Below are 57,671 nucleotides of genomic sequence, written 5' to 3'. Positions count from 1 at the left end.
GAGTTTCAATTGCGAGATCAATTTGGAGATGCCTTTACACATATCGTAATGTCGTCTCGTAATAACGGACGCTTTCTTTCGGTAGATAATGAAGTGATTTCTAGTAGAGGTCGCTTTATGCAAGCAGATGCTCCAGATCTTTTAAGTCTAGAAATGATAGAAGGAACCCGTAATGGATTAAAAAAAACAAACTCCATTTTACTTTCTGAGTCTACAGCAAAAACAATGTTTGGTGATCAAAGTCCCATAGGTAAATCGGTGGTGTCAAATAATGAACACACCATGGAAGTAACAGGAGTTTACAAAGATATCCCTAGCAATAATAGTTTTTCAAACCTACAATTCATAATGCCATTCAAACACTGGATGAACACGAGATGGGGCTGGTTAGAAAATCAAGATACAAACTGGGATTATAATTCTTTTGACCTCTTTGTAGCGTTATCAGAAAACGTCGATCTCGCAACTGTAAATGCTCGTATTGAAAATGTAAAAAAAGATAATGATCCACGAGGTGATAAGTTTGACCCACGATTGTTTGTATTTCCAATGACAGATTGGTACTTATATTCTCAATTTGAAAATGGGGTGCAAACTGGAGGTCGTATTGATAACGTTTGGTTGTTTGGCCTTATTGGTCTTTTTGTACTCATCCTTGCAAGCATAAATTTTATGAATTTGAGTACTGCCCGATCTGAAAAACGAGCACTCGAAGTAGGCATAAGAAAATCTATAGGTTCAACACGCGGACAACTCATTCATCAGTTTTTAAGTGAGTCATTTCTGGTTGTCCTACTAGCATATGTGATTTCTATTGGGCTGGTTTTACTTTCCATTAACTCTTTTAATACATTAGCAGGAAAAGAAGTTGTTTTTCCTTGGATTAGCCCAGTATTCTGGGGAATTTCAATAGTCTTTATTATACTCACAGCATTAGTCTCTGGAAGTTATCCAGCCTTGTTTTTATCATCGTTCAAACCTATTAAAGTACTCAAGGGAACTTTTAAGATGGGGAAAAATGCTTCGCTTCCGCGAAAAGTGTTAGTCGTGACTCAATTTACAGTATCTATTGCATTGATCATCGGAACACTCATTGTAAAAAATCAAATAGATTACAGTAAGAATAGACCAGTAGGTTTTGATAGTACACAACTTGTTCAAATACCAACATCCAGCCATGAATTTCAAAATAAATATGAAGTAATGCGCAATCAGTTTATAAACTCAGGTGCTGTTACTGAAATGGCTTGGGGAAGCAGTCCTTCTACACGTATATGGAATTATTCATCAGGGTTTGAATGGGACGGAAAACCTCTAGGTTTTAACGAGAGCCTTGCACAAATGGGGGTTTCTTATGATTATATTGATGCCCTAGATATGAAAATTATTGAGGGGCGTTCTTTTTCTAGAGAGTTTACGACAGATTCTACTGCTGTTATTCTCAACAAAACTGCGGTAGCCTATATGGGAATTCAAAATCCCGTTGGGAAATATATTCGAGATGCAGAGCCTGGACCTAACAGTGTGCCTATGCAAATTGTAGGGGTCGTAGAAGACGTGATTAATGAATCGGCTTACGAGCCAGTATCTCCTCAAATGTATATGTTCGGTAGCGGCTATGGCGGGTTCTATTATTTAAGACTCGACCCAGATAAAGCAACTAGTGAAAGTCTTGCCACTATCGAAAACATATATAAAGCTAATTTCCCTAACCTTCCATTCAACTACGACTTTGTAGATGAGGAATATGCTCAAAACTATATTGCCGAAGAACGTATTGCAAGTCTTTCTAGTATATTTACATTACTCGCTATTCTCATAAGCTGTTTAGGGTTATTTGGACTCACATCTTTTGTTGCAGAACAGCGCACTAAAGAAATAGGAGTGCGTAAAGTATTAGGGGCAACAGTTACCAACCTCTGGATGCTGCTTTCAAAAGATTTTATCATTCTTGTCACCATCGCGTTACTGCTAGCAGCACCACTCGCCTACTATTTTATGAGTGACTGGATTGAGAAGTTCTCTTATCGCACAGACATTTCGATACGAGTATTCTTGATTGCTGGATTCGGCGCCATTATAATTACAATGATAACCGTAAGTTTTCAAGCTATTAAAGCAGCCATAGCAAATCCTATTAATTCACTACGGTCAGAATAAAATGAATCAGTAACACTTCAAATAATGAATAATACGCTTTCGCGAAAGCGTATACATAAAACTAAGAAACATGATTAAAAACTATTTCAAAATAGCGTTTAGAAACTTTTGGAGAAATAAGCTTACTAGTTTTATCAATTTGGTGGGACTTTCCTTAGGTTTAGCCGCCTGTATTTTGATTACTATGTATGTTTTTCATGAGAAAACCTATGATCAATTTCATACAGATGCAGACCGTATTTTCAAAGTAACAGCAAAATTTAAAATAGGTAATGATAACATTGGTATGTCTAGACTTAGTGCTGTTGTTGGACCTCAATTAAGAGAAAAAGCACCAAATATTGATGATTCCTTTCGTTATTATACAAGTAGTGACCCTATAACAATTAGAACAAGTAAAACTAGCAGTGAAATCTTTTATGAAAAGAATTTTCTTGCAGCAGATGCCAACCTATTTTCTTTTTTCTCTTTCGACTTAGTAAAGGGAAATCCATCTGATGTTTTAAAAGCTCCTTTCTCTGTTGTACTGACTAGTGAAACTGCCAAAAAATACTTTGGAAATGTAGATCCTATCGGAAAACAAATCATCATAAAACAAGATAGCACCTATCAATTTACGGTGACGGGAATAATGAAAGATTTTCCTACCAATTCCTCTATTGATACCGATTTAGTCCTGTCTATGTCAAGCCTCTCTTCTATGAATAAAACCAAAGATCTTATAGAGGAAACTCTATTTCAAGGAGGAAGTTTTGTCACATTTTTAAAATTAAACACACTCGCTCAGAAAAAAGATATCGAAGCTACTGCGCTACAATTAGACAGGTCTAGTTTTGAAGAATCTACAAATACATACTTTCTAGAACCTTTTACAGAATCTTATGCTATAAATGCAAATACGGGACGATTTGATTACTTACAAGTTTTTCCTATAGTAGCTTTATTAATTCTATTTTTAGCTCTTACAAATTATATAAGTTTAACAACTGCAAAAGCAAGTACACGTTCTAAAGAAGTAGGGGTGCGTAAAATAAGCGGTGCCAATCGGAAAAGCCTCGCTATGCAATTTTATATCGAATCTGCCATTTTTGTAACCATATCATTTCTAATAGGATTTAGTATTAGTTTTTTAATCAAACCCTATTTTCTACAACTGTTAGAAATAGAGATTGATAATGCATTTTTCTTAAATCTTAAGTTTATCATAGCAGTCACTATATTGTTTGTATTTGCAGTATTGGTGTCGGGTATTTATCCTGCAATGGTATTATCTTCATTTAATCCTATCGAGAATTTTAGAAACACGCTCATAAAAAATTCTGGAAGCGGGTCCATACGAAAAGTGTTTACTACACTTCAATTTTCTATTGCAGTATTACTAATTATTTGTGGGGTTGTCATGAGTACTCAATTGGACTTTATGAAGAGTAAAGACACAGGCTTGGATAGATCTAATCTTATCATTATTCCTATTGAAAAAACCATACAAACCAATACCACCGCATTACGAAATAATATGGAGAATATTGCAGGTGTACAAGGGACATCATTAACTCAATATGCCATTTATGATCCCTATACTATCTTTTTTGTCAATGCTCCTGATGTAGACAAATCTTTTCAATTGATCACATTTAATGTAGATGATAATTTCATTAACACATTAGGGGTGTCCTGGTACCTAGAACCTAAAGAACGTAAACCACTCGTCAATAATGGAAAGGTCATTATCAATGAAAAAACCATTTCAGAAATGGGATTACGTCCAGATCCAAGGGGGCAAAAATTGGGTGTTGGAAATCAATTATTAGAAATTGCAGGCGTTGTAAAAGATTTCAATTATACATCTCTAGAAAGCCCTATTCAACCTCTTGCGTTTTTTGTAAATGACAAAGCCACTTCTAATTTGTATCCAGAAACCTTAGGAAGTGCTAAAATCTATGTAAAATATAAAGAAGGTACTTCCGTCCCAAATCTTATTAATCAACTGGAAACTACCTACAAAACATTTGATACCACAACTCCTTTTTCTTATGAGTTTATGGATGATACGTTTGATGCACTTTATAAGTCAGAAGAGCAACTATCATTGATCATTTATGTCTTTATTGTATTAGCATTAATTATTGCCGGTTTGGGTCTATTTGGGTTGGTCACTTTTGCATCAGAACAACGTATAAAGGAGATAGGTATTCGAAAAGTACTAGGAGCCTCTATTTCTGAAATCGTACTCTTACTGTCTAGAGATTTTATGAAACTCGTGGTGTTAGCTATCATTATAGCAATTCCAATAGCTTGGTATTTTGCAGATAGTTGGCTTAATTATTTTACCTATAGAACCAATATGCCTTGGCTTTCTTTTGCCATTTCAGGGTTTGTAGTTGTACTTATTGCCTTAACTACCGTAAGTTTTCAAGCGATTAAAGCGGCTATTGCAAACCCTATTAATTCGTTGCGATCAGAATAAATTTATTTTTTACAAAGAGAACCTTTTTTAAGTGTTCGATTTTGAACAAGAAGTGTATCAAAATCGAACACTTTTATAGTTAAGGATATTTTTAAACAATTAAATTACAGATGATTACATGTTTGGCACAATCTTCACTTTATAGTTGTCAAGTTCATCAATCAAAAAACGAGTAGCCAAAATAACACCTCATGTTTAAAAATTATTTCAAAATAGCTATCAGATCCTTATTAAAACATAAGGGGTATAGTTTTCTAAATATCTTTGGTCTGGCCGTAGGTATTACTTGCGCAAGTTTAATCTTTCTTTGGGTAGAAGATGAGCTTAGTTTTAATACAAACTTTGATAAGCAAGACCAAGTATTTTACGTACCAACTAACCAGCAGTATGAAGGAGAATGGAGAACATTCTATTCTACGCCAGGTCCTCTGGCGCAGGACATGAAAAATGAAATTCCAGGAATTATAAGAGCCACACGCTCTAGCCTACAAGAATCTTTGTTTACAGTTGGAGATAACGCTATTATAAGACGAGGACGCTATGTAGATCCAGATTTCCTTGAAATATTCAGTCTAAATTTTATTGAAGGTGATAGATCCAATGCATTCAATAATCCTGAGGCTATTGTTTTAACTCAGGAAGTTGCAGAACAACTTTTTGGCAAAGAAGAAAAGGCACTTGGTAAGATTGTTAGAATAAATGATAAGGATAATTACTCAGTCACTGGAGTTATTGAAAATTTACCAAAAAATATCACCTTTACGTTTGATTGGGTAGCTCCTTTTGAGCGCTATCAAGAAGGAGAAGATTGGATGTCATATTATGGAAATAATTTCTCAGATACGTTTGTTGAATTGTCACCTGAAGTAGACTTTGCTACTGTAGATGCAAAAGTGCGTCAATTAGTACAACAAAAAGACGAAAACAGCAATACCTATGCTTTTTTACATTCTATAAAAGATTGGCATTTACGATCCAAATTTGAAGGAGGAAAAATCATTGGTGGTCGTATCTCTTATATCCGATTATTTATCATTATTGCTTTTGTGATTTTATTGATTGCCTGTATCAACTTTATGAATTTATCTACCGCTAGGAGTGAGCGACGTGCCAATGAAGTGGGTGTGCGTAAAGCGATGGGTTCTAGTAGAGGAAAACTGATTGCACAATTTATTTCTGAAGCTGTTATTTTATCTTTTATTGCCACCTTAGTGAGTCTCATATTATTGGCTATTTTATTACCACAGTTCAATCAAATTATCGATAAAAACTTAACCCTTGGATTATCGCAACCGTTTCATATTATATCATTAATAGGCGTAGCAATTACCTGTGGATTATTGGCAGGCTTATATCCTGCGTTTTATTTATCCTCTTTTAAACCAGTTGAAGTATTGAAAGGCCTAAAAATTACAGAAAATTCTGCTGTTTTTATACGAAAGGGATTGGTTGTAGGTCAATTTACAATATCTATTGTTTTTATTATTACAACCATTTTAGTGTATCAACAAATACAGCATGCCAAAAGCAGAGAACTCGGTCTAGATAAAGACCAATTATTATCTATGCCTATAGACTACGATTTTATTCCGAATTTTGATTTAGTGCAACAAGAATTGATTCGAACAGGCTCTGTTGAAAACGCTACTCTATGTAATTCTCAACTCCTATCTGGAGGGAATAATGGTTCTGGTTATCGTTGGAAAGGAGGTACAGATACAGAAGATGTTTTAATATCTTCTAGAAATGTAACGGAGAGTTTCTTTGATACAACAGGCATGGAAATTATAGAAGGAAGAGGGTTTAGTACGAATGTTAAGGCTGATAGTTCTAATGTTATGATTTCTGAATCTCTAGCAAAAATGATGGGAGATACAGATCCGATAGGAAATATTATTACCCGAGGAGAAAATGAAATGACAGTGATTGGTGTCGTTAAAGATTATGTATATGGAAATATGTATGAAGCCAGCGATCCTGTATTATTCATGCATTTCCCAAGCTACGCACGTCATATGTTTATTAAAACAAAAGAAGGTGTTCCTTTGGATAAAGCCATTTCTGATATTGAGACTATCATGAAGAAACATAACCCAGCTTATCCATTTGAATATACCTTTATAGATGAAGCTTTTGATGCTAAATTTAAAAATGAACAATTAATAGGAGAACTATCTCAGATTTTTGCCATTCTTGCGATATTCATTTCCTGTTTAGGTCTATTTGGTTTGGCTACTTATACAGCAGAGAAGCGTCGAAAAGAAATTGGGGTACGTAAAGTATTAGGTGCTAGCATTACAGCTATTGTAAAATTATTATCTAAAGACTTTTTGAAGTTGGTTTTAATCTCTATTGTAATTGCCATACCAATAGCCTGGTATTATATACAAGATTGGCTTCAAGATTATTCTTACCGAATAGATATCAACTGGTGGGTATTTATTATAGCTGGGCTATTAGCCATTATGATTGCCATGTTTACAGTGAGTTTTCAGGCAATTAGAGCAGCTATTGCAAATCCAGCAAAAAGTTTAAAAACAGAATAAATCAATCAATCAAAATAACATCATATGAAACCTATAAAAAGTATCGTAATTGTACTCTTGATTTGTATAAGTCAAGGCCTAAGTGCACAAATAAAAAAAGATGTCACCTCTTTTAACAAAGTTATTATTAGTCCTCATATAGAAACTACATTTGTACAAGGAAACGAAGAGTCTGTAACGATTCTAGAAAATACCTTATCAGATGATATTGTAAATATTGAAGTAAATGGAGGAACCCTTAGAGTCTATTTAGATAATGCAAAAACAACGACCAAACATAACAAAATAGTTGAAAATGGTATGAAGAAAAGCATCCCTATATACAAAGGAAAAGTCTTAACCATCAAGGTAACCTATAAGGATATTGATAACTTATCCTTGCGTGGAGAACAACAGATTATTTGTGAAAGTCTGATTGATGTTGAAACTTTTAAGCTCAAAATTTATGGAGAGTCTGAAGTATTTTTTAATGAAATTAATTGTAATGATTTTGATGTTGACATCTATGGTGACAGTCAATTAACTATTCAAAAAGGGACTACTGAAAATCAAAATATAACAGCATATGGTGAAGGGGAAATAAACCTTATTGCTGTAGATAATACCATGTCAAAACTTAAAGCATACGGCGAAGCTCAATTTAGAGTACAAGCATCAAAACGTATAAAATTTTCGGCCTTTGGCGAAGCAGCATTGTATTATAAAGGAACTGCAAAAGTGAGTAAAGGAGTAAGCTTCGGAGACTCAAAAATCAATCGCATAGATTAAATAAAATAAAGAAAATGAAAACAAAACTTTTAAGTGTAAACCTAGCATCACGCACTGTAAATTCAGGTAGTAATAAAGTTACTTTGTTAGATAAGATTGATTTACAAGTCAATGAAGGAGAATTTATCTCTTTAATGGGTCCCTCTGGTTCTGGGAAATCTACCCTACTCAATTGTATAGGAATGTTAGATAATTTTACAGGTGGAGGATATACCTTTCTGGGAGAACCCGTTCACAGTATGAAAGAAAAAAACAGAACTAAACTCTATAAAGAATATATTGGTTTTGTATTTCAAGCGTATCACCTTATTGATGAACTCACGGTTTTAGAAAATATTGAAACCCCTTTATTATATAAAAATGTAAAGTCATCAGAGCGTAAAGCTTTGGTTGCAGATATGCTTGATCGGTTTAATATCGTCGGTAAAAAAGACTTGTTCCCTTCACAATTAAGTGGTGGTCAACAGCAACTCGTAGGTATTGCAAGAGCACTGATCTCAAAACCAAAACTTCTGCTAGCTGACGAACCAACTGGAAATTTAAATTCAAAACAAGGAGAAGAAATTATGGAATTATTTTCAGAATTGAACAAGGAAGGTGTCACCATTATCCAAGCGACACATTCTGAAAGTAATGCCGCTTATGGATCGCGAATTATTCATTTACTAGACGGTAAAATAACTTCCGAATAACTAAGAAATTATGATACGTACATACCTACTATATGCCATCATTAGTTTGATGGGTTGGACTACTTTTGCTCAAAATCAAGTCGAAAAGACCTATTCTTTAGCTGAGTGTATTACCATAGCACTTGAAAATAATCTTGATATAAAATCAGCAGCTATACAAGCAAATTCAGCAAAGGTAAATCACCAACAATCAAAAGCAGAATTATTACCTAGCATCAACGGAAATTTTAATCTAGGGGTTAATACAGGAAGGAGTATCGACCCATTTACCAATGATTTTATTAATCAAGAACTCACCTTTTCAAATGCAGGACTCAGTATCAATGCTACTGTTTTTAATGGCTTTAGACTTATTAACACCACCAAACAAAACCGTTTAAACAGAAAAGCTTCCGAAATGGAGCTGGAAGCAACCAAACAAGACATTACCTTACGAGTCACACTTGGCTACTTGCAAGTACTCAATAGCAAAGCCATTCTAGAATTAGCAGAAGCACGATTAAAAGTCACCCAACAACAACTCAAAATCCAAGAAGACTTTTACAAAAACGAATCCGGAAACCCAGCAGATTATACCGATATCTTAGGACAAGTTGCAAGTGATGAAACCAATATTGTTATTGCCAGAAATAGTTGGAATAGTGCTCGATTAAATTTAATGCAATTATTGAATGTGAAAGATATGATCGCTCTTGACACCAAAGACTTTATGTTAGCCATTAAAGCCTACGATCTATCTGCCGATACTGTATATCAAGATGCTGTACAAAACTGGATCACATTTAAAGCAGGTGAATTACGTGTTGAAGCTGCAAAAAAAGGCGTAAGCATAGCAAAAGCACAATTTACACCAACCGTATCTGTTTTTGGAGGCGTTAATACCAATTATTCAAGTGCCGCACAAACTTTTACAGCTGTTGGCTCTAGCATTGTAGAAACAGGTGATTTCATTACGTTAGATGGCCAAAACCTATCTGTTTTAAGTGAAGAAACAAACTTTGATGCTCAGCGTATTGGCTTTAGAGATCAACTAGACAATAACCTAAACACTGTTATAGGGCTTTCAGTACAAGTTCCTTTTTTTAATGGTTTAAGAGCAAAAAACAATGTACGACTTGAAAAAAATAGAGTTGATGAATCTATAGTTGCCCTAGAGCGGACTCATGTAGATATTAAAAATACGATTACACAAGTTCATTTTGATATGACAACCGCCTATTTACGGTATAAAAGTTTTCAAAAACAAGTAGAAGCCTTTCAAGAATCTTTTAGAGTCAATGAAATCAGATTCAACAACGGGATCTCAAATTTTTTAAATTATATCACAAGTAAAAATAATCTAGAAAATGCCAAAGCAAACCTCATCAATGCGCAATATGAGTATCTATTACGCGTAAAGATTTTAGAATATTACAGAGGTAATTTTGGTTAAGCTATTAGTAAGAAATAGAATATATACTATTAAATTAAGGGATGATGTATACGCTTTCGCGAAAGCGGACTAATGAGACTTCCCTGCCAGCAAGCAAGTTCACAACTATAGAGAGAACCAAGCGATAAAACGTATACAGAAAAAAGGCTATCTTCCCCAGATAGCCCTTTCGATCAATATAATCTCACATATGTAACAAATCATTAATAAACCATATTGATCAAACAGGCAATACTATGCTAATTCACCCCTTATTTTATTCGAATTATAGTAGTAAGAAGATGCCTGTTTTTAAAATGTATACGCTTTCGCGAAAGCGTATACCATACAACCCCTAAGAGTATATTTTTAGAAGTAACACTCTACTCCTGAATCATTAATATTTATAGTAGGTCCATCTGAAGATGAACAAAAACGTGTCGTATTTGTACCATCGGGTGTTTCTATAGAAACAATAATGGCAAATGTCTTAGCGCAACCTGGAGCTGGATCAGTAATCAATTCTGCATTAAGTGGAATCACACCTCTATTTTTAGGTTTATCAAGAATCCCTTGTACGATCTCAGTAACATTACATGCTGGTCTTGTAGAAGATCCTGGCTTGTCCCAAGAATAAATCGCCGAATGAACTTTATATCTATATGCCCCCATAATCATCTATAATTAGTAAGTAGGTTACTTGTTTTTAATTTCTAGATTAAAACTACAGAAGAAAAGAGGGTAAAAATGGAAAAATGGAACAAGACCCTACTTTTTACCCATAAAACAGAAAGAAGATGGTATGAAAAAATAGCTGAACCATCATTTAAGAACTCACACTATAGTGAGTCTGTCTGGTTATACTCAGTCCAAAGCAACAAGTAAATCAATAGTTCTCGACTGCACTCGAACGGACAAGAATCAATTCATAAAAAATGAATTATAAGAAGAATAGATAAATATCGTATTCAATTTTTGTTTCCCCACAAATAACTAAAGACTACCGACTAATAGCTACCGACTAATAAGCTAAAAACGAAACAAGTTATCGTAATGTACGCATACGCTTTACGATATCTTTGTAGGTATCACTAAGGGTTACTTTATGGTTTCCTGATAAGATAATCAAGTTATCAGCTAAGATTATCTCTTCTACCTTTTCAAGATTGGCAATATAATTTCTATGTGTACGGTAGAAGTTATTATTATCTAATAACTTTAGAATTTTTGTAAGTGATATGAGAATCACAAACTTTTCTTTTTCGGTAATGATATTACAATACTTCTCCTCTACTTCAATATAGATGATATCAGTAATGCGAACTTTCTTTAGTGACTTCCCTTTTTTAATAAAAAGATACTCATCACTAATCACTGTATCTTCTTCATCTCCTAAAAACACATCCTGTTGCGCATAAAACTTCTCGACAGCCATTTCTATAGCGTACAGTAGTTCTAACTCATTAAAAGGCTTCATGAGGTAACTAAAAGGCTGTGTAAGCTTTGCTCTTTGAAATATCTGACGATCTGTAGAACTTGTGAGAAATACAAAAGGTTTTGAGGCATTCGGTACGGCATTAATGGTTTCGGCAAAAGCAATCCCATCGGGTACTCCATTTAGAAAAATATCTATAATAACAATATCTATTTTACCAGATCCATAAAATAATGACAATGCTTCTTTGAGACTAGTAGCAACACCTACCACCGAAAAATTGTTTTCTTCAAGGGTCTTTACAATCCTATCACTCTGAGCAGGAGTATCTTCTATGATAAGTACATTAATAGTATCCATCTGGAGGTATTTTAGATAAAGATACGATCATTTTTGTACCTTTTCCTAACGTGCTTTCTATAAAGAATGTCCCATTATTTTTTTTGATCATAGACTTACAGAGTTGCATTCCTAAACCAGAACCTATAATATCTTTATTCTCTTTTTCTGAAGTCACGATGGTTTCCTGTAATAAATTCTGCCGAGTCGCTTCACTCATTCCTAACCCTGTATCTTCTATCACCAAATCACAAAAGCCTTCTTTTGTATGCTCTGTATATATCTTAATAGCACCTTCAGCATTTGAAAATTTGATCGCATTATCAATGATATTTCTCAAAATAATTTTTAACGATTCTTGATCTGCAAACACTTTATCCTTTTTAGGGACCGTGTTTTCAAAATGAATATTCTTTTCTTGCAACAATGCTTTATAATTATGCGCTACCTGTTCTACAATAAAAAATAAACGCAACTCCCCTACTTCAAAATACGATTGCTTCGTCTGTAACAATGCCCAATTCAATAAGTTATCTAGTAGATTATAAGCTCCATTTACAATCGAACTATTAGCGTGTAAAAGTGTATTTACTTTCTCTAAGTTTTTAGCTTCCAGATTATCTACGAGTTCAGTGTTACTGGATTTTAAGGCATGTACAGAAGAACGCAAATCATGACTTACAATAGAAAACAATTTATCCTTTGTTGCATTGAGTTCATCAAGATCTTCTTTCTGAGCACTAATGATTTTATTGCTTTTTACTTTTTCTCTATAAAAATAAACACCCGTTCCTAATAACAAGAGTAAGATCACAGACGAAAGCATCAACCCATTCTTTTGTGCTTCTTTTACTTTATTTTCTGCTTCTAAGAGACTTACTTCTTTTTGTTTTTGCTCTACTACAATTTGCTTTTCCAATTGAAGTACTCTCGCTACTTCGTTTTGACTATTCAAAGAATCTTTAGCAATATTAAATTCTTCTATATATTGATATGCTTTCTCAGGGTTATTAAGATATTTTTCAATCTGATACATATTAAACGAAGCATCTGCTTTTAATGCGTATGCATCTGTATACGTTGATAAATCATATGCTTTTTGATAATAAAATATCGTTTTATCGAATAAATCTTTATAATCATAATTAGTTGCTAGATTCCCATAAGCACCTATCAATCCTAAAGTATCTTTTTCTGCTTCTAAAAAAGCTAAATTCCTTTGTAAGTACGCATCAGCCTTATCGTATTCGTCTAAGTGTAAGTAACACAATCCAATATTTGCCTCAATATTACTTCTTCGTAATCCTAATAACTTCTCATCAGGAACTGTTTCGATGCGTTTTAAATATTCTAAGGCTTCATTGTATAGGCTTTGTTCCAATGCAATTTCTCCTAAAAAAATTTGAACATGAAGCGCAAAATCAAAATTCTCTTTAATTTTTAAAAATTCACTTTTAGCTTCATTAAAAACTCCTTGTTGTTTAAAACTATAGCCACGTAAAAAGTGAGAAAAATTAGTAAGTGCAGTATCTGAATTTTCTAAAGTGAGGACCTTACTTGTATACAATAAAGTAGAATCCCATTCTTTCTCTAAAAAAAAGGATTGTGCCTTCTTAAAGTCAATTTCTTGTACTAAAGCATCACTCCTATTGACAACATATTGCTCAAATGCGCTATAAACTCTTTCTTGTGCATACAGTTTTGTAGAAAAAACACAAAGAAATAACACTAGAAATATCTCAAATCTATACACCATACCCCGAATTTTAGTTACAATGTAACTAAAATAAAGAGCTAAAAAAAGCAGCGAATTTTTATTCGCTGCTTTTCATATATAAAATAATAGATATTATTAAGTAGATGGCTGTACTGTTGTCTTCTTTCCTGAAGACGTAATTGGATCTGTATCCATAAGATATAATGTAATCTGATCATTAACGGCTAGTGTATTGCAATTATAACTAGCTGTAATAGTATATTCATATACATAGTCAGGTGTTTCTTCGGAATGATCATATTCCAAACAAAACTCTGTACTCGATTTATTTACCATAAATGTTAATGGAGATGTATTATTAGCATCTATGTATACATTAAATGAAAAATAAAAAATAGGAAAATTTTGATCCTTCTTTACAGATATATTAAAAGGATTTGGTAAATGTGTTTCGGTCACCTTATTCGCTCCTAAGGTACTATTGAGTATTTTGCTTCCAGGTTTTACTGTACAAGCAATCTTTGTAGTAAAATCAGATGGTGAAATTGTTTGTGTGCTCATAGTCAATTAAATTTGAGTTAATATATTAAGTAGGTTATTAATAAATCATTTGTGTATTCTTACGTAGACGGCTGTACAGTTGTTTTTGTACCTTTTGATGTTATAGGATCTTCATCTACTAAGAATGTAGTGATTTCAGGAATCGCTGGGTTAACCACAGTAGCACCGTGGTGTATTTCAAAACTAACCTCATAAGCATAAAAAGAATTTGATCTCATTTCTGCAGCATTGTACGCGATATAAAACATTGGAGAAGCGTAGTTGTTATTCCAGTATACTAATATTGGATTCTCTTCTATACAATCTTTAGATTCTACATTAATAAATACAATAGCACTTACATTAATGGTAATTGTATTCACACCGTTTCCATTATTCACTATAGTATAATCTGCTTCAACAAGAGGAGGTAACGGTCTTTTAGAACGGTTATTATCAAATTGGATTTCAATAGGATTAGAAGTACCTGCATTATTTTTAGGAGTATTTGGTCCCTTAGTTAAAAGAATATACCCATCAGGTACAATTACAGGATTACAATTCGTAGTAGTTGATTGCGTGTTCATAATACATTAGATTTTGAGTTCATAATTTAATAAGTAGCTTTTCACAAATAAAGAATAAAGAATTTGAATATTTGAAAAAAAATGGAATAAAACGCACTTTTACAGGTATGAAAGTACCAAAAACATAGTATAAGACTATAATTTTAAAGAAAAAACTTACAAATTGCTAATTTCTTAATACTAAACGAATAAGCTGTAAAAACCCCTCTAAACCCCAAAAAGGAATACAAACATAGAGCCTCAACCCATAAACCCAAAAGAGAATACAAACACAGCTCCTCACCTCTCCGAGGGGAGGTGGATGTATTGAGGTAACGAAATACAGACGGTGGGGAGAAGCCCCCTAACCCCCAAAGGGGGAATACATGAAATTACTCCCTTATTCCTTCATTATTGAAACAAGTTCAGCATAGGCTCTACCCTTCTCCCCAAGGGAGAAGGGATTGTTTTGAGATAAAAACCGAATCACCTTTCCCCGACCCTAAAGGGTGGGTGATTCTAAACGTATACATGTTAGATTTTTTACTCCCTTCAGGGTAATAATATTTAATTCAAAGAGTTAAGTATGAGTTTCCCCTCTAGTAAGAGGGGACTAAGGGGTGTGTACTCATTGAGAAAAATATATAGTTAAACACGAACTCTCATTCACACCTCCCTAACCCTTACTTCAGCAAGCTCAGCACATCGCCTTTCTAGGAGGGAATAACAGATCGTAACCTATTTTTTATTTATGAATACTCTTTAACGTTGCACTCTCCCTTTGGTCGTGAATCTCGCAAGCTCGATTTCGCGAAAAGATATATAGCACCTTCATCATTTCGACAGAGCGAAGCATGAGCGACGAGCCTGCCTGCCGTAGGTAGGAAATCGCATAACAAGCCCCCTAACTCCAAAAGGGGAATGAAATTAGTTTCCTATGCGATCTCTCCAAATATTAATGGAAGATGTTACAACTAGAAATAGAGTACTACTCTAATTTAGAGTGTTACTCTATTTTGAATACCCAATCTCAAAAAAGACACTCACTTTACCGATCATTTGTATAAGGTGGGAAAACGTATTCCTATAGAAGTGGTAGACTATCTTATCATTATTGAAGAGGGCTATACCCCTTTTGGCGATGAAGGTGTTATGAACCAACTCAAAACCTCTGGACGCTGTGAAATTGTAGACCCTAAAAAAAAGGCATTATAACAATGGAACATCGAAACGGAAAGAAAACAGGCTGTTAGGCAAAACAAACTGGATATTGCTAAGAAAATGAAGAAGAAAGGCTATGATATTGTTACGATAAAAGAACTTACGGGATTGAGTGTTACTGTGGTTGGGAAGCTTTAGTTTTTTTGAATACTGCTTTCTTTCTAAGTTCAAGGTAATCTTCCCATAAAATCTCATCTAAATGATCTATATGATTTTCTACAAATTTCACACCGCCTTTAGTTAATTTACCAACTATTTTAAAAGGACCCCAAGATTCTAATTTCATCAATTTTGCAGGCACTAAATGTGAATTTTTATAAGAAATCTTGTATTCTTTTTCATCTAAATCTTTTGTTTCAAAATGACTCCTATCCATTGGTATATTTTCTCCACGATATTCAGATGTTGATAACATTCCTCCAAGAAAATGCGTTTCATCTTTTCCTGCATAAAAAATAATGTAATGTTCACCAGCACCTTTCTGACGGTTTTTTGCTTCTAATATATCTCCTCTTTCCAACATACTTTTATTTTAATCTTTATTCCATTCTTTGGACAACATAGTCACATTTCGGATTTCTTTAAATGCTTTTATAAGGTCTTTATCTAATTCATCAATTTCGCCGTTAGCATATTCTCTATGTTCTTTCGAAGAAATTATTTCTATTATGATTTTTTTATAAGTTTCATAAATTGGTTTGCGTTCTGGATAAGCCATGTTACTCAAGTATTAAGATTAGTAATTTCAGAGACACCTATTTTATTATTATAGTTACTCTTATCTTATTTAATTTGGTTCCCATTTTTCAATATCATGAAGTTACTTATAATCATCATATGTCTTGTATATTGACTATGTTATCTTTCCCAAACCAATCGATTAAATTAGGCATCCCAGAACCAGTATCCGACAGCATTAATATAACCAAATTCTCCTTAGCCCTTGAACAACAAACATAAAAAAGATTATTCATTAATTCTTTTTTACTCTCTTTCCAAGGTACAAATTCATCTTTTTTATTATAGCTACCAAATTCTTGAGAAATAACTTTATCAAATCCACGATATTTATACCATCGATGATCATCATCAATTACAAATAGAACATTTTTAAATTCGTCGCCTTTTGTGCCATGCTTTGTGGTAAATGGAGTGAACTTTTGAGTATAACTATTGAGGTTTCTAAATTCTTGATATTTAACTTCTCTTAGTGCGTTATAAAATATAATGTCCTTTTCTAATTTATCCTTCTCTTCTTGAATTTCAATAGTTGCAATGTCAACAGAAATTTTCTTAATAAACTTCTCAATATTTTTAGGCATTTCTAATACTTTTTCATCAAAAACGAAATCCAACATAGCACCAATAGTTTCATTATTTGCATTTTCTTCTAAAGTTATTAGCTTATTGAATATTCTCTCTTTATCTGAATGTTTTTTTAAATAAAAATGTGATTCATCTTCAGAATCTTCAAAACCATAAATTCTAAGAAAGTTCATTACCTCATTATATTTCTTTTCCTTAAAGTAGGTTAATAAGTTTTCGATTCCATTTTCGCGATTTAAGGACAATTTCTTATCCAAAGAACCTAAAACAAATTTCACAAATCTATCTTCCTTATCAAATAGGTTATTTGTAACACTCAATGAGAACCAATCATAGTAACATTGAAATAGATTTCCAAACCCACCCATTTCTGCAATTCTTTTATTGGCAAGCATTAGTATTTTAGCTTTTTTTCCATCATTAAAATCCCAACCATTTTTTGATAAATAGTTAACTATTTTATCATAGTTTTCGTTTTTATCTTCAACGTTTCCATTGCAATGAATTAATTTAACACTTCCTTCTAGTATATCTAACTTTCCTTCTGGTAAAGTTTGTTGAATATTATTTCTTATTTTATTAAGAAACTCAATCACTTTTATAGAAGAACGATAATTCTCTGATTTAGGTATTAGTTTTAATTGATAAGGTTCCTCTCCAATATAGTCATCAAGTGACCCTACACCGTTGTCGTATATTTTTTGATGTGAGTCACCAAAAAAACCAAGCATAACTTTTGCTTTATTTTTATTCAATAAGCTATTAATTAGTGTATCAATCGTTTCAACTGCTGTATCCTGATATTCATCAATTAATATATAAGGATATTTGTTCTGAAAAATTAAAGACAATTTTTCGTATTCTTGAAACATATATTTTGCAAGGATAATTACATCATCATGATGTAGAATTCCTTTTTCGAAATTACGGTAAGTAGTTTCATTATATTGAACATCAATATTTTTAATTCTATCTTTTAAATCTTTACTATATTTCCTTTTATAAGAAGCTTGTTTATTGGCAGACATTCCTGTAATCTTTTCTGTTTCAGAATTAAACATTTCTTCATTAAGTCGGCACAATTGAATTTGAAGTTGCTTTTGATATAACTTAATACTGTCCCATAAGAATTCATGAATAGTAGATACTAATACAATTGGATTATTTTCTAACCTGTTTAATATTTCATTTTTTGCAACATTCGTATATGTAATGCAAACTATTCGCTCTCCATTATATTTATATGATTGTCCTTCTTTTTCAATTAAATAGTTAATTGTTTGAATTAAAGTATAAGTTTTTCCTGAACCTGCTCCAGCTTCAAGAACAAAACTTTTATTATTTTCTATGGAACTAATTATGTTTTCTATAGCTGTCATATTCTACTTTTCTTTTGGAATAAACACACACATTCCAGCTAACCATTCCAACCCTTCTTTAATATATTTTGGAACACTCCATTTCCCATAAATATCTTCTTCAAAAGTCATTACATCAAATGCGAAATTTGTTTTAGATTTAGAACTACTTGGAGCTAAATCATAATTTGACTTTGCATTTAGATTTTCCGTTGTAACTTTCTTAAATTTACTAAACTGGTTCTTATTTTTTACATCTTTAATACTACCATCTGCTTCTTTAATTGAAGTCGTACCATTAATTAAATCTTTATTTTTAATTATAAATGATTCTTCAAAACTCCTTCCCGTTTCTCCACCTTCTGCTTCCATAATTTGATAAGCTACTCTAATAAGATGTTCTTCAATTTTTTGTTCATCAGTCGCTGTTATTAAATCTGATATTTTTGTCATTTTTGGCAGCCATTGAATAAGTGTTCCATTAGAAGTTACTTCATCATTCTCACCATTGTTTACAGGACATTTTTCCCCACCTTCAACTTTTGAGTCAATATCAGTAATAATTAAAGTTTTTATAGATATGAATGACAATAGTTCTAAGAATTTATGAGTATACGCTCCTCCAATTTCGAGTGTAGCTACATATTCATTTTGCAAATCAGGAGCAACTTTTTGAATCATTTGCGGTAACAACATTCGTTCTGTAACCCCTTCAATCAAAACAGCTTTATCAGCAAAGAACAAATCGCATTTATGAAGAGTCAAATATTGTTTTAAGAATCTAAATGTTTTCTTGTCATCAATTATTTTTAATTCATTAAAATCTTGAGCAATAATTTTATTATCTTTTCTGTTAAAATATCTAATTCTATTGAATCCCTTATCATTATCCATTCCTGCTTCTGAAATCACATGTGATGAATGTGTTGTTAGTATTAATTGTACGCTAACTCCTTCTTTTCGAGCTTCCTCTAAAATTCCATTTACATTACTAATAAATACTTGTTGCATTTGGGGATGCATATGAGCCTCTGGCTCTTCGATTAAAACCGTTAGGAACTCAGATAATTTTTCTTTTTTTGCGTTTTTAAACTTTTCAACAAAACTGGCTAATTCCAAAATCATATATATCAGATTACTGTAACCAAGCCCATTATAACTTTCTGGTAGATCTATTTCATCTTGTTTATAAAAATATTTAATGTTCCTTTTTATTACATCTTCTGAATTAAAACTAGAATCAATATTAATATCTGGAATAGTAATTGGAGTGTTTGCTCCGAATTTTTTTAAACTTTTAATGATTTTAGCAAGGACAATTTTATATTTTCCCTTTAAAGTTTCTTCTACTTCCGTTAATACTTTTTCTAAATCAAGTACATCTTCAGATGCTTCATCTCTTTGATTATAATAATTCGAAAAACCAAGAGCAAGAGTGTTATTTCTATCTCCTTTTTTATCATCTAAAATGCGTAAAGCTTTAATGTCTTCAAACGAAACTACTCTCTTGATTTTATCTCTATAATTACCTTCAATCTCTCTCTTGTAATTTGAGTTATTGATTGTATCTAGAGCATAGCATCTTAATTGATAGTATTCTTTTATATTTTTATGTAAAAAAGGGATTAACTCTTCAGTGCTATCCTCTCTATTTATATAGGACTTAAACATTCCTAAAGTATTTTTGGGAGAATAAATAATCTGAATAATTGCATCATTTCTATCAGGATCTAAATCTGTTATAAATTGACTTAAATTAACTATTGAATCAACTTTTTTATCATATTCAATTTCAATTTGCAAACTAATAGCAGGTGTATTCTGTATAATTTCTTCTTCAATTTTCTCCTTTTCTTCTTCATTCACTCCCTCTGTAGACATGCTTTCATATAAAGCTAATATCTCTCTAAATTTCAAATAACAGCTTTGTGAAAAATCTTCAAAAGATATGTCTTCTTCACTCTTTCCTGTGAACATTTTAATCGCTTCAAAGAACGAAGTTTTACCGCTATTGTTACGGCCAATAATTAAAGTTATATCATCTTCAACACTTAAATAAATATCTTCTAGAAGCCTGAAATTGGTAATTTTTATATTAGTTATTTTCATTTAAACAATTTATTAATATAGTTAATTGAATACAAATCTTGTTTTAGCCAATAACTCTATAATCAATTACTTATTAACTAATTATACGAGAAGTTTAAACTTACAAAATCAAAAAGGTTTATATCATAAATAATTGATTATGTTACTATTTAAATCCATTTCACTCACTTTATACTTAACTCTTATTATCATTTCGCAAAAAAAGTATCCTACCCACATCCCAAAAATACCCTACTCCAAACCAACACCCTTACGGAAACCCGTAACAACAAAACATATATTATCCTTACTTACTTTCGCGAAAACGAACCTCAAAAAAATACATGTAAGACACCACTCCAAAATGTTAATCCCTCTTAAAAATTCCTTAACGCTTCTTAAAAATTTCCCATTAAATAGTACTTTGAGCAACATAAAGGAATTTAGAAACAGATCCCGCTGAAAAAGCGGGATTAGTTTAACGTACAATGTTGAATTCACCCTTCGGGTTTTTCAATATTGAGTTTCACTAATAAACCAACATTAATGAATTACAAATCACTACTCTCACTATTTGTAGTAGTTTCGATGTGCTTTACAACCCTAGCACAAACCGACTATCGCAATGAACAGCAAGTCACCGCAACGCTGCAACGTCTTGCCTCTCAAAACACACAAGCCAAACTCACCTCGCTTACCAAAACCAGCGGCGGAAAAGATATTTGGATGCTTACGCTTTCTGATGGGAATCCAGAAAGTCATCCTGGTATTGCTGTTATGGGCGGTGTACAAGGAGATCATCTATTAGGTACCGAACTTGCACTAAACATGGCAGAAAGCATCCTCACCAACCATCCTGAGGTACTTACAAAGACGACTTTTTATATCTTCCCAAATCTAAGTCCTGATGCCACGGCGCAGTATTTTGCAGCGACCAAGTTCGCGAGACAAGGCAATGCCACAAAAACCGATGATGACCGTGATGGTACTTTTGACGAAGATGCTTTTGAAGATCTCAATCGCGACGGACTGATTACCATGATGCGTGTAGAAGATCCTACGGGGCCTTACCAACTCTTGGAAGAAGACAACCGTATTCTCGTAAAAGCAGATCCTAATAAAGGCGAGCGTGGGAATTACAAACTATATACCGAAGGGATTGATAACGATAAAGACGGTGTTTTTAATGAAGACGGACTCGGTGGTGTGTATTTCAATAAAAACTTCACCTTTAATTTTCCGTATTTCACTAAAGGATCAGGAGAGCATCCTGTCTCTCAAGTAGAGCATCGTGCCCTACTCGACTTCTTATATACCCAATGGAATCTGTATGCGATTCTTACGTTTAGTGATGCCAATAACCTTTCGAAACCCTTAAAATACAATAAAGGTGGTGCTTCTAAAAGAGTGGTGACAAGCATCTTAAAAAATGACGAAGCCATTAATAAAATGCTTTCTGAAGCCTATAATGAGTTCGTTCCTAAAGAAAATGCACCCAGTGGTGCTGCACAAGGCGGCAGTGCTTTTGAGTGGAGTTATTTCCACTTTGGAAGATTGGCGATGAGTACACCGGGATGGTGGCCTAAAAAATTTGAAGGTGACTCGATTAACAAAGCGCCTAAAAATGAGAAAGCCAATTTCCTTGCCTATGCAGAAGCTGAAGGGATCAACAATGCGTTTATTCCGTGGCAAGAAGTGCAACATCCTGACTTTCCGAATCACAAAGTAGAAGTCGGCGGAATCCACCCATTTGTGATGAAAAACCCACCGTATGCGATGGTGGATAGTATTTCGAGCAAGCATACCGACTTTATCCTAAAAGTAGCGACCATGCAACCCGAATTACAACTGGTGAATCTACAACAGGAAAAAGTCGATAAAAATGTGACAAGAATCACCATCGATTTACATAACGACGGCCTCTTACCGACGCATACCGAAATGGGTGATAAATCCCGATGGTTACGTAAGATCAATGTCTATCTGAAAACCAAAAATAATCAGCAACTTATTTCTGGAAAATCACGACAGGTCATCGAAAAACTGGACGGTGATGGCACGCTTACCATGAGTTGGCTCATTCAAGGGTCCGGCAGTGTTACGATAGAAGCGACGGTTCCGCAAGCAGGAACGGCAACAAAAACGATCAACTTATAAACCAATCAGATGAAAAAATATATACTTACAATCGCATGTGTTCTGATGGTATACGCTTTCGCGAAAGCGCAATCAGCACAAGACATATTTCAAGCGGTAGGAACGCCTTCCAATCCGAAAGTGAACGTGGCTTTTAATCAATATTACACCGCCGAAGGATTGGCAGCCATCGGTAAAAAAATCGCCGATGCACACCCTAATTTAGTCAAACGTACATCTATTGGAAAATCCACACAAGGACGAGATCTCTGGATGCTCGCTATTACTGATTACAGTACAGGAGACGCCGATCGCAAACCTGGGTTTTACCTCGACGGAAACATTCACTCTAATGAGATTCAAGGAGGCGAAATTAGTACGTATACGGCTTGGTATCTGACAGAGAGTTTTGGGAAAGTACCGTATATCACAGAGATGCTCAAGGATCGGGTGTTTTATATCGTAGCGACCATCAACCCGGATGCGCGTAATAATTATATGAAAGAACCCAATACGGGAAATACGCCACGTGCAGGGATGATTCCGCTAGATGATGATAGTGATGGGCTTTTTGACGAAGATGGCTTTGATGATTTGGATGGCGATGGGTCGATTACCCAAATGCGTCGTAAGAGTGCTACAGGGAATTTTATTATAGACCCTAGAGACCCGAGAAAGATGATTCGTATTACTCCAGATGATGTGGTGACAGGACAGCGTTATGAGCGATTAGGAGGCGAAGGGATTGATAATGATAATGACGGACGTATTAATGAGGATATTCCTGGGTATTATGATCCAAACCGTGATTGGGGATGGAAATGGCAACCGGATTATGTACAGCGTGGGGCGTATAAATATCCGTTTTCTGCTCCAGAAACCAGAGCTGTTGCCGACTTTGTAAAGTCACGTCCTAATATTGCAGGAGCGCAGAGTTTTCATAATAGCGGGGGTATGATCCTTAGAGGTCCTGGCGCCGAAGAAGATCTTGCGACCTACAATCGTGCAGATGTAGCGATTTATGATGCGATTGGTCGAAAAGGAGAAGAAATCCTTCCTGGGTATCGCTACCTGACGGTGTATAAAGACTTATACTCTGTATTTGGCGGAGAGCTGGATTGGTTTTATGGCGGTCGTGGGATTTATACGTTTACCAATGAAATCTTTACAGGTTTTGCGTATTATAAGAATAAAGATGGAGGGCGTGACCAAATCTATGATGCCGAAAAAGATTTGTTATTAGGCGATGGCTTTACACCGTATAAAGAATACAATCACCCGACATACGGACTGGTAGAAATAGGTGGATTTAAAAAGAATACAGGGCGTGCAACGCCTGGTTTTATGCTTGAGGAAGAGGCACATCGTAATATGGTGTTTGTGTTTTATCATGCGTTCCATATGCCGCATTTATCTGTAGGTGATGTGTCGATAAAGTCTTTACCAAATGGTCTAAAAGAAGTAACCGCTACGATCGTAAATGATCGCTTAATGCCAACGCATGCAAGTCAGGATTTAAAATATAATATTGAACGTCCTGATTACATAACGCTTTCAGGAGCAAAAGTATTAGCAGGCATGATTGTAGAAGACGCCGATTTTAATGTAACCCAAGAACAGAAAAACAAACCTGAAACGATTCGTGTAGCGAATATTCCGGGTAATAGCACCGTGATGGTTCGTTGGATTGTAAAAGGTGGAAATAATCTTAAAATCAAAGTTGATAGCGCCAAAGGCGGGGTTGTGGAGAAGAGTGTGAAGCCATAAAAATTAGCCGTGTCCGGCTAAGACGTAGGACCGCTTCGCTCTAATACATAAGACGTAAGATCAATTTTCAATCATTTGAGAAGTAGTTTTATATATGTGAAGTCGTAGAAATTAGCCGTGTCCGGCTAAGACGTAGGACCGCTGCGCTCTAAGACGTAGGACGTAAGACTCTATATTTAATCATTTAAAAAGTCAATAGTAAATTGACCTTAGAAAATTTTACGTAAAAAATGAATTAAAGCGAAGGGTTAAGCAAAAATCGTCGCAGGCTAAAAGTATATAAATAATTAAAAAAAGAATACTTATATAATGATTCTTGAAAACTACATACCCTTATTTTTGTGCCGTAGTGAAAGAAATTTTTAGTAAAATTTTCTTACGTCTTGATTTTTTTGATTCGTTTTTTCATCAAGGAAAAAATGAATACTACAGAGTAGAATGAGAACGAGTTCTTAGTGTAAATAAGCTATTAAGGTTTTTAAAATGAGTACTCTAAGATAAAAGCAAATTATTGACTTGATGTGATTCTGAAACAAGTTCAGAATGACGTATCTCATTGTCCGTTCGAGCCTGCCTGTTCGGCAGGCAGGCGCAGTCGAGAACTCTTGTTAAGAAGGTAGTTTCTTAGTAAACCTCTAGACTGCACTCGAGGGGACATAGGACAGCTGAACTGTAAGACGTAGGAAATAAGACTCAATTTTTAATTATTTTGAAAAGTCAATAGTAAATTGACCTTAGAAAATTTTACGTAAAAAATGAATTAAAGCGAAGGGTTAAGCAAAAATCGTCGCAGGCTAAAAGTATATAAATAATTAAAAAAAGAATACTTATATAATGATTCTTGAAAACTACATACCCTTATTTTTGTGCCGTAGTGAAAGAAATTTTTAGTAAAATTTTCTTACGTCTTGATTTTTTTGATTCGTTTTTTCATCAAGGAAAAAATGAATACTACAGAGTAGAATGAGAACGAGTTCTTAGTGTAAATAAGCTATTAAGGTTTTTAAAATGAGTACTCTAAGATAAAAGCAAATTATTGACTTGATGTGATTCTGAAACAAGTTCAGAATGACGCATCTCACTGTCCGTTCGAGTGCCCTCGAGAACTCTTGTTAAGAAGGTAGTTTCTTAGTAAACCTCTCGACTGCGCTCGAGGAGACTTTCTTATTTAATTTTCCGAAACGTCATACTAATACGACCTTCGGTAGCATCAGATGTTGGAATGGCATGTTGCCAATGCGCTTGTACTTCATTCGTCATATAGATAAAAGAACCTGAAGGAAGTGAAAAGTCTTTTGTAATGTTTTTATCTTCTATGCTTCGAAATCGTAAAATTCGAGTCGCGCCTAACGAGATAATCCCTACACCTGTCCCCGCTTCTAGGATATCTGTTTGATCAGAATGAAAACCCATTTTAGAGGTTCCATCCATATAATAATTCATCAAACAGTTATTGGGTTTAAAATGTAATACGTCTTCAATATCTAATGTAATTCCGTTTAGTATAGGGGTAAATGCTTGATGTACATATTCCATTTGTGAGTAGTTATACGCTTTTCCAAAACTCGCTGTTTTGCGCGCAGACATACGCTCATCCCAAATAACCGTAGACTGTAATAGATTAAATAATCCCGAAGGGTTTTCAATAAAGTGTTCTATATAGGTAATTCCATTCATATGAATATCAATCGGTACTATGTGTTTCTATATTTTTGCTTCTCTCTGTATAAATCAAAAATAGTATGTGATTCTGAAATAAATTCAGAATGACGTATCATACTATCGGTCCAAGTCTGCCTGTCCGTTCGAGTGCCCTCGAGAACTCATCCCAATAATTTAGTCTCTCCGCAAACCTCTCGACTCCGCTCGAGTATACATTGTGATTTAATTGTCTATTTTTTTGTTTGTCAAACTGAGCACTTCGATGAACTCAGTGTGACACCTGTCGAGGTTTTAGATTTTAGATCCCGCTGAAAAGCGGGATTAGTTCAACTTGTACTATTGAGTGCGTCTTGCAGACTTCGCAATAGTGAGTTTCACTAATACCTAATCGCAGCTTTAATGGTTTTTCCCTCTAGTTTCTCTTTTCCAGATAAGAAACTGAGTTCGATTAAGAAGTTACATTGTACGACTTCGCCGCCTAAGGCTTCAATCAATTGTACGACAGCCGCTGCAGTACCACCAGTTGCTAATACATCATCGTGTAATAAGACCTTATCGCCAGGTTGTATGGCATCTTCGTGAATTTCTAAGGTGTCGGTTCCATATTCTAAAGCATAGCTCTGAGAAGCGGTTTTATAAGGTAACTTGCCTGGTTTACGTACGGGAACAAAACCTGCATTGAGTTTCTCGGCAAGCACACCGCCAAAAAAGAAGCCTCTTGACTCCACGCCTACCACTTTATCTATCTGCTGATCGCCTACTAATTCTAGTAATTCTTTACTCGCTTTCGCGAAAGCGGACGCATCTCCAAGCAACGGGGTGATGTCTTTAAACACGATTCCTTCCGTTGGAAAATCCTGTATATCACGTATGTAATTAATTAGTTTCATTTTTTTCTAAAAAAGTATTTGAAAGTATTTGTTGGCAAGATAAAAAGAAATATATTTGCACCCCGAAACAAACAAATAATATTTGTTGTTTTGGAAAAATAAAGGCCTCGTGGCGCAACTGAATAGCGCACTTGATTACGGCTCAAGAGGTTACAGGTTTGAATCCTGTCGAGGTCACTAAATTACTGTAAACCCTTTAAAACAGTACTGTTTTAAAGGGTTTAGTTGTTTTAACCCCTAAAGTGAAATTTTATTATAAGTTGTTCGTGTATAATGAGTTAAAGGTTTGAACTTTTGGAATCAGAATTATTTGTTCTTTAGTGAGTATTCCTTGTGAAAGTCCGTGATGAACAATTTTCTTAATTGATGTATGTAGAATTTGTAGCGCAGCAGAAAATTAGTTTTGATAATTTAGTTGTTACGTCTTTCTAAAAGTAAGTAGTTCTCATTCCTTTTTTTAAGCCTCTAAATAATCAATGGTTTACATGTGAAATCAAATATTCTGAATATTATATTATGCAAATTTATAGCTAGTTTATTCATAAAAAATCTACACCATTAATTATAAACTCTTTATTCTCTTTTGATAATCCCAACTTGTAGTATGTTTAAACATTGATTTGTTAATAGTAAGATATAGTAGGCCTCATAAAGCTTTTTAAATATGTCAAATAGTCTTTTTTTATCTTTACATTAAACAGTATATAAAACCCTACCTTGGATAGTTTTCTTTTATTGTAAGCAAAAAAAAACAGCAGGATCAGTATTAATAGATCCTACTGTCTAGTTATTTAATCTTAATTTATTGTTTATTGATAAATAATGAATGGCTTAGCTTGTAAGTTGCCAACTTTTATAAAATACTGTCCTTTTGGTAAATCTCTTGTTTTAGAACCAAGCGGTATATTTCGGATACTATTATTAGGTTCTGGGTGATCTGTAAATTTAGTGACAACTTGCCCTAAAACATTAAAAATAAATATTTCTACTGCTTCTGATTTCTCATCACCTTGGAGTTCATATTGTAGGGTATTTTCTGAAAAGTGGTTAGTGTATACAACAACATTTCTAGTAGCATTATTTTGAGGTTTTATGTTTTTTACACTTTCATTTAAACTTGATCTTGTTGACAATAATTCAAAACTCCACTGCTGTCTAAAAGATCCATTTCTTGGTTGTTGCACTACTCGTTCTCCTAATGTACTAGTACCGTTACGAATCTCAAGAGCTTTACCGCTTTTTACAGATACAATTTCAAAAAAATTATTCGAAATAGGAACGAGTTGCCATCTTTGATTTATATTATTGTCAAAAGAATCGTATTGTTGAACTTCAGTACCGTTTTGAAGAGATCCATCTACTAAATCTAAAACTTTATTGCTGTGCAAAGCCGTAATTTTATACTCATTCCCATCTAAATTTTCTACTATAAATTTTTGATTATCACCTCCTGTATCCTCCCACTGTTGGATTCTAGCTCCATTATCTTGAGATACACCAGCAACATCCATTACTCTATTTGAGCCGCGATTTCTAATTATATAGATTTCTCCAGATTGAATATCACCATCATTAGGATTGTTTGCTTGCGGAGTTGCATTTGCGGTATTAGAATTACCACTATTTCCGGCTTGATTTATGGCTCTTACGCGATAGAAATATTGCGTTCCGTTAACAACTGCGTTGTCGACAAAAGTTGTTTCTTCAATGCCATTTGCAATGACCGAAAACCCACTGTTACTAGTTGTAGAGCGTCTTAATTCATAAGTCGCGGCATCTGTTACACTATTCCACGAAAGTGAAACTGTTGCATCTCCTCCAGTTGCTGTAAGGTTATTAGGAGTAGCAGGAGGATTTAGTTCATTTGATTCATTAAAAACGAACCAATTTATATTTCCGATTCCTTGACTGTTAGGAGCTAAGAAAACAAAATAAAGATCATGAATTCCAGTGACTTGATCAATGTTTACAGTTCTAGTTATCCAAGATTGCCAACCGCCGGTAAAACCAAAGGATAAAGTCCCCACAAGATCACCTGTAACACTCCCTAGGCGAATTTGCATAGTGCCTGTAAAATTTGCATTTGAGGCGATGCGGGCTTCTAAGCTTCTTGCACCATTTCCAAAATCTATATTGTTATAGACTAGAAAATCGTCTCTATTAATAAAACCCACATTTTGTCCTCCCCCAACATCGCTCGTGTTTTGAGTTTGAATACCTTGGGCATTATCAAAGTCTTCTGCTTCTATGCGTACAAATGCAGATTTAGCTGGCTCCTGGGGAGTTGCACTTGCGGTATTAGAATCACCACTATTACCTGCTAGGTTAAAAGCTCTGACTCTGTAAAAATATTGAGTACCATTCGTAACTGAATTATCAGTATAAGTTGTTTCTGTTAGGGCACTTGCAATAGTCGAAAATCCGCTATTACTATTTGTAGATCTTCTTACTTCATATGTATCGGCATCCGCTACGGTATTCCACGAAAGTGAAACTGTTGCATCTCCTCCAGTTGCGGTTAAATTTGTGGGGGCTGATGGTGGATCGCCTAAATCTTCTTGATTAAACCGAAACCAGTTTATATTTCCAATACCTTCACCTCCCTGAAAAACAAGATAAAGATCGCTAAGACCAGAAGTCTCTTGAATATTAGCTTGTCTAGTAACCCAAGACTGATAACCTCCTGTATTTCCAAATGATACACTCCCTATTAGATTTCCTGTAACACTTCCTAAACGAAGTTCCATCGTTCCTACAAAATTAGCTCCAGAGGCGATACGAACATTTATACTACGTGCACCATTACCAAAGTCTACATTTTCATAAAGAAGAAAATCATTGCTATCTATAAATCCAACGTTTTGACCTCCACCAATATCTGATGTGTTTTCTAATTGGACAGTTTGACCTTCATTAAATTCTTCAGCTTCAATCTGGCTAAATGCGTTTATAATAATTATGTTAGGAACAGCCGATATTTGAGTAGATTCTGTAGTTCCGATCTCATTTATCGCTCTTATTCTGTAGTAATAAGTAGTCCCATTAGTAACGTTTGTATCTGTATATGTGGTATTAGTTAAGTCAGAAGCGATAGTTGAAAATGGGCCATTAATGTTAGTAGCTCTTCTAACAGCATAAGTTGTAGCTCTATTTGCATCATCCCAGCTAAGATTTACCTCTGTATCGTCTGTAGTGAAAATTATATTTGTAGGTGCTTCGGGAGGTTGTGGTGTAAACTCACCTTCCCAGGTAAATGTAGCTGCAGAGCGTCCAGGTAAATTATAGGTAAAGGATCTTCCGTTCCAATTGACACTTATTTCTTGATCTGTATTGTTTATATTGTATACAAGAAGTACTTTCTCTCCATTTTCATTACGTAAAGCTACATTAGTGACAGTATCATTATCTGGATCATTTGTGGCTAGTCTTACAGCTCCAGGTTGTACAAATTTTGATATTTGAGAGATGATGTAATAGGAAACATTGCGTGTAATACTATTTGAGTTATTAACAGTTATCGCACCTAAGCATTCATCACATCCACCTGGGGTTCTTGGGTTTGAGTCTGGGTCTGCTGCATAGTTCCATTCAATTACTGTTCGAGACCAGTTTCGTAAAGAACCAATAACAACATTTTCTATATGCCATCCAAAGTCACCATTAAACTCTCCGTTAGAACTGGTAAATTGCTCTGTAAAATATACATTTTTACCTGTAGCATTACGTACCTCAGACATTGCCTCAATATTAGCTCCTGGATCATATAAATGAAAAGCGGCACCCTCTGCATAAGTGCTATTATTTAATACATTTATAGGATACCCTGGGTTATCGCAGTTGTGATCAAAGGCTATAATACGGGGGGAAAAACCAGCAGCTTCTATTTGAGGACCTAAATGATTGTTTATAAAGTCTAATTGTTCATTAGAAGTCATCACCATGCTAGGCTCATTAAATGGATTTTCGGGTTCATTTTGTGGCGTAATACCCCATATAGGAATCCCTTCGGCCTCCATTTCCTGTAAATATCTAACAAAATACCTTGCATAAGCTTCATAAAATTGCGGATCCAAACTTCCACCAATAGCTGGATTTGAAGAAGTATCTCTATTAGTCTTCATCCAAGTGGGGGCAGACCATGGTGTCGCCAGAATTTTAATATTAGGATTAATTTCAAGTACTTTCTTTATTATTGGAATAAGATCTTCTTTATCAGGACCATTTAGACTGAAATTATTCATATTTAAATCTCCTGGCGTATTGTTGTAAAAGTATACCGAGTTGCTTAAATCTGAAGCCCCTATACTAATCCTCATTACAGATAGTTTAGAGCCATTATTGTTTGGGTTAAAAGTTTCCTGAAGAATGGAATTTTGTAAATTTGGATTAAGGTCATTAAGAACTTGTGCACTTCCTTGTGTCATCATAAAACCAAATCCATCAATGGTCTGAAACGTTTCTTGTTCTTCAACATTAATTGTAGCATTGGGAATTTCCCCATTGTTAAACGAGGTCGGAGCTTGTTCTTCTAGAAGAACCGTTTGATCTCCTTTTGTTAAGTGAACGGATACTTCTTGACCAGTCGAAGAAGTACCTGTAAACAGAAAAGATATGATAGTTGCTATTACAACTAACACATCTGAACTTTTTTTTGAGTAAGTTTTTATTTTCATGACTATTGGTTTTAAAATATTCTATGTTGATCTTAAAAAAAATATCAAAACAGGAATATCTGTAATTATTAGGTCAATAAATTTAGAATATGACAATTATTTATAATAATTTTTGAATACTCTTCAAATACATCAATATTTGTACATCATACTTCCAAGTTACGTCAGAATAATTCAAGTAGCTTATAGTCAGTTTCTTGTAGTTGTGTTTTCTTTTATAGATTTGTCAAAAAATTATTAAGACTAGACTCTTGATTGATTTGCAATTTTTTTCGAACTCTATATCTTGCAGTTTCTACACCTCGTACAGAAATATTTAACAAAGGGGCAATTTCTTTATTAGTTAAATTCATTTTTATAAATGCACAAAGCCTGAGTTCACGTATAGTTATTTTCGGATGTATATATTTTAATTTTTTAAAGAAATCTTGATGGATCTTTTCAAAATTAACATCATACACTTTCATATATTCTTCCCCTACTTTATGTTGATGTAATTTTTTAAATATTTCAATTATCTTTTTTTTCGACTCCGCATTTTTAACAAGGTTCTTTAACTCTTTTAAATCATTTTGAATTTCAACAAAAGCTCTTTTTTTGTTTATAAGCTGTACAGTATAATTTGTTAGTTCCTTGCTTTTAAATATCACATCTTCTTCAAGTTGATTTTTGTCTTGTTTGAGTTTTAACCTTTCAATTTCTAAATTGAGTACTTTTTTGGATCTTTCCAATAGTGCTTTAGATTTTTTTCTCTCTTCTATTCTTTTATTGTTAACAAGCCTTATCCCTAACCAAATAGCTAAAATCATTAAACTTACACATGTAATTTTAGCAAGATTTGTTTTGTACCATAGAGGTTGTATTATAAAAGAGAAACTAGCTTCATTACTGATAACTCCTTTTTCGTCAAGGCTTCGTACTAAAAACTCATAAGAGCCTGCAGGTAAATGGGTGTATTCTTTAAACGAATTACGACTCCATGTTGACCAATCATTATCAAGATCTTTTAGTTTGTAACTAAAGTTTATATTTGATTTTGGAGTTTTTTCAGGAGCCGCAAATTCAAACCTTAACACCTCTGTTGAATTTGATATTTCTAACTCATTTTGCTCTGCAATAACTACTTGAGAAGTTATATTTTTAGTACTTTCTTGTTTTGTTACTTTTGTTATGATTGTAGAAAAACTAGGTTTATCTAGTGATTCTTTTAAATTATAGACATAAAGACCTGATTTTGCGCCTATCAAAACTTTCTTGTTTGTTATAGGTAGGATTTTCTCAAATCCTCTATTTAAATCTCCCTTAAGGTTACGAAAAGTATTTTTATCTATATTAGGAAGTTCATCAGATTGTTTAAATAAACCTATTTCATCATTTAACACAACCCATGTAGTATCTTGATGTGTTATAATTTTTCTAGTATTAATTGAGTTTCCAATAATATTATTGAGTTTAGAATAGGGTAAAAATTTATTATTTTCTTTATTAAATGTATAAAAACCAGTATTTGTTGAAAATATAATATCAGAATTCCAATTATGAACATTAATATTGAATGGAGATTTAAATCCATTTTGATCAGTAAAATGATCTATTGCTACAACCCTTCTATAGTCTTTGCTAAACTTAACCTTGAAAACTCCTTTAAAGCCATGACACACCCAAAATGTATTTTCCTCATCTGAAGGTAAAACATCTCTTGTAGATTCTTGAAATCCTTTAATTTTTGTTATAATATTAAATCTTATTCCTTCTTTTTTAAGAAGATAAAAACCATTATAACTACAAGCAAGATATTCATTATTCTTATTTGAAATAGGAATAACTTTCCAGAATCCTTTTTCATTACCAATTTGGGTAACATCCTCATCACTTATTTCATAAATACCTAGATCATGACTCACTAATATAGAAACGCCTATGCTTGAAAGAGACCAGGCTTGGCCCTGCGGAATTTTTGTTTTAACAAAATTGAAAACAGAACCCTCCTTGGGTATTTTGGAAAAATAAACTCCATTGTTTGTTGCTATGTAAATAGACTCATCTTTAATCAATATATCATAAACAGATCCTTCACTAAAAAGGTTACTAAAAGAAGCATTGTATTTTATAAGATCTATACCATCATTTAGAAGGACCCATAATTCATCCCCGTCTTTATAAAAATTTAATACAGTATTATCTTGTATTTGGTCATAAACAGAACCTTTTAAGGAAGTATTTCTTCCATTTGAAAAAGTTAAAATTTTAGAACCGATAGTTCCTAGTATATAAGTATCTCCTTTTTTAACAGCTACTGATAAAAATTCGTTTTGATCTTCTGAAAAGACTTCATGTTTTTTCGTTAATACTCCACTTATTAAATTCCCTAGATATATGTTACCTTTTTTAGTTATAATTTCAATAGAATTTGCTTTGTCTGATGGTAAGAAAGAAATGATAACTTCATTACCAATATCTTTTGAATTAAATATAGAATTAAAGCTTTTCAAAACAGGATCAAAACTCATAACTCCCAAATTTTCATCTTGAACATAATATGTGCCTTCAAGAACATCTGAATGAATAAATCTGCTTTCTGAGGGGATATAAGATGATGAATTATTTTCTATTGTTATTAAACCTTCAAAGGTTCTAAAGATTATAATTCCATTAACTTCATGTATCTGCCAAACATTTTCTATTTTTTCTGTAGTGATTTTAAGATCCATTAAAATAGATCGAAATTCATAGGTTCCAAAAGAATTTTTTTCAACTATTCCAAAATCATTATAACCACCTGCATACACAATACCATTTGAAGCATACAACAGGCTTCTTACAGCAGAACTATTAGGCAATAGTATATCTTGCCATTTCTGACCATCATAAGCTATAGCTCCATCGTTATTCCCAAAGTAATAAATTCCTGTTGAATCCCTTGTCATGGTCCAAAATTGGGAATCTCCTCCATAATTATCCTTATCAAAATGTATAATTTTTGTTAATTCAGGAATAGTGGATATTAAGTTTTTACGGTTCTGTGCTTGAACTTTTATTTGAAAAATCACAATGATTATGATCAACAGTTTAGTGTATTTACTATACATTACTAATAATATAAATTAAACGTATATGCTTCAATATCAATTTTTTAAAATAAAAAAAGTAAAATAGACGTAATCATACTTCGAAATCGATGTATTTAAGAAGTGTCTAAAAAATTGGCTCTATTTTTAACATATTCTAAATTTCGACTTAGAAATTTTAAGAATATCAAAATCTAATTTCAAAATAACATTCGCAGCGTTTAAAGAAACGATTAAATATTTAAAATTTCAAAACTAAAAACGAATTAAGAATTATAATATGTCAATTAACAATGAGTAAAACATTTATTTTTATTCTTTACTTTTTAAGTATTTCATCTTTATTACAAGCCCAAGAATTGTTACTTTCTGGTAAAGTATTAGGAGAAACTAGCACACCTATTTTAGGAGCTACAATATTAGTAAAAAATACAAGTAGAGGAGTTACATCCGACTTTGATGGAAACTTTTCTCTTAAAGTATCAAAAGGAGAAACTTTAGTTGTTTCTTCAGTAGGCTTTGAAGCACAGGAAATTTTAATCACTAATCAATCTTCTATTGAAATCATTCTTATAGAAGATATTTTATCTCTTAAAGAGGTAGTGATTATTGGATACGGGACCTCAACTAAAAAATCTCTTACGTCTTCAGTCTCTGTGGTAGAAGGAGAAGATATTGTTGATGGTAAACCTTTTACTAACATAGAAAATTCATTGCAAGGTAAAATATCTGGAATTCAGGTTATTAATCCTTCGGGCAGCCCTGGTCAAAGTACAGCAATAAGAATAAGAGGTGCTATTTCTTTATTGGGTAATTCTGATCCACTTTATATTATAGATGGGATTCAAGCTCAAAATACAGAAGGGTTGAATCCAAGAGATGTAGAGTCTATATCAGTTTTAAAAGATGCATCTGCTACTTCAATTTATGGAGCTCAAGCAGCTAATGGAGTTGTTCTGATTACCACTAAACGGGGTGAAAAAGGAAAGTCAATGTTAAGGTTTTCTTCATTTTTAGGCGTAAACGAAGTAGTTAACACCTTAGACTTATTAAATTCTGAACAATTTATTAATGTTTTGAATACCTCTAGAGCCAATGTAGGATTACCTTTAGTTGCTGATCCGAATAATTTTGCCTTCAATTCAGATTTTCAAAGAGAACTCTACGATCCTGCCACGGTTCAAAATTATGAAGTATCCTTTTCAGGAGGTGACAACAATGGAAATTACTATATATCAGGAGGTTTTCAGGATGAGCAAGGGACAATAGAAACTACAGGTTTTCAAAGATATTCTCTACGATTTAATCAAGATCGTGAAGTTTTTAAAAATCTTAAAGTAAAGAGTAGTGTAGGTTTATCAAGAACAAATTTTAATGTAATTAACGATAATCAGAGAGTTAATCAAGGTGGAGTCGTATTATCTGCTCTACAAACACCACCAATTATTGGTATTATAGATGATAATGGCAACTTTCCTTCAAATCCTTTTCAACCTGGATTTGACAATCCAATAGCTCTTGTAAGAGGGGAAGATAGAGAATTTGTAACATCAAAAGTTCTTGCAAATTTAAATCTTGGTTACACTCTACCTGCTGGAATTCTAATCAATAGTGCTTTTAGTATAGATTATTCACAATCTAAATTTAATAGATTTGTAGACCCATTTACTACTTCAAACGGAAGAGCCACAAATGGACAAGCAGAGACCGCTACTTTCCAAAATACAATATGGTTATGGGAGAATACTGTTAATTACAATTTTAGTCCAGTTAAGGATAAAATTAATTTAGACTTTTTACTAGGCACATCTATTCAGGAAAGACGAGACGATAATACAAGAATTTTAGGAAATAATTTTTTAAATGGCTCTATAACTACCGTCAATCCAGCGACAGAAATTTTGGCTACAGAAGAAAGTATATTTGAAAACTCAAATAATTCTATATTCTTCAGAACCAAAATATCATATTTAGATCGATATTTTATTGAATCTACTATTAGACGAGACGGTTCATCACGTTTTGGTCCAAGTAATCGTTTTGCTGTTTTCCCTTCTTTTTCTGGATCTTGGATTGTTTCAGATGAAAAATTTCTACAAGAAGTTTCTTGGCTTAGTAGGTTGAAGTTTCGAATAGGTTATGGATTTACAGGAAATCAAAATTTCGGAAATAATAGATTTCAAGCTCTTTTTAGTCCAAATTCAAATTATGTAGTAAATGGACAAGTTGTTACTGGGGTATTCCCTTCACAAGTTGCAAATGCAAATTTAAAATGGGAGTCTACAGAGCAAACTAATTTTGGAATTGATCTTAGTTTCTTTAAGAATAGATTTAATATGACTTTCGAAACTTACTTAAAGAATACAACCGATTTACTCATTAATAATCCATTACCCATAACAACAGGTTTTGATAATGCTACACAAAATATTGGATCTATAGAAAATAGAGGAATAGAATTAGCACTAGATGCTGTGTTATTAGACACTGATGATCTTTCAATAAATTTGAATGCAAATTATACTCGAAATGTTAATGAGGTTACCAATATAGGAGGGCAAATAATTACTTCTGGATCAGTTAGTGATCAAGGTGAAGTTACACGTATAGAAGAAGGACAGCCTGTAGGTAACTTTTTTGGTTTTGTTTCAGAAGGGGTCGATCCTGAGACAGGTAATATTATATTCTCAGATCTTAACGGAGACGGTATAATTGATGATAATAATGATAGGACCATTATAGGAAATGCTCTTCCGGATTTTTCTTGGGCTACGACAACTACGATTAATTATAAAGGATTTGAACTTATTGTTTTCTTTCAGGGAGTTGAAGGACAGGATATTTATAACGCAACACGTCTTGAACTAGAAAACCAATCTGGATTTACAAATCAAAGTACTACCGTTTTAAATGCTTGGACTCCTGATAATCCTAACACAGACATTCCTAGAGCTGCATTTGGGGATCCTGATGGTAATAATAGAGCATCTACAAGGTGGGTTGAAGATGGGTCTTTCATAAAACTTCGTGAGCTTACTTTAGGCTATAATTTTCCTAAAAAGTGGACCCAGAAGTTAGGCATAAATAATTTGAAACTCTTTATGCAAGGTAGAAATTTAGCAACTTGGACAAATTATTCTGGATATGATCCCGAAGTAAGTAGAGACGGTTCTAATGTTTTATCAAGCGGTATTGATTTTGGAACCTACCCACAAGTAAGAACTTTTATTGGAGGATTAAATATGACATTTTAAAATAAATATTATGAACATTAGATTTTTTATATTTTTAACTAGTACGTTTTTTGTCTTGGCTTGTTCAGAAGATAGTCTTGAGGTTCCTGTAAGAAATGATATAGCCACTGAGAATTTTTTTCTTACTGAAGAAGATGCTAATGCTGCAGTTATAGGAGCTTATGACGCTTTGCAACCAGATAGTTATTATGGTTTTGATTATTATGTTTTGGGGGATGTAAGAGCAGATAATAGCTTTGCAGGAGGAGATAATCCAAATAATTTTTCAATAGATAATTATACGTTACGTCCAACAAATGAGGTTACGACTCGGTTCTTTAGACAAGTTTATAGAGCAATAGGGCGTGCAAACGCTGCCATAGATGGAATTACCAGTATGGATGAGTCTGTTTTTCAAGAAGGAAGACAAAATGAACTCTTAGGAGAATCTTTATTTCTTAGAGCTCTTAATTATTTTAATCTTGTTCAGTTTTATGGCGGAGTTCCGATTGTGACAGAAGCTACAACTTCTTTAGAAGCAGATCAGATTTTTATTCCAAGAAATACAGAAGCAGAGGTTTATGAACAAATAATAAATGATTTGAGGCAATCTATTGACTTTTTAGATAACCAAAACCTCGAGCAAGGAAGAGCAAACATTGGAGCAGCAGAAACACTTCTAGCAAAAGTTCAACTCTCATTAGGCAATTTCACGGAAGTGATAAACATAACGAATAACACAATGTCGAGAGGTTTTTCACTTGTTTCTGATTTTGACACTCTTTTTGATCAACAAAATAATGATAATAGTGAAGTTCTGTTTGCTATTCAATATGCTGGAGCTCAAGAAGGAAATGTTTTTCCTGAGCTTATATTACCTACTCCAGAGGCGTCATTTGATTTTATTAAGTTTAATACCCCCACACCTAACAGTGAAATGGCGTTTGAAAATAATGATGTAAGAAAGGCTTCTTCCTTGGTTGAAAGAAATGGAATTTTATTTGTGTTTAAATGGAGAAATGGTAATGCATTTAATTCAGCAGATAATAGTATCGTATTGCGCTATGCAGATGTTCTTCTTATGAGAGCAGAGGCTCTTAATCAAATGCAAGATAATAATGGTGCGGTAAATTTATTGAATGAGGTTAGAAATAGAGCTGGTTTATCAAATTACAATGGAACTATGACTACTCAAGCTATAAACGAAGCAATACTAAATGAACGCAGAGTAGAATTTATGTTTGAAGGGCAACGCTTATTTGATTTAAAAAGACAAGGTTTTGAAGCTACTAGACAAGCTATCATACAGTCTAAAAATATTGAAATTCAAGAATTTCAATTACTCTTACCTATCCCTCAAGGAGAATTAGACAGAAACCCTGAATTAACACAAAATCCAGGGTATTAATATAAAAAATAAAAAAATGAAAAAGAAACTTTTATTATTAGGCTTGTTATTATGTACAATTACATTTTATAATTGTAATGATGACCCAGAATCTTCAGACAGTTCAATAATGCCAGAAGAAACATCAAATGATTCTGAAGATCAAGATACATCTACATCTGGTGAAGTACGTGTAGTAATAACAACTCCTGATGAAAATTCTAAACTTAGGGAATTACCCAATCAATTACCATTTACAGATCAAAATACAGGAAGTATTACGATAACGGTAGATGAATTTGACACTGCTCAAACAATAGAAGGTTTTGGCGGTGCTTTAACAGGGAGTTCAGCTTTTTTACTCAATAATAATACAGAAGCTCTTAATGAACTGTTTAGTGAAAATGGAATTCGTTTAAGCTATACAAGACTTACCGTAGGAGCATCAGATTTTAATAGAAATGGCAGTTATACTTATAATGAGATTACTAGTGGTGAAGATTTAAATCTAGATCAATTTTCTATTAATGAGGATTTCACAAATAACAATCCTATTATCCCAGTGGCTCAAAATATTATTTCTATAAATAATGAAATGAAATTTAAAGCAGCTCCTTGGACTGCTCCTAGATGGATGAAAAACAATAATTCATTCAACGGAGGAAGTTTACAGTCACAATATTTTAGTGTTTATGCAGATTATTTAGTAAAATATCTTGAAGAATATCAAAACAATGGCATTACAATAGATGCTATCTCCACTCAAAACGAACCTCTTTTTGAGAATAATTCTTACCCTACTATGAAAATGACTGCTCAAGAACAAATTGCATTTATTGGAAGTCATTTAGGTCCAGCTTTAGAGAATTCAAATGTAAATCCAATAATAATAGGTTATGATCATAATTTTAGAGAAAGTGAAGACCCTAATTTTCCAAATACGTTGTTAAGTGATCCGGTAGTGGCTTCTTTTACTAATTCAATAGCTTATCATGCTTATGCAGGTCAACCATCTGATATAGATGCATTAAGAGCTCAATTTCCTGACGTGAATATCTATTTTACAGAACAATCAGGAATTCAAAATGCAGGTACTACTTTTCAAGGCGAAATAGATTTCTTTATGAAAACAATTTTTACTGGCACATTAAGAAGAGGTGCCAAAACAATATTACTTTGGAATCTCGCACTAGATGAGAACGGAGGTCCTCGAAATGGAGGGTGTCAAGTATGTCGTGGTATTTTAACGATAGATAGTAGTGGGAATTATGTAAAAAATGTTGACTACTATATACTAGGGCATTTTTCAAAATATGTTGATGCAGGCGCACAAGTAATTAGTACAAACTCTTTACAAGGAGTTCTAGAAAATGTAGCTTTCAAAAACCCAGATGGATCTAAAGTACTAGTAGTATATAATTCTTCAAATGATAACAATCCTCAAGATTTAAATGTCAACGTAGGAGATAGAAATTTTAAATACCTGATTCCTCGTGGAGCGCTAGTAACTTTTAAATGGAACTAATTAAAAATTGTAATTATGAAAACACAAATAAACAAATTAAGTTTACTTTTTATCTTTATTTCTTTACTTGCACTTACTAGTTGCGAAGAAGAAAATAATATAGATGCTCTATCTACTTTTGAACTTTCAGGACCTTTATTATTATCGCCTCAGGCAGACTTTACTCTTAATCTTGAAAGCCAAAATAGTAATGATATCGTAAGATTTGAATGGGAATCTGCAAACTCAACAGGAGATTTCTTAATCACGTACACATTTTTCATCGATCTATTAAATGGTGATTTTAGTGAACCTATATTATCTCAAACTACGTCTAATAATGGAGCAGAGACCTTCTTTGAATTAACTCAAGGAGAATTAGATGTCATTTTATCCAATGCTGGTTTTGAATCCAATGAAGTGGCATCGGTAAAATGGGGTGTGAGAGCTCAATCTATAAATCAAATTACCGAGGTTACTTCTTTTGATATAAACATTCGACGTTTTGATGCTCAAGTCCCACCAAATAGTTTATTTATAGCAGGTGATGCCACAGAAACTGGAAATGACATAAGTAATGCGATACAGTTAAGAAGATTACCTAATGCAGATGGATCTCTAACAAATATTTTTCAATTATATACTTCATTACAAGGAGGCTCAACTTATAATTTTTATTCTTCACAAAACGAAGATATGGCTTTGACATATACAAGTAATGGAGAAAATATTGAAATAGGAGATGCAGGAATTAATGTCGTTCAAACTGGGGTTTATAGGATAACAGTAGACTTTAATTCAGAAACATTAAACTTATTTAATATAGATAGATGGAGTATTGTTGGTAATGTAATACCTGATGGCTGGAATGGCGATCAAGCATTAGAGTATCAAGGAAATGGTATATGGCAATCTACTATAGAATTAATAGATGCAGATCCAGGAGATGCAAATAAGAGATTCATTTTTAGAGCAAATGAAGACTGGGAACAAGTATTAAAAATTATTCCTGAGTCTACCAATGAACTAGCATTTGAAGCTACAGCAGGAGAATTTGGCTACACAAGTTTAGAAGATGTTCCCGTTTCTAATCTAGGCTTTAGGTTAATCACTTTAAGTTTGAATGGTAACGGTTTTTCATTCACTAACGAACTAGGAGAAGAAGAAGAAGAAGAAACACCACTTGAAACCCCAGATCAATTATATCTATCCGGAAGTGCAACAGAAACTGGTTCTGATGTATCTAATGCGCTATTAATGAATAGATTAATTAATGAAGACGGGAGTGAGTCAGAAATTTTTGAAATATTTACTTCTCTTACAGGTGGAGAGAGTTATAACTTCTTTGACGAAAATATAGCAGAATCTATTTCATATACTGTAAACTCAGGAACTTTAGAGCTTGGCAATAACCCTATTGATGTCTCGGAAACTGGTATTTATCGTGTCACAGTAGATTTTAATAATGCCACCGTAGCACTTTTTCAGATTACAAATTGGAGTATTGTAGGTAATGTAATAGAAAATAGCTGGAACGGAGATGAACCATTGGATTACCAGGGAAATGGCATTTTTCAGGCTTCTATAAATCTTATAGATGCAGATCCAGGAGATGACAATAAACGATTTATTTTTAGAGCAAATGAGGACTGGGCTTTAGTTTTTAAAGAAATTCCTGAAACTGATATGGAATTAGCCTTCGAAGGTACAGCAGGAATGTTTGGCTACACCCAATTAGACGATATTTCTGTTTCTAATTTAGGTACGCAACAAATTACACTAACTTTAAATGGCTCTGGTTACAGTTACACTATCAACTAAATTGATATAAAAACCTGTTGTGCATTTTGAATAGATTTCTTGATCTTCCCCTCCTGCCTGAAGAGTGAATAGAAGAAATCTTCATTAGTTTCTTTAGGATTAGACAAAAACAATGAAGATTAAACAGACTAATAGCAAGTAGCTATTTAATCAAAATGCACAATGGGTCATGTAAAGTATTAATTTAATCTAAGGAGGATTCCTATAAAACCCCCGTTTTCTAAATAGATTGTAAAATATATCTATTCAGAAAATGGGGTAAAATTTAAAACTATGTCATTATACAAACTCAACGTATTTATTATCTTATTTTCTTTTGCATCTTGTACTGAAATAACAGTAAAAGATGGTACGCTTTCGCGAAAAGAAGACAATTCATTTTTTGCGAAATCCAATCCTATAAAAAGTATAGGTATAAACGGTGTGCAGGTTTATACCACGGCAAATGATACAGATCTACGCCTATCTAAAACCAATACACTTCAATTTATTAGCGCAGTTCAAGCACTAGAATCTGAAGTAAGTATTTTCGTAAATCCAAATAAAACCTTTCAAAGCTTTTGGGGTATAGGTGGTGCCATTACAGATGCCTCATCAGAAATTTTTGCAACTCTAAGTCCAGAAAAACAAGATGAATTTTTAAAGGCGTACTATGATAAAGAAGACGGTATAGGTTACTCTCTTGCTCGCACCACGATCCATAGCTCAGACTTTTCCAGTGCTAGTTATACATATGTTACTGATGAAGCCAAAGAGCTCTCTACCTTTAACATAGACCACGACAGGAAGTATAGACTCCCATTAATAAAGAGAGTGATTAAAGCTGCTGGTGGAGAAATCCCTCTATATGTGAGTCCTTGGAGTCCTCCTGCATTTATGAAAACCAATAAAAATATGCTACAAGGAGGTAAACTTTTACCTGAATATGCCTCATCGTGGGCATTATATTATGCAAAATTTATTAAAGCATATGAAAAAGAAAAAATTCCGATCTGGGGACTTACAATACAAAATGAACCTATGGCTACTCAGCGTTGGGAATCTTGTATTTATACAGCAGAAGAAGAAAGAGATTTTCTTAAAAATCATTTAGGCCCTACGCTAGAAAGAGAAGGTCTTGGAGATAAAAATATTGTTGTATGGGATCATAATAGGGATCTCATAACAAATAGGGCAAATACAATTTTTGATGACCCTGAGGCATCAAGATATGCTTGGGGAATAGGTTTTCACTGGTACGAAGTATGGGCTGGTGGTGAATATATGTACGAGAATCTTGCCAGAATAAATGAATCTTATCCTGATAAAAAGCTTCTTTTTACTGAAGGTTGTGTTGAAAGTTTTGATGAACAAAAATATCAATTTTGGCCTAATGCAGAACGTTACGGACAATCTATGATTAATGATTTTAACAATGGAACAGTAGGTTGGACTGACTGGAATATTTTATTAGATCACACAGGTGGACCCAATCATGTTCAAAATTTTTGCTTTGCACCTATCCATGCGGATACTAGAACAGGTGAGCTTATTTATACTCCATCATATTATTATATAGGTCATTTTTCAAAATTTATCAGACCAGAAGCAAAAAGAGTGAGCACTTCTTCAAGTAGAAGCCATTTATTAAGCACTTCCTTCTTGAATACAGATGGTAAAATGGTTACTGTTGTCATGAATAAGAGTAATCTAAAAATAGATTATAAACTTTACCTAGGTAATAAGTCTGCAAAAGAAACCATTGCTCCACATGCAATACAAACTCTTATTTATTGAGATCTTTATGACAGACGGTATAAAAAATGAGTTTTTTAAAAATATGGGGTCTGTAAATTAAACTCTGTCTGTTGTTTCATTACCTCTGAGGCTAGTCCCAAGTATTTTAAACTTACATCTTGCACTTATGAATTGAACTTAAAAAAAACTATTTATATAATAAAATAAAAATAATAGAAAGTAGGTGTTTAAAACTCTGATTCACCATTTTGATAAACAAGTGAGTTTATTAGACTTTAAAAAATAAAACCCTTTCATAAACTCTTCAATTTCAAGTAAATCTTGTATTAAAAAGTTTGAACTCTGAATGCTCGAGGTCACTTAAAGCGAAAAACCACACTAATATATAGACATTCTTATTTATGCCATTTGGCTAAACGGTGTATTTCATTTACCTTAATACATGATTTGTAATCAAAAACAGCTATATATCATGAAGGTTTTCACAATTCTCATTCTTGTTCTCATCTCCATTCCTAATCTAATCGCTCAAGAAGAAATCCGCACAGACGACTACGGACTTAGATGGCATCTAGATTTTGAAAAAGCACAAGCACTAAGCAAAGAAGAAAAAAAACCTATGCTCATCTATTTTACAGGATCTGATTGGTGCGGTGCCTGTATACTTTTAGAAAAGAAATTTTTCTCTACAAAACAATTCAAAAAAATCTCCCAGCATTTTATACTTATTGAATTTGATTTTATAAAAGATACATTTGATGAAGATTTCGTTATGGCTCATATAGACGAATGGCGCCCTAAATTTGATATCAAAGAAAAATATAATGTAACAGCATTTCCTACAACAATATTACTAGACAACAAAGGGAATGTAAATGGGAGGATTATTGGTTATTTAGGGGATAAATCAAAAAAGAAATATTTAAATGTCCTTAATGCAATACTGGATGCTAGTTTTTAATACCATAAGCATTAGATACATTTTCAATTTTGTATAATTCCTGGAGTATTAGAGCTCGTATTCGTAAATTGATTTATGAGTCCTTCTCCCAACTTATCAAAATCTTTATTTGCTACCATTTTCCTAATTTGCACAGGGTTAAAATTTCCGTTGAAATATAAAAAGGAACCTTTTGTTGCATCATTTTTATACACGAGAATTTCTTTTACCACATCCCCTCGTTCTCTTATAGAAATTACATTACGTTTATTGTCATCATTATTACGGTATACTTCTATAAAAGAACTACCTGTTATTTTTGTCATTTGCTCATTTAAATACTGTGTACGCTCTGACGTTTTACTTGGAAATTGCATATAACGTATATCTCTAGTATTACCGATAAGTGTATTCGCTTCTGGTGAGATACTACTTAATAGTGTAAACATAAATCTAGGTACACGAACCGCTTTTACTTGATTTTCATTTTTATGGGTGTTATAAAAAGCGTCTATAGAATTATAGCTCCCACAAGAAGTAAGTAAGGCAATACTAATCAATACTAGTAGTCTTTTAAACATAAAGTAATTTTTAAAATTGTTCTAAATATAAGTAAGTAAATAGACAATTTTAGAATTAAACCCTCTAAGTGTATTAAAATGCTTCAGCGATGGTGAAGTAGAAATAATTAGAATTTTGCCCAAACCCATAGTCAAATCGCAGATTTAAATTTTCGGTTTTATCCAATTTAAAACGTACTCCAGCACCATAATTGGGTCTAAAATTAGAGAGTTTAAAATCTGGTACTCTATTTGCTACATCTCCAGCCCCTACAAAGGCTACAGCACCCCATCGAGAATCTCCAAAAGACTTACGGTATTCCATTTGTCCAGCAACTAGATGTCTATCTACATATCTACCTTCTCGATACCCTCTCATAATTTCATTGCCTCCTAGTAATGCCAATTCATTAAAAGGAACATCACCACTTGAAAAACTCCCAAGTAGTTGAAAACCTAAAATATCTTGTCCGTTTTCTGATAATCCAAGGAAATGACGAACATCAAAACGTGTTAACTCAAAAGAATGTGTACCTCCTAAGGCTTTCCCATATACGCCATAGGTCGCTTCTATATACCAACCATTTTCAGCATTAAGTATATTATTCCTACTATCATATAAAACTGCTGCTTCGACACCTGATGAAGTACTTCCATTAAATCCTGAAATAGCATCCGGACCAACGGCGATGGCTTCTTCTTCTTCAAATGCTACATTCGAAATGGTATTGTAACGTATACCCGCTCCAATAAAAAGATATCTTGTAAACATTTGTTTTAAAAAAATAGGCTCAAATAAAAACTGATAGTAATTATATTCAAGTTCATTTTCTTTGGGGCTATCACGCCCTATCCCATAAAACAAACGCGGATAATTTTGAAATAGTAAATTACCTTCTATCACCCATTTTTCTTGATTTGTAAACACCTCAAAACCTGAGTAAAATATAAACTGGTTATTAAGCGTATATCGAATAGACATTGGAATATTTGAAGCCCTTGTCTCTTCGCCACTACCATTAAATTTAAATAGGTATTTAGCTCCAGTTCCTATCGCAAGATTTGTTTCTGGACTATAGGTCATGACTGGTGCTGCAATAAACTTCTGTAAATAGAGCGCCGAATCTTTTTGATGTGCTTTTTTATTGGGATAAAAAGTGAAGAACTCAGCTATTTTTTCTAGGTTTTGGCTTTGTACAAATTGACAATTAAAAACAATTAGAGCAAGTAAAATAGTGGTTCTTATGCTAATTAACTTCATTATAGATTTGGTATTAGTACTGCAAGTTTAGCATCTTTTGATTTAGAATAACACTAAATAATAAATTTTAACGTATCATAAAGCCATTTTTGGCTTCATTCAATGAATTCTAAAATGCATAGTTAATAGTAAGTCTATTTTTTTTATTAAATTTAAAAGAATTTAAAACAAACCATTATGGGAGTAGGAGGAATTTTATTTGCTAGTCTTGCGATTTGCTTAGTATTAGGCATCATAGCAATGCTTCAAGGTGAATAATTCAATAATTTACCAATACAGTTATAGTCTTTCAATTACGGTACATCTATTTATATAGATACTCTAATTGACTACCAACTGTCTTTTCTTGATTCGAAATATTTTAGTAATAGAATTAAAATCTCGATTTTTCACCTTATTTAGGATGTATTATCGATCTTTCTTGTGTAATTTTTACAGATGATAAGAACTTATATTTACATTCTAATCAAGAAACTTTCTTACCATCTAGTTTCTTTCTCAAGTACAATAAAATAAGCCCCAATAAAATTGAGGCTATATCATGCTAGATTTTTATCTTTTACAGTATTTCAACTACTATTAAAAGATATATACTTCTTTAAATTATCCACCTGTACTAGGCGAGCAAACTCCTCCTGAGCAAAAACCAGTTGGACAATGTGGAAAACCTGTCAAGCAAGCCAAACCATCTGATGTTGGGCCACAACTTGAGACATATTCAGTAGGTCCCCACCCACCTTTAATAGATTTTTGTTTTGCTTTGTTTAAAGCTTTTCCTAAACTTGAAATGTTTTTTATCATAACACTATTTTTAGATTAACAATACTCCTAAGTTAGTGAAATATTTGATTATCAGCAAATTACGGTTTTACCGTAATTATAACGATACACAGCTACATAAGAAACGTAATTCTTGATCTAGCGCTAAAACAAAAATCTATCGCTACATCGAAATGGATTTTTAAATGTTAACTATTGCGATAGCTTACTTAAGTCCCAGTGCTTTTTCAAGAAATGCCAACCCTTCATTATTATTTGCTTTTAACCCATCATTAATAAATTGCATCATCTCCTCGTAAGTTAAAAAACTCTCTTTATTATTTTCAGGTACTGTCGTTGCATTATAATAGTAACAGGTAAATGCATGCAAATAGCCTGTTGATTTTTCCTTGATTCCCATAGCAGGATTTGCTACGGTAGTCACTTTATACTTCGTATAAATCAACTTTGGTGTATTCATATACTTACTTGGTTTTGCTGGATAACTCCACGTTACCGGAGTAGAAGTCAGTGTTTTTGATTCAAAAACTTGGAGTTCGGGAACAGCAACACAAGTGCCTCCGCAATTAAATCCTGAACAGAAGGTATTTCCTTCACACAATCCATATCCAAATAGTGAAGCGATATCATTTCCAGCTTCAGCAAGCGTAGGTCCAGCTCCAATATGAAAAGGAGGACTTTGCACATTATCAAAAGCCACAATATGAAAATCTGTATCATCTCCATTTGCTTGTAAAAAATTGACAATCTGTGCAACTCCTGAATTATCTACAGCGCCTCCATCTGCAAAGCTTACGCTTATAGAAGATGCTAAATCACTAATAGACGTGCCATCTTGAGCTACGTCATATGTTGCAATTCCATTTTTTAAACTAAAATTTAGTGCCGAATTATCTGCGGCATATGAAAAATCCCATCCTCCTGATGCATTTTCGCTTGCTGCAAAACCTACTGCAGCACTGGACGCTGCTGCTGCATGTAGCACTTCTACCTGATCATTATTAATAGGATTTGCTATCGAGGCGTTTCCAGTATTAGGATTATTATCTGTTTGTTGTGAATATGCTATATTAAATTGTGTGCTCGCTCCAGCTTCTGGGAAAAATGGAGGCATTGTCAAATTTGAGTTTGTGCTTTGAGCACTACTGGAAAAGATAACAGGCGTTACATCGGGTACTACGCCACTACTACAAGAACCTCCATTTTTCCCATGAGTATTTGCCGTACTATTATAACAGGCTTGATAAAATTGATTATATCCCCTTCCTGAAACACCTCCTGCTGCATTTAATACTACATTATTAGTCAACATCGTAGAAGCCAGAAACAACGATTTATCATTTGCCCATGACTGACGTGATCCATTTAATGTTTTACCGTTAAGAAAATAATCTTTAAAAACTAAACTTTTGACGACTTCATTCCATTCAAGATGTATACCTGAATAATACGAAATCACACATGCCGAATAAGCTTCCCCACTTGCTGAACTACAATGAGAGATATCATTAAAAAGATTTTGTTGTCCTCCTAGCCAGCCTCCATTCATAGTATCTCCCCAATTTTTGAGAGCTATCGTTTCTATGTTTGTAACGAACTTTGGAGAATATATTAGCATAGTACTAAACCAACTTCCTCCTGAGTTTGAGCCTATGCTCTCTACATGCTGAAATACATTATCTAACTTATTTCCATTAGTTTCTAACAAAGACATCGTCCATGCAGTATGTCCTGTGTGCGCGCGCCATCCACCGCCAGCGAAGGCTACATGAATATTATCTGACGAAGATGTTTCTACCGCTGTTCCTTTTGCAGTATCTTCATCTGGACTTGCCGTAGAGATTATCTTATCACAACTTATACTCAAAAGTAACGTCGCAAATAAAAGGATCAGGTTTCTAAACTTAGGGGTTGCATTTTCTTGAAATAAACGTTTCATAATATGTGAGTGGGTTAGTGATTTACAGATACGCACTAAATCTAACACATTGTTTAAAAGGATAATAGCGTATTTTTACTTGTTTTAACAATCCAGTTTAGTATTGATTTTTTGAAATAAAAAACGAATCTTTTATGTAAGCCTGTAATCTATAGTCGACAAAAAATCAATCTGTTTTTATTGTGATTAATAGTAAATCATAAATACATACAGTAAATTAGAATCTATGATAGAAACAGAAATGAACATTGTTGATTTTGCTCAACGTCAAAAACATATTCAACAAGAAGGAATTGCAAACATTCTTGTTAATAATACTTATACAGGTATTGATAAGGGAAAACCAATGATTTTATTACACGATATTACTACATACTCATTTGTGAATATGAATGTCATATACGCTTTCGCGAAAATATATCGAGTTATATTCCCAAAACATCCCTTAAATTTCTTAAATAGCTAATGGAATTTCATACGATACTAGGTTCTATAGGTGTTACATTATTATTGACCGCCTATATATTATCACTCTATAACAAACTCACTACTCAAAGTCTTGGATATATGCTTCTTAATTTCATTGGAGCTAGTTTAGCAATGTGGTCTTCATATCTTATAGATTTTATACCCTTTGTCATACTAGAAGGTACGTGGGCATTAGTTTCTTTAAAAAGTTTATTGAAAAGTAGAAAGCCTCAAAACACATAATACAAGGTAATTTTACTTCTTTTTCTCAATAGTTCGTAGCCCTTTTTTAATGATATATAATGTTTCTTTAGAAGGCGTTCCTTTTTGCCAAGTAGTACATAGAGATTGTATCCAAGCTGGTTGCGATTTACTAGCATCATTTAACCAATTTCCTACGGAATCACGTACGTATTTAGAGGGATCAGATTTTAAAGGTTCTAGAATAGGGAGTCCTTTTTCTGGTTGCTCTTGAAGTTGTGTGATTTTCTTGGTCCACACTCCTATAGGTCTTACGACCTCAGCAGCATATCTACGCACATTTTCGTCAGTATCTTTTGTCCACGGCGTCAATAAAGCAATCGCGGTGTCCAAATCTTCAATAAGACGCTCTTTAGTTGCAAAAATAACTACTTCTCGTACGCCAAAGTGGGTGTCGGCAGCATAGGGTTTCATCGCAGTGAGTAATGCCTCTGTCGAGTCATAAAAAAGACTTTCGGTCCAACAGGCCCAACATCTTACAATATCACTTGGGTGTGTGGCTAAGTACGCTTTCGCGAAAGCGGAATCAGAAAGCTGCGCAAAGGTTTCTCCTATTACTTTGGTATTGCTATTTGCCGTTGGCTTCTTTTGAGCGTTTACAGCCGCTGTAAACGACGGAAACCAATCCATCTTATCGAGAGGTTCGAGCACCGTTTTTAACAACACTAATTGATCTGTAGCCAACCATTCCATTAAGTTTTTGGTTTCTACTTTTCCCGAATTCAGATAGTCTAACACTTCAGGGTTTAAATCTTTTAGACTTCTTGGGCCTTTTCTATTGATAATATGTTCTGGTATCATATACTAAAAGTATACAATTTGTAAAAGATGGCAACTATAATTTCTAAAAAGGACTTTAGTTATTGCGTAGTACACACTATACCTATTGTTTAAATATTGGTTTTAAATCCTGCGCTAGTTTTTCTGTGAATAATTGGGCGCCTTCTGTATTTAAATGACTCGCATTATAAAAAAAATCTTTTTTAAAAGAGAGTTCATCATTTGAATAGTCAAGAAATACTAAGGAGTATTTTTGAGCTATGTCTCTATACATCGTCATCGCCTCTTCCCTATTTACTACATAGTGTTGTCCAGCTATATACTCTGGGGCATAAACAAACGTCACAGTGATACCATCTCGTTGGCATTCTTGCACAAAATATTCTAATAGTGTTCTCGTTTCTGAATGAAATTGAATGGTATATTTTTTTTCACTGGCTAATAGACTATCTACACTAGCATCCCATTGTAGATCAAAACTTCTAAATCCTTTTTGTCTAAAATTTGTAGTATCCTCTTCTGGATATAATAGATAACTATTTGCTTTTTTAATAGTCGCTATTCTTCCTGCATAACGCACAAAAGGTATATAATAATCGGCTTTACTAAATCCTTTATAACTCGATGTGTACTCTGTTATGTTTTTATTCCATAACATATAGGGTAAAAATTGCTCTTGATTATATAGGTCTTCTCTTTTTTGTAGCGTAAACGCATCTACACTTACTATAATATGATGGGGTTTCTTATTATGTTTTATGTATTCTAAATGTCGTAAATATTGTATTCTAAAATTATGACCATCGACACCAAAATTGTATACTTTTTTTCCAAGATGTGTTTCTAAAATTTCTGGATTAATTTGTACCCAAGCTCTAGACGAACCATATATAGCAATATCTCCATCGATTTTGTTTTCATAAATCGCATTCCAAACTTCATATTCACCATGAACACCATGGTCTTCTTTTAGAGCATTAGAAATCAAATAGTCCAATGGATAACTCAGAGCGACTAAAGGCAAGATGAGATACGCTAATTTTAGTAAAAACTTTCTCATCACTTAAAATTGAAAATAAATAAATTGTTGCTCACTTCCTCTAAACCATAGTATTGCAAAAGCAATCCCATAGTATAATGTATAACGTAATGCTGCTTTATGTTTTGTTCCTATTGTCTGAATTGCATAGGTTCCTTCTCTACCTATCCATTCTACAATTAAAAAGCATAGAATCAATAACAGTTCTTGGATTGGAAAAATCTCTGGAACATGGAATAATGAAGCAGAAAAAATAGTAGTAATATATTGCCAAGCATGTGTTATATTTTCTGCTCTAAAAAATATCCAAGCCAATAGTGTCAATGAAAATGTACTTATCATTTTAACGACATCATTTACACTAGGCACCCATTTTCCTTTAGCAACAATATCAATATGATTTCTATTCTTTTTAGATAAAAGTAACGGCAAGAAGTATAGTGCATTTAATATACCCCATACAATAAATGTCCAATTAGCACCATGCCAGAAGCCGCTTATAATAAAAATAATAAAGGTATTCCTTACTTGTTGTCTAACATTTCCTCTACTTCCTCCTAAAGGGATATATACATAATCTCTAAACCATGTGGACAGAGATATATGCCAGCGTCTCCAAAATTCTGCAATACATCTAGAAAAATAAGGGAATGAAAAATTCTGTTTTAAATCAAATCCAAATAAACGAGCGGTTCCTATAGCGATATCTGAATAACCTGAAAAATCTCCATAAATCTGAAAAGCAAAAAATAGCGCTCCTAAAACTAAGGTACTTCCTGATAATTCGTTAGAGTTGGCGAAGATATAATTTGCATACTCGGCACAATTATCGGCAATGACTATTTTCTTAAACAGCCCCCAAAGGATTTGTTTCATCCCGTCTACAGCTTTTGCATACTCAAACTTTCGTTTTATATAAAATTGCGGTAATAAATGGGTAGCTCTTTCTATAGGACCTGCAACCAACTGAGGGAAAAAACAAACAAAAGCAGCAAAACCAATCATATCTTTTGCGGGCTGTAACTTCCCTCGATATATATCTATGGTATAACTTAAGGTTTGGAAGGTATAAAAACTAATTCCTACGGGTAATATCACCTTAAGAGAGCTTCCCGTAAATTCTTTTCCAAAAAATGAAAATGCCGAGATAAAGTTATCTAGAAAGAAATTGTAGTATTTAAAGAATCCTAAAACGCCAAGATTAACTCCTATACTTACCCATAGTAACAACTTTTTGTGAGACTTTTTTTGCTTTAACGCTTCGCTCTCCCTATGGTCGTGAATCTCACGAGTTCGATTTCGCGAAAGCGTACTCCCCACATAATAATCTACGAGTGTACTTAGTGCTATTAAAGATAAAAATCGCCAATCCCACCACCCATAAAAAGATAACTGGCAACAACTATAAGTATATTCTGAGCATTGATATTCTTTTTAGGAATACACCAATAAAGCACAAAAACAATAGGTAGAAATATGGCAAAATCTAGCGAATTAAAAAGCATAATTACCGTTTGTTTTTATAAATCCTTCACTGAGTATTGTATCAATAATCTGTGAAGAGGACTACTTATTTTTTTACATTATATCCATAGCCATAGCCATAGGCACCCCCCATATTGGTAGATGCATAATTCAATAAGACTGCTATGTTTACTAGTCTGTCATCTTGATAATATTTTTCAGGAATACTCAATAATCGTTTATCTGAGAAGTTTTCTTTCACGACATATATCGTTAGATCTGCCAACTTACTGATAAGTAACGTATCGGTCACCAGACTTACAGGAGCTGTATCTACTACAATATAATCATAGTTTTCTTCTAGATATTTAAACATAGTTTGTACCCGATCATTCATTAATAATCCTGATGGGTTTGGAGGAATAACACCTGGTGGGATAATATCTAATGGATCTTCTGTCTTTTCTGTATAAATAACATCTTTAATTGCTATTTCAGGATTCATGATATAATTTGTAAACCCTGTGGTTGCTTTCCCATTGGGTAAATCTATAACCTCATGAAATTTTGGAAATCTAAAATCTGTTCCTATATAAGCTACCTTATGGCCAGATATAGCGAGTGTTTTAGCAATATTAGAGGAAATAAATGTTTTTCCTTCTCCAGAAACACTAGACGTTGTGAAAATGACTTTTCCTGTTGTTTTATCTATGCCCGCTAGTAAGAAGTTTATATTGGTTCGTAATATTCTAAACGCCTCAGAAATAGGGCTTCTACTAGTTTTATCTATAGCAAATTGATTTTTAGACTTGCTTTTAGGGATAGTTCCAATAATAGGAGCTGATACTAGTTCTTCTAGGTCTCTTTTGGAGGTAACATTAGTGTTTAGTAAATCTCTCACATATAGTACTACAAATGGTAAGAAAAGACTTAACACTGTAGATAAAAAATAGGTGCTTTTTTTATTTGGAGATACTGGCAAAAAGCTTGTTGGTGAAGCTCTATCAATAATTCTAGAATTAGGTACTGTAATATGGCTAGTAATATCTGCTTCTTCCTTTTTTTGAAGTAAGTATAGATACAACTGTTCTGTGACTCCTTGTTCTCTAGCTATTTCTCTTAAATCCTTTTGTCTTTCGGGGGCTTGATATAGTTTACTTTGGAATCCGCTTTCTCGACTTTGTACGCTGCGCAGTTTAATGGCTACTTTGTCTTGCAAGCTTACTAAGCTTTGAAATAATACCTCACGCAATCCTGCTAATTGGTCATCTATCTTAACAACTACTGGGTTTTTTACGGTAGAAGTTTTTAATAGTTTTTTTCGTTGTAGTACTAAGGTATTATACTTTCCAATATCTGTAGAAATAGAAGAGTCGTCTATTCCTAAATTACTTGGAATGACTTCATTTTTTGCTTCTTTATTTTTAATGAAGTCAATAGTAGATTGGATCAAGAGGTTCTGTGTCTCATAAATAGCAATCTCTCGTTTGTTTTCTGTAGAGATATCTGCCAGTCTTCCTGTAGATCCAGCAACATCTTCGGTAATACCATATTGTGACATATACGCTGCTGCCTGATCATCTACATTTGATAAATCTTCTGTGATGTCTGTAAGGCGGTCATGTATAAATTGAGCTGTTTTATTTGATGTTTCTTTTTTATTATTAATAGTCCTTATACCATAAGCATCTACAAGGTTATCTACAAAGTCTTCTGCTTTTAAGATTACAGCATCTCTTAATGAGACTTGTAACACTGAAGAGTTCTGCCCTACTCGACTAATCAGGAGACGTGCTCTATAGCTTTCTACTAAGCTTCGTACAGGAAGTAGTTTGATTTTGATCACTTTCCCAATAGAGCTCTTAATATTACTTTGATTAGGAATTAGAATAGCCTCTCCCACACTAGTTGCTACAGGAACTCCAAAATCATGAACACTTAACTCATTTCCATCAGTATCAATAAAAGAAAAAGAAGTATCTGAATTGACTCGTATATTAAATAATCCGCTTCTTTTGTAGAGAATAGAATCAGGAACTAAAAAATTAATATGCACTGCAGGGTTTTCATACTCTTCAATATCTAATACCCTTCCTTCATAGAAGTACTGTACATTAAGCTTTAGTTTTGTAATGACATTTTTGATTAATGTTTTAGATTTTAGTATTTGAATTTCGTTTTCAATTTGATCATTCGATTGTTCTAATCCTAAATCTTTAAATACCGAAAGACCAGCATCGCTCAAGTTATCTTCTTGAGAAATCACAATAGTAGAAGATACATCATACTGAGGTACTGAATAGCGTAACGAGACATATGCGAACGCTGTAAATATTACAAAACAGAGGACAAACCAATACCAATATCGTAAATATTTAAGGAGTAAATCTTTTAGATTAAAGTCTTTAAACCCGGGTATAGAAGGAGTTTTAAGAGTTTCATCAGAAGCGGGATTTGATTTCATATCTTTTTTTAATCTACGTGGGTTATTGAGTAATGGCAATGACAGAAATTATAATCCCTAAAACAGATGTAACCGATGTTAATACACGTGGCCAGTTACTATTTTTTGATGACTTTGCTTTTGATGCATTGGGCTCTACATATACAACATCGTTTTGTGCTAGATAATATACAGGAGAGCTAAATATATCTTTAGAAGTAAGGTCTACTTTATGAATAACTTGTTTGCTGTTTTCTTCTCGTATTACAGTGATATTTGTACGTTTTCCTTGAATTCCTAAATCTCCTGCAAGTCCTAATGCTTCTATAAGCGTAATGCGCTCATTATTGATTGTAATAGCGCCAGGGCTTTGTACTTCCCCTAGAATAGTAATTTTAAAGTTTTCAAGTCGTACAGATACAATAGGGTTGTTTATATACTCGGTTAACTTGTCTTTGATCATAGCTTTAACCTCAGCGCTAGAACGTCCTCCAACTTTAAGTTCTCCTAATACGGGAAATTCTATCATTCCATTGGTATCAATTAAGTAAGACGGTCTAGATGTTGTTGTACTTGCCGTTAAAGCTCCACTTTCTGAAGATGATGAAACTGTACCTGCGTTAAATGGAATTGCAGTCTCTGCATCTGGAGCAGATACTTTAATACTAATAATATCATGGGGTTTATAGGTTGCTATAAAATGACTGCCTGAAGTGATTTGTTCTAGGTTTTCTGACTCTTGAAAATACACAATATCTTTGGGTGCTTTACAAGAAACTATAAAGAGTACTAAAGAAATAGCAAATGTTATTTTCAGGAATCTTCGGTAATGTACTGACACATCTTTGTGGTGTGCCTTAGGTATTTTAATATCTGTTTTCATGATCGGGTGTGGGTTGATTGATATGATATTTATGATTGCTTTATGATTGTTTCTTTATACGCTCCTGCCTGCCGGCAGACAGGTTCGCGAAAGCGTACTCAGGATATTTTATTTATAATGATTCATACTCTTCTAAAAGGGATTTCCATATGCGTTTCCGTTCATATTTTTCACATATAGGCGCTCTTGCATTTTGAGCTAAATAGGTATAATATTTTTTATTAATTAAAAGTTCTTCCATACTTTTTTGCAGGGCTTGTACATTTTTTACGGGAATAATTGTTCCATTAATACCTTCTTCTACAATCTCATTACACCCATTTATATCTGAAACAATACTA

At 33.4% G+C, this 57,671-nt stretch carries 39 protein-coding genes, 1 tRNA gene and 1 pseudogene (2 of these 41 cut by a window edge); 18 read left to right on the top strand and 23 right to left on the bottom strand.

Annotation, left to right across the window (positions count from 1 at the left end; all coding sequences use genetic code 11):
- The 6 genes from Q1A60_RS05215 to Q1A60_RS05190 all read left to right on the top strand — a co-directional run.
- On the top strand, positions 1-2,160 hold the 3' portion of the coding sequence (locus Q1A60_RS05215) for an ABC transporter permease (RefSeq protein WP_299767240.1). Its footprint begins 240 nt before the window's first position; 2,160 of the gene's 2,400 nt are visible here — the last part of the coding sequence; the start codon falls outside the window, past its left edge; its stop codon occupies positions 2,158-2,160.
- Positions 2,161-2,230: 70 nt separating this feature from the next.
- Positions 2,231-4,627 (top strand): ABC transporter permease, encoded by a 2,397-nt coding sequence (locus Q1A60_RS05210; RefSeq protein WP_299767241.1) that lies wholly within the window; start codon positions 2,231-2,233, stop codon positions 4,625-4,627.
- A gap of 191 nt (positions 4,628-4,818) precedes the next feature.
- The gene (locus Q1A60_RS05205; protein ID WP_299767242.1) at positions 4,819-7,173 is read left to right on the top strand and encodes an ABC transporter permease; all 2,355 of its coding nucleotides are present in this window, start codon (positions 4,819-4,821) and stop codon (positions 7,171-7,173) included.
- A gap of 24 nt (positions 7,174-7,197) precedes the next feature.
- Positions 7,198-7,941, top strand: a complete 744-nt coding sequence (locus tag Q1A60_RS05200) for a DUF2807 domain-containing protein (protein WP_299767243.1) — start codon at positions 7,198-7,200, stop codon at positions 7,939-7,941.
- A 14-nt stretch (positions 7,942-7,955) separates the two neighbouring features.
- The gene (locus Q1A60_RS05195) at positions 7,956-8,633 is read left to right on the top strand and encodes an ABC transporter ATP-binding protein (protein WP_299767244.1); all 678 of its coding nucleotides are present in this window, start codon (positions 7,956-7,958) and stop codon (positions 8,631-8,633) included.
- Between the two features lie 10 nt (positions 8,634-8,643).
- Positions 8,644-10,065, top strand: a complete 1,422-nt coding sequence (locus Q1A60_RS05190) for a TolC family protein (RefSeq protein ID WP_299767245.1) — start codon at positions 8,644-8,646, stop codon at positions 10,063-10,065.
- Positions 10,066-10,413: 348 nt separating this feature from the next.
- Here the strand turns inward: Q1A60_RS05190 and Q1A60_RS05185 are convergent, their stop codons facing one another.
- The 5 genes from Q1A60_RS05185 to Q1A60_RS05165 form a co-directional block, all read right to left on the bottom strand.
- Entirely contained in the window at positions 10,414-10,716 is a 303-nt protein-coding gene (locus Q1A60_RS05185) for a hypothetical protein (RefSeq protein WP_299767246.1), read from the bottom strand.
- A 373-nt stretch (positions 10,717-11,089) separates the two neighbouring features.
- Entirely contained in the window at positions 11,090-11,839 is a 750-nt protein-coding gene (locus tag Q1A60_RS05180) for a response regulator transcription factor (RefSeq protein ID WP_299767247.1), read from the bottom strand.
- Positions 11,826-13,574, bottom strand: a complete 1,749-nt coding sequence (locus tag Q1A60_RS05175) for a tetratricopeptide repeat-containing sensor histidine kinase (protein ID WP_299767248.1) — start codon at positions 13,572-13,574, stop codon at positions 11,826-11,828. The genes Q1A60_RS05180 and Q1A60_RS05175 overlap by 14 nt, the downstream gene beginning before the upstream one ends.
- A gap of 96 nt (positions 13,575-13,670) precedes the next feature.
- Positions 13,671-14,096, bottom strand: coding sequence for a hypothetical protein (locus Q1A60_RS05170; RefSeq protein ID WP_299767249.1), 426 nt, complete (start codon positions 14,094-14,096; stop codon positions 13,671-13,673).
- Positions 14,097-14,155: 59 nt separating this feature from the next.
- The gene (locus tag Q1A60_RS05165) at positions 14,156-14,662 is read right to left on the bottom strand and encodes a hypothetical protein (protein WP_299767250.1); all 507 of its coding nucleotides are present in this window, start codon (positions 14,660-14,662) and stop codon (positions 14,156-14,158) included.
- 1,047 nt (positions 14,663-15,709) lie between these two features.
- Here Q1A60_RS05165 and Q1A60_RS05160 point away from each other — a divergent pair.
- Complete coding sequence (locus tag Q1A60_RS05160; RefSeq protein WP_299767251.1) at positions 15,710-15,856, top strand: hypothetical protein; 147 nt, start codon at positions 15,710-15,712, stop codon at positions 15,854-15,856.
- Positions 15,857-15,977: 121 nt separating this feature from the next.
- Here Q1A60_RS05160 and Q1A60_RS05155 read toward each other — a convergent pair whose 3' ends face one another.
- The 4 genes from Q1A60_RS05155 to Q1A60_RS05140 form a co-directional block, all read right to left on the bottom strand.
- Positions 15,978-16,385: a hypothetical protein gene (locus Q1A60_RS05155; RefSeq protein ID WP_299767252.1), complete on the bottom strand. Its 408-nt coding sequence runs from the start codon at positions 16,383-16,385 to the stop codon at positions 15,978-15,980.
- 9 nt (positions 16,386-16,394) lie between these two features.
- Positions 16,395-16,580 carry a hypothetical protein gene (locus tag Q1A60_RS05150; RefSeq protein ID WP_299767253.1) on the bottom strand — a complete coding sequence of 62 codons (186 nt, stop codon included), beginning with the start codon at positions 16,578-16,580 and terminating at the stop codon, positions 16,395-16,397.
- 115 nt (positions 16,581-16,695) lie between these two features.
- The gene (locus Q1A60_RS05145) at positions 16,696-18,567 is read right to left on the bottom strand and encodes an ATP-dependent helicase (protein ID WP_299767254.1); all 1,872 of its coding nucleotides are present in this window, start codon (positions 18,565-18,567) and stop codon (positions 16,696-16,698) included.
- Positions 18,568-18,570: 3 nt separating this feature from the next.
- On the bottom strand, positions 18,571-20,655 hold the full coding sequence (locus Q1A60_RS05140) for an AAA family ATPase (protein ID WP_299767255.1): 2,085 nt from the start codon (positions 20,653-20,655) through the stop codon (positions 18,571-18,573).
- A 525-nt stretch (positions 20,656-21,180) separates the two neighbouring features.
- On the opposite strand from Q1A60_RS05140, the gene Q1A60_RS05135 reads away from it, so the two are divergent.
- A complete protein-coding gene (locus Q1A60_RS05135) occupies positions 21,181-22,791 on the top strand; it encodes a M14 family metallopeptidase (RefSeq protein WP_299767256.1) in 1,611 nt (536 codons plus the stop codon).
- 9 nt (positions 22,792-22,800) lie between these two features.
- Positions 22,801-24,537 carry a M14 family metallopeptidase gene (locus Q1A60_RS05130; protein ID WP_299767257.1) on the top strand — a complete coding sequence of 579 codons (1,737 nt, stop codon included), beginning with the start codon at positions 22,801-22,803 and terminating at the stop codon, positions 24,535-24,537.
- Between the two features lie 1,164 nt (positions 24,538-25,701).
- Here the strand turns inward: Q1A60_RS05130 and Q1A60_RS05125 are convergent.
- Together Q1A60_RS05125 and Q1A60_RS05120 are read right to left on the bottom strand one after the other, a co-directional pair.
- The gene (locus tag Q1A60_RS05125) at positions 25,702-26,214 is read right to left on the bottom strand and encodes an alpha-ketoglutarate-dependent dioxygenase AlkB (RefSeq protein ID WP_299767258.1); all 513 of its coding nucleotides are present in this window, start codon (positions 26,212-26,214) and stop codon (positions 25,702-25,704) included.
- A 362-nt stretch (positions 26,215-26,576) separates the two neighbouring features.
- Positions 26,577-27,089, bottom strand: coding sequence for an adenine phosphoribosyltransferase (locus tag Q1A60_RS05120; RefSeq protein WP_299767259.1), 513 nt, complete (start codon positions 27,087-27,089; stop codon positions 26,577-26,579).
- A gap of 103 nt (positions 27,090-27,192) precedes the next feature.
- Here Q1A60_RS05120 and Q1A60_RS05115 point away from each other — a divergent pair.
- Positions 27,193-27,266 (top strand) — tRNA-Arg (locus Q1A60_RS05115).
- A gap of 632 nt (positions 27,267-27,898) precedes the next feature.
- Here Q1A60_RS05115 and Q1A60_RS05110 read toward each other — a convergent pair.
- The gene (locus Q1A60_RS05110) at positions 27,899-31,762 is read right to left on the bottom strand and encodes a carbohydrate-binding protein (RefSeq protein ID WP_299767260.1); all 3,864 of its coding nucleotides are present in this window, start codon (positions 31,760-31,762) and stop codon (positions 27,899-27,901) included.
- 215 nt (positions 31,763-31,977) lie between these two features.
- Positions 31,978-34,827 carry a triple tyrosine motif-containing protein gene (locus tag Q1A60_RS05105; protein WP_299767261.1) on the bottom strand — a complete coding sequence of 950 codons (2,850 nt, stop codon included), beginning with the start codon at positions 34,825-34,827 and terminating at the stop codon, positions 31,978-31,980.
- Between the two features lie 296 nt (positions 34,828-35,123).
- Between Q1A60_RS05105 and Q1A60_RS05100 the strand changes: the two genes are divergently transcribed.
- The 6 genes from Q1A60_RS05100 (at position 35,124) to Q1A60_RS05075 (ending at position 45,473) form a co-directional block, all read left to right on the top strand.
- A complete protein-coding gene (locus Q1A60_RS05100) occupies positions 35,124-38,084 on the top strand; it encodes a TonB-dependent receptor (protein ID WP_299767262.1) in 2,961 nt (986 codons plus the stop codon).
- 10 nt (positions 38,085-38,094) lie between these two features.
- Complete coding sequence (locus Q1A60_RS05095; RefSeq protein WP_299767263.1) at positions 38,095-39,471, top strand: RagB/SusD family nutrient uptake outer membrane protein; 1,377 nt, start codon at positions 38,095-38,097, stop codon at positions 39,469-39,471.
- Positions 39,472-39,487: 16 nt separating this feature from the next.
- Positions 39,488-40,975 (top strand): glycoside hydrolase family 30 beta sandwich domain-containing protein, encoded by a 1,488-nt coding sequence (locus Q1A60_RS05090; RefSeq protein ID WP_299767264.1) that lies wholly within the window; start codon positions 39,488-39,490, stop codon positions 40,973-40,975.
- Between the two features lie 15 nt (positions 40,976-40,990).
- Positions 40,991-42,775, top strand: coding sequence for a SusE domain-containing protein (locus tag Q1A60_RS05085; RefSeq protein WP_299767265.1), 1,785 nt, complete (start codon positions 40,991-40,993; stop codon positions 42,773-42,775).
- Between the two features lie 273 nt (positions 42,776-43,048).
- Positions 43,049-44,551, top strand: a complete 1,503-nt coding sequence (locus tag Q1A60_RS05080; RefSeq protein ID WP_299767266.1) for a glycoside hydrolase family 30 protein — start codon at positions 43,049-43,051, stop codon at positions 44,549-44,551.
- A 433-nt stretch (positions 44,552-44,984) separates the two neighbouring features.
- Positions 44,985-45,473 (top strand): thioredoxin family protein, encoded by a 489-nt coding sequence (locus Q1A60_RS05075; protein ID WP_299767267.1) that lies wholly within the window; start codon positions 44,985-44,987, stop codon positions 45,471-45,473.
- Between the two features lie 23 nt (positions 45,474-45,496).
- On the opposite strand, the gene Q1A60_RS05070 is transcribed toward Q1A60_RS05075, so the two are convergent.
- The 4 genes from Q1A60_RS05070 to Q1A60_RS05055 all read right to left on the bottom strand — a co-directional run bounded on the left by Q1A60_RS05070 (position 45,497) and on the right by Q1A60_RS05055 (position 49,992).
- Entirely contained in the window at positions 45,497-46,033 is a 537-nt protein-coding gene (locus Q1A60_RS05070; RefSeq protein ID WP_299767268.1) for a DUF4252 domain-containing protein, read from the bottom strand.
- 73 nt (positions 46,034-46,106) lie between these two features.
- Complete coding sequence (locus Q1A60_RS05065) at positions 46,107-47,273, bottom strand: BamA/TamA family outer membrane protein (protein WP_299767269.1); 1,167 nt, start codon at positions 47,271-47,273, stop codon at positions 46,107-46,109.
- A 603-nt stretch (positions 47,274-47,876) separates the two neighbouring features.
- Positions 47,877-48,074, bottom strand: coding sequence for a hypothetical protein (locus Q1A60_RS05060; RefSeq protein WP_299767270.1), 198 nt, complete (start codon positions 48,072-48,074; stop codon positions 47,877-47,879).
- Between the two features lie 184 nt (positions 48,075-48,258).
- A complete protein-coding gene (locus Q1A60_RS05055; protein WP_299767271.1) occupies positions 48,259-49,992 on the bottom strand; it encodes a hypothetical protein in 1,734 nt (577 codons plus the stop codon).
- A 226-nt stretch (positions 49,993-50,218) separates the two neighbouring features.
- Between Q1A60_RS05055 and Q1A60_RS05050 the strand changes: the two genes are divergently transcribed.
- Both Q1A60_RS05050 and Q1A60_RS05045 read left to right on the top strand, forming a co-directional pair.
- The gene (locus Q1A60_RS05050; protein ID WP_299767272.1) at positions 50,219-50,458 is read left to right on the top strand and encodes a hypothetical protein; all 240 of its coding nucleotides are present in this window, start codon (positions 50,219-50,221) and stop codon (positions 50,456-50,458) included.
- Positions 50,458-50,703, top strand: a complete 246-nt coding sequence (locus tag Q1A60_RS05045) for a hypothetical protein (RefSeq protein ID WP_299767273.1) — start codon at positions 50,458-50,460, stop codon at positions 50,701-50,703. Before Q1A60_RS05050 ends, Q1A60_RS05045 begins: the two co-directional genes overlap by 1 nt.
- Before the next feature lie 12 nt (positions 50,704-50,715).
- Here Q1A60_RS05045 and Q1A60_RS05040 read toward each other — a convergent pair whose 3' ends face one another.
- The 6 genes and pseudogenes from Q1A60_RS05040 to Q1A60_RS05015 form a co-directional block, all read right to left on the bottom strand.
- Entirely contained in the window at positions 50,716-51,522 is an 807-nt protein-coding gene (locus Q1A60_RS05040; RefSeq protein ID WP_299767274.1) for a DNA alkylation repair protein, read from the bottom strand.
- Between the two features lie 82 nt (positions 51,523-51,604).
- Complete coding sequence (locus Q1A60_RS05035) at positions 51,605-52,561, bottom strand: hypothetical protein (protein ID WP_299767275.1); 957 nt, start codon at positions 52,559-52,561, stop codon at positions 51,605-51,607.
- Positions 52,562-52,564: 3 nt separating this feature from the next.
- Positions 52,565-54,045 (bottom strand): annotated as a pseudogene (locus Q1A60_RS05030) (MBOAT family O-acyltransferase).
- 65 nt (positions 54,046-54,110) lie between these two features.
- Positions 54,111-56,468: a polysaccharide biosynthesis tyrosine autokinase gene (locus Q1A60_RS05025; protein WP_299767276.1), complete on the bottom strand. Its 2,358-nt coding sequence runs from the start codon at positions 56,466-56,468 to the stop codon at positions 54,111-54,113.
- A gap of 22 nt (positions 56,469-56,490) precedes the next feature.
- The gene (locus Q1A60_RS05020) at positions 56,491-57,330 is read right to left on the bottom strand and encodes a polysaccharide biosynthesis/export family protein (protein ID WP_299767277.1); all 840 of its coding nucleotides are present in this window, start codon (positions 57,328-57,330) and stop codon (positions 56,491-56,493) included.
- Positions 57,331-57,442: 112 nt separating this feature from the next.
- On the bottom strand, positions 57,443-57,671 hold the 3' portion of the coding sequence (locus Q1A60_RS05015) for a glycosyltransferase family 4 protein (RefSeq protein ID WP_299767278.1). 932 nt of this gene lie beyond the right edge of the window; 229 of the gene's 1,161 nt are visible here — the last part of the coding sequence; the start codon falls outside the window, past its right edge; it ends in the stop codon at positions 57,443-57,445.

The organism is uncultured Dokdonia sp., from assembly GCF_947492535.1.
GTDB lineage: Bacteria > Bacteroidota > Bacteroidia > Flavobacteriales > Flavobacteriaceae > Dokdonia.
This window is presented reverse-complemented; position numbering and strand designations above follow the sequence as displayed.

What these genes read in the sequence shown, in the direction of transcription:
- Q1A60_RS05045 (WP_299767273.1), top strand. Translation starts at nt 50,458, where the DNA reads ATGGAATTTCATACGATACTAGGTTCTATAGGTGTTACATTATTATTG.
- Q1A60_RS05065 (WP_299767269.1), bottom strand. Translation starts at nt 47,273, where the DNA reads ATGAAGTTAATTAGCATAAGAACCACTATTTTACTTGCTCTAATTGTT.
- Q1A60_RS05135 (WP_299767256.1), top strand. Translation starts at nt 21,181, where the DNA reads ATGAATTACAAATCACTACTCTCACTATTTGTAGTAGTTTCGATGTGC.
- Q1A60_RS05035 (WP_299767275.1), bottom strand. Translation starts at nt 52,561, where the DNA reads ATGAGAAAGTTTTTACTAAAATTAGCGTATCTCATCTTGCCTTTAGTC.
- Q1A60_RS05070 (WP_299767268.1), bottom strand. Translation starts at nt 46,033, where the DNA reads ATGTTTAAAAGACTACTAGTATTGATTAGTATTGCCTTACTTACTTCT.
- Q1A60_RS05125 (WP_299767258.1), bottom strand. Translation starts at nt 26,214, where the DNA reads ATGAATGGAATTACCTATATAGAACACTTTATTGAAAACCCTTCGGGA.
- Q1A60_RS05095 (WP_299767263.1), top strand. Translation starts at nt 38,095, where the DNA reads ATGAACATTAGATTTTTTATATTTTTAACTAGTACGTTTTTTGTCTTG.
- Q1A60_RS05170 (WP_299767249.1), bottom strand. Translation starts at nt 14,096, where the DNA reads ATGAGCACACAAACAATTTCACCATCTGATTTTACTACAAAGATTGCT.
- Q1A60_RS05075 (WP_299767267.1), top strand. Translation starts at nt 44,985, where the DNA reads ATGAAGGTTTTCACAATTCTCATTCTTGTTCTCATCTCCATTCCTAAT.
- Q1A60_RS05195 (WP_299767244.1), top strand. Translation starts at nt 7,956, where the DNA reads ATGAAAACAAAACTTTTAAGTGTAAACCTAGCATCACGCACTGTAAAT.
- Q1A60_RS05060 (WP_299767270.1), bottom strand. Translation starts at nt 48,074, where the DNA reads ATGATAAAAAACATTTCAAGTTTAGGAAAAGCTTTAAACAAAGCAAAA.
- Q1A60_RS05110 (WP_299767260.1), bottom strand. Translation starts at nt 31,762, where the DNA reads ATGAAAATAAAAACTTACTCAAAAAAAAGTTCAGATGTGTTAGTTGTA.
- Q1A60_RS05165 (WP_299767250.1), bottom strand. Translation starts at nt 14,662, where the DNA reads ATGAACACGCAATCAACTACTACGAATTGTAATCCTGTAATTGTACCT.
- Q1A60_RS05100 (WP_299767262.1), top strand. Translation starts at nt 35,124, where the DNA reads ATGAGTAAAACATTTATTTTTATTCTTTACTTTTTAAGTATTTCATCT.
- Q1A60_RS05130 (WP_299767257.1), top strand. Translation starts at nt 22,801, where the DNA reads ATGAAAAAATATATACTTACAATCGCATGTGTTCTGATGGTATACGCT.
- Q1A60_RS05190 (WP_299767245.1), top strand. Translation starts at nt 8,644, where the DNA reads ATGATACGTACATACCTACTATATGCCATCATTAGTTTGATGGGTTGG.
- Q1A60_RS05085 (WP_299767265.1), top strand. Translation starts at nt 40,991, where the DNA reads ATGAAAACACAAATAAACAAATTAAGTTTACTTTTTATCTTTATTTCT.
- Q1A60_RS05025 (WP_299767276.1), bottom strand. Translation starts at nt 56,468, where the DNA reads ATGAAATCAAATCCCGCTTCTGATGAAACTCTTAAAACTCCTTCTATA.
- Q1A60_RS05150 (WP_299767253.1), bottom strand. Translation starts at nt 16,580, where the DNA reads ATGGCTTATCCAGAACGCAAACCAATTTATGAAACTTATAAAAAAATC.
- Q1A60_RS05145 (WP_299767254.1), bottom strand. Translation starts at nt 18,567, where the DNA reads ATGACAGCTATAGAAAACATAATTAGTTCCATAGAAAATAATAAAAGT.
- Q1A60_RS05200 (WP_299767243.1), top strand. Translation starts at nt 7,198, where the DNA reads ATGAAACCTATAAAAAGTATCGTAATTGTACTCTTGATTTGTATAAGT.
- Q1A60_RS05140 (WP_299767255.1), bottom strand. Translation starts at nt 20,655, where the DNA reads ATGAAAATAACTAATATAAAAATTACCAATTTCAGGCTTCTAGAAGAT.
- Q1A60_RS05210 (WP_299767241.1), top strand. Translation starts at nt 2,231, where the DNA reads ATGATTAAAAACTATTTCAAAATAGCGTTTAGAAACTTTTGGAGAAAT.
- Q1A60_RS05050 (WP_299767272.1), top strand. Translation starts at nt 50,219, where the DNA reads ATGATAGAAACAGAAATGAACATTGTTGATTTTGCTCAACGTCAAAAA.
- Q1A60_RS05205 (WP_299767242.1), top strand. Translation starts at nt 4,819, where the DNA reads ATGTTTAAAAATTATTTCAAAATAGCTATCAGATCCTTATTAAAACAT.
- Q1A60_RS05185 (WP_299767246.1), bottom strand. Translation starts at nt 10,716, where the DNA reads ATGGGGGCATATAGATATAAAGTTCATTCGGCGATTTATTCTTGGGAC.
- Q1A60_RS05090 (WP_299767264.1), top strand. Translation starts at nt 39,488, where the DNA reads ATGAAAAAGAAACTTTTATTATTAGGCTTGTTATTATGTACAATTACA.
- Q1A60_RS05155 (WP_299767252.1), bottom strand. Translation starts at nt 16,385, where the DNA reads ATGTTGGAAAGAGGAGATATATTAGAAGCAAAAAACCGTCAGAAAGGT.
- Q1A60_RS05175 (WP_299767248.1), bottom strand. Translation starts at nt 13,574, where the DNA reads ATGGTGTATAGATTTGAGATATTTCTAGTGTTATTTCTTTGTGTTTTT.
- Q1A60_RS05120 (WP_299767259.1), bottom strand. Translation starts at nt 27,089, where the DNA reads ATGAAACTAATTAATTACATACGTGATATACAGGATTTTCCAACGGAA.
- Q1A60_RS05040 (WP_299767274.1), bottom strand. Translation starts at nt 51,522, where the DNA reads ATGATACCAGAACATATTATCAATAGAAAAGGCCCAAGAAGTCTAAAA.
- Q1A60_RS05055 (WP_299767271.1), bottom strand. Translation starts at nt 49,992, where the DNA reads ATGAAACGTTTATTTCAAGAAAATGCAACCCCTAAGTTTAGAAACCTG.
- Q1A60_RS05080 (WP_299767266.1), top strand. Translation starts at nt 43,049, where the DNA reads ATGTCATTATACAAACTCAACGTATTTATTATCTTATTTTCTTTTGCA.
- Q1A60_RS05020 (WP_299767277.1), bottom strand. Translation starts at nt 57,330, where the DNA reads ATGAAAACAGATATTAAAATACCTAAGGCACACCACAAAGATGTGTCA.
- Q1A60_RS05180 (WP_299767247.1), bottom strand. Translation starts at nt 11,839, where the DNA reads ATGGATACTATTAATGTACTTATCATAGAAGATACTCCTGCTCAGAGT.